At 70.0% G+C, this 55,697-nt stretch carries 49 protein-coding genes, 1 tRNA gene and 3 pseudogenes (1 of these 53 running past the window's edge); 17 read left to right on the plus strand and 36 right to left on the minus strand.

Translation table 11 applies throughout. The annotated features are described in order from the left end of the window. The 5 genes from AC07N1_RS09600 to tsaD form a co-directional block, all read right to left on the minus strand. On the minus strand, positions 1–315 hold the start of the coding sequence (locus tag AC07N1_RS09600) for a class I SAM-dependent methyltransferase (protein WP_494671589.1). It extends 477 nt beyond the left edge of the window; only the first 315 of its 792 coding nucleotides appear in the window; its start codon is at positions 313–315; its stop codon lies beyond the left edge, outside the window. 72 nt (positions 316–387) lie between these two features. Further along, entirely contained in the window at positions 388–744 is a 357-nt protein-coding gene (locus AC07N1_RS09605) for a Rieske (2Fe-2S) protein (protein ID WP_494671590.1), read from the minus strand. 5 nt (positions 745–749) lie between these two features. After that, complete coding sequence (locus AC07N1_RS09610; protein ID WP_110118036.1) at positions 750–1,031, minus strand: YciI family protein; 282 nt, start codon at positions 1,029–1,031, stop codon at positions 750–752. 239 nt (positions 1,032–1,270) lie between these two features. Further along, positions 1,271–2,266: an NAD(P)H-dependent glycerol-3-phosphate dehydrogenase gene (locus AC07N1_RS09615; protein ID WP_494671591.1), complete on the minus strand. Its 996-nt coding sequence runs from the start codon at positions 2,264–2,266 to the stop codon at positions 1,271–1,273. Continuing rightward, on the minus strand, positions 2,263–3,378 hold the full coding sequence (gene tsaD, locus AC07N1_RS09620; RefSeq protein ID WP_494671592.1) for a tRNA (adenosine(37)-N6)-threonylcarbamoyltransferase complex transferase subunit TsaD: 1,116 nt from the start codon (positions 3,376–3,378) through the stop codon (positions 2,263–2,265). The genes AC07N1_RS09615 and tsaD overlap by 4 nt, the downstream gene beginning before the upstream one ends. A 72-nt stretch (positions 3,379–3,450) precedes the next feature. Here tsaD and hemC point away from each other — a divergent pair, with 72 nt between their 5' ends. The 8 genes from hemC (at position 3,451) to AC07N1_RS09660 (ending at position 10,773) form a co-directional block, all read left to right on the plus strand. Beyond that, positions 3,451–4,419: a hydroxymethylbilane synthase gene (hemC, locus tag AC07N1_RS09625; protein WP_494671593.1), complete on the plus strand. Its 969-nt coding sequence runs from the start codon at positions 3,451–3,453 to the stop codon at positions 4,417–4,419. Next, on the plus strand, positions 4,416–5,117 hold the full coding sequence (locus tag AC07N1_RS09630) for a uroporphyrinogen-III synthase (protein ID WP_494671594.1): 702 nt from the start codon (positions 4,416–4,418) through the stop codon (positions 5,115–5,117). The genes hemC and AC07N1_RS09630 overlap by 4 nt, the downstream gene beginning before the upstream one ends. 42 nt (positions 5,118–5,159) lie before the next feature. Then, a complete protein-coding gene (locus tag AC07N1_RS09635) occupies positions 5,160–6,074 on the plus strand; it encodes a COG4223 family protein (RefSeq protein WP_494671595.1) in 915 nt (304 codons plus the stop codon). Then, entirely contained in the window at positions 6,071–7,639 is a 1,569-nt protein-coding gene (locus AC07N1_RS09640; protein WP_494671596.1) for a heme biosynthesis HemY N-terminal domain-containing protein, read from the plus strand. The genes AC07N1_RS09635 and AC07N1_RS09640 overlap by 4 nt, the downstream gene beginning before the upstream one ends. 39 nt (positions 7,640–7,678) lie before the next feature. Beyond that, positions 7,679–7,754, plus strand: a tRNA-Thr gene (locus AC07N1_RS09645). 267 nt (positions 7,755–8,021) lie between these two features. Beyond that, positions 8,022–8,270 carry a helix-turn-helix transcriptional regulator gene (locus tag AC07N1_RS09650; protein WP_494671597.1) on the plus strand — a complete coding sequence of 83 codons (249 nt, stop codon included), beginning with the start codon at positions 8,022–8,024 and terminating at the stop codon, positions 8,268–8,270. A gap of 587 nt (positions 8,271–8,857) precedes the next feature. Beyond that, the gene (locus AC07N1_RS09655; RefSeq protein WP_494671598.1) at positions 8,858–9,451 is read left to right on the plus strand and encodes a restriction endonuclease subunit S domain-containing protein; all 594 of its coding nucleotides are present in this window, start codon (positions 8,858–8,860) and stop codon (positions 9,449–9,451) included. Then, entirely contained in the window at positions 9,448–10,773 is a 1,326-nt protein-coding gene (locus AC07N1_RS09660) for an HsdM family class I SAM-dependent methyltransferase (RefSeq protein WP_494671599.1), read from the plus strand. The genes AC07N1_RS09655 and AC07N1_RS09660 overlap by 4 nt, the downstream gene beginning before the upstream one ends. A gap of 86 nt (positions 10,774–10,859) precedes the next feature. Here AC07N1_RS09660 and AC07N1_RS09665 read toward each other — a convergent pair whose 3' ends face one another. The 6 genes from AC07N1_RS09665 to sdhC all read right to left on the minus strand — a co-directional run bounded on the left by AC07N1_RS09665 (position 10,860) and on the right by sdhC (position 16,074). Further along, entirely contained in the window at positions 10,860–11,180 is a 321-nt protein-coding gene (locus AC07N1_RS09665) for a 2Fe-2S iron-sulfur cluster-binding protein (protein WP_494671600.1), read from the minus strand. A 29-nt stretch (positions 11,181–11,209) separates the two neighbouring features. Further along, positions 11,210–12,439, minus strand: a complete 1,230-nt coding sequence (locus AC07N1_RS09670; protein ID WP_494671601.1) for an NAD(P)/FAD-dependent oxidoreductase — start codon at positions 12,437–12,439, stop codon at positions 11,210–11,212. 243 nt (positions 12,440–12,682) lie between these two features. Next, positions 12,683–13,465, minus strand: coding sequence for a succinate dehydrogenase iron-sulfur subunit (locus AC07N1_RS09675; protein ID WP_494671602.1), 783 nt, complete (start codon positions 13,463–13,465; stop codon positions 12,683–12,685). A gap of 10 nt (positions 13,466–13,475) precedes the next feature. After that, positions 13,476–15,263: a succinate dehydrogenase flavoprotein subunit gene (sdhA, locus tag AC07N1_RS09680; RefSeq protein ID WP_494671603.1), complete on the minus strand. Its 1,788-nt coding sequence runs from the start codon at positions 15,261–15,263 to the stop codon at positions 13,476–13,478. After that, positions 15,263–15,664 carry a succinate dehydrogenase, hydrophobic membrane anchor protein gene (gene sdhD / locus AC07N1_RS09685; RefSeq protein WP_110119586.1) on the minus strand — a complete coding sequence of 134 codons (402 nt, stop codon included), beginning with the start codon at positions 15,662–15,664 and terminating at the stop codon, positions 15,263–15,265. The genes sdhA and sdhD overlap by 1 nt, the downstream gene beginning before the upstream one ends. 2 nt (positions 15,665–15,666) lie before the next feature. Next, positions 15,667–16,074 carry a succinate dehydrogenase, cytochrome b556 subunit gene (gene sdhC, locus AC07N1_RS09690; protein WP_494593669.1) on the minus strand — a complete coding sequence of 136 codons (408 nt, stop codon included), beginning with the start codon at positions 16,072–16,074 and terminating at the stop codon, positions 15,667–15,669. Between the two features lie 180 nt (positions 16,075–16,254). On the opposite strand from sdhC, the gene AC07N1_RS09695 reads away from it, so the two are divergent. Beyond that, a complete protein-coding gene (locus AC07N1_RS09695) occupies positions 16,255–17,688 on the plus strand; it encodes a sensor histidine kinase (RefSeq protein ID WP_494671604.1) in 1,434 nt (477 codons plus the stop codon). Between the two features lie 35 nt (positions 17,689–17,723). Here AC07N1_RS09695 and AC07N1_RS09700 read toward each other — a convergent pair whose 3' ends face one another. The 7 genes from AC07N1_RS09700 to AC07N1_RS09730 all read right to left on the minus strand — a co-directional run bounded on the left by AC07N1_RS09700 (position 17,724) and on the right by AC07N1_RS09730 (position 26,091). Then, a complete protein-coding gene (locus tag AC07N1_RS09700) occupies positions 17,724–18,308 on the minus strand; it encodes a GDP-mannose pyrophosphatase (RefSeq protein WP_494671605.1) in 585 nt (194 codons plus the stop codon). A gap of 2 nt (positions 18,309–18,310) precedes the next feature. Continuing rightward, positions 18,311–19,429, minus strand: coding sequence for a cell division protein ZapE (gene zapE / locus AC07N1_RS09705; protein WP_494671606.1), 1,119 nt, complete (start codon positions 19,427–19,429; stop codon positions 18,311–18,313). A gap of 388 nt (positions 19,430–19,817) precedes the next feature. Next, positions 19,818–20,339, minus strand: a complete 522-nt coding sequence (def, locus tag AC07N1_RS09710) for a peptide deformylase (protein WP_494671607.1) — start codon at positions 20,337–20,339, stop codon at positions 19,818–19,820. 8 nt (positions 20,340–20,347) lie between these two features. Continuing rightward, positions 20,348–21,655 carry a DNA recombination protein RmuC gene (locus tag AC07N1_RS09715; RefSeq protein WP_494671608.1) on the minus strand — a complete coding sequence of 436 codons (1,308 nt, stop codon included), beginning with the start codon at positions 21,653–21,655 and terminating at the stop codon, positions 20,348–20,350. Positions 21,656–21,698: 43 nt separating this feature from the next. Continuing rightward, a complete protein-coding gene (locus tag AC07N1_RS09720) occupies positions 21,699–22,115 on the minus strand; it encodes a DUF5990 family protein (protein ID WP_494671609.1) in 417 nt (138 codons plus the stop codon). Between the two features lie 65 nt (positions 22,116–22,180). Further along, on the minus strand, positions 22,181–24,547 hold the full coding sequence (locus AC07N1_RS09725) for a glucan 1,4-alpha-glucosidase (RefSeq protein ID WP_494671610.1): 2,367 nt from the start codon (positions 24,545–24,547) through the stop codon (positions 22,181–22,183). A gap of 8 nt (positions 24,548–24,555) precedes the next feature. After that, complete coding sequence (locus AC07N1_RS09730; RefSeq protein WP_494671611.1) at positions 24,556–26,091, minus strand: MFS transporter; 1,536 nt, start codon at positions 26,089–26,091, stop codon at positions 24,556–24,558. 440 nt (positions 26,092–26,531) lie between these two features. Here AC07N1_RS09730 and AC07N1_RS09735 point away from each other — a divergent pair, with 440 nt between their 5' ends. Continuing rightward, entirely contained in the window at positions 26,532–26,996 is a 465-nt protein-coding gene (locus AC07N1_RS09735) for an RrF2 family transcriptional regulator (protein WP_494671612.1), read from the plus strand. Beyond that, positions 26,986–27,879 (plus strand): NAD(P)/FAD-dependent oxidoreductase, encoded by an 894-nt coding sequence (locus AC07N1_RS09740; protein ID WP_494671613.1) that lies wholly within the window; start codon positions 26,986–26,988, stop codon positions 27,877–27,879. Before AC07N1_RS09735 ends, AC07N1_RS09740 begins: the two co-directional genes overlap by 11 nt. A gap of 124 nt (positions 27,880–28,003) precedes the next feature. Here the strand turns inward: AC07N1_RS09740 and AC07N1_RS09745 are convergent, their stop codons facing one another. Further along, positions 28,004–30,037: a glycoside hydrolase family 97 protein gene (locus AC07N1_RS09745; protein WP_494671614.1), complete on the minus strand. Its 2,034-nt coding sequence runs from the start codon at positions 30,035–30,037 to the stop codon at positions 28,004–28,006. 125 nt (positions 30,038–30,162) lie between these two features. Between AC07N1_RS09745 and AC07N1_RS09750 the strand changes: the two genes are divergently transcribed. Continuing rightward, a complete protein-coding gene (locus tag AC07N1_RS09750) occupies positions 30,163–31,176 on the plus strand; it encodes a LacI family DNA-binding transcriptional regulator (protein WP_101718651.1) in 1,014 nt (337 codons plus the stop codon). Positions 31,177–31,193: 17 nt separating this feature from the next. Here AC07N1_RS09750 and AC07N1_RS09755 read toward each other — a convergent pair. From AC07N1_RS09755 to AC07N1_RS09765, 3 genes and pseudogenes are all read right to left on the minus strand, one after another. Beyond that, positions 31,194–31,334: pseudogene (locus AC07N1_RS09755) on the minus strand (hypothetical protein); the annotation flags it as partial. Between the two features lie 12 nt (positions 31,335–31,346). Further along, positions 31,347–32,987 (minus strand): alpha-glucosidase, encoded by a 1,641-nt coding sequence (locus AC07N1_RS09760; protein WP_494671615.1) that lies wholly within the window; start codon positions 32,985–32,987, stop codon positions 31,347–31,349. After that, complete coding sequence (locus AC07N1_RS09765; protein ID WP_494671616.1) at positions 32,984–34,825, minus strand: alpha-amylase family glycosyl hydrolase; 1,842 nt, start codon at positions 34,823–34,825, stop codon at positions 32,984–32,986. The genes AC07N1_RS09760 and AC07N1_RS09765 overlap by 4 nt, the downstream gene beginning before the upstream one ends. A gap of 306 nt (positions 34,826–35,131) precedes the next feature. On the opposite strand from AC07N1_RS09765, the gene AC07N1_RS09770 reads away from it, so the two are divergent. After that, complete coding sequence (locus AC07N1_RS09770) at positions 35,132–37,894, plus strand: TonB-dependent receptor (protein ID WP_494671617.1); 2,763 nt, start codon at positions 35,132–35,134, stop codon at positions 37,892–37,894. A gap of 135 nt (positions 37,895–38,029) precedes the next feature. Then, positions 38,030–39,550, plus strand: coding sequence for a tryptophan halogenase family protein (locus AC07N1_RS09775; protein WP_494671618.1), 1,521 nt, complete (start codon positions 38,030–38,032; stop codon positions 39,548–39,550). On the opposite strand, the gene AC07N1_RS09780 is transcribed toward AC07N1_RS09775, so the two are convergent. The 10 genes and pseudogenes from AC07N1_RS09780 to AC07N1_RS09825 form a co-directional block, all read right to left on the minus strand. Next, positions 39,547–40,530: a type II secretion system F family protein gene (locus tag AC07N1_RS09780; protein WP_494671619.1), complete on the minus strand. Its 984-nt coding sequence runs from the start codon at positions 40,528–40,530 to the stop codon at positions 39,547–39,549. The genes AC07N1_RS09775 and AC07N1_RS09780 overlap by 4 nt on opposite strands. Positions 40,531–40,542: 12 nt before the next feature. Further along, entirely contained in the window at positions 40,543–41,520 is a 978-nt protein-coding gene (locus AC07N1_RS09785; protein ID WP_494671620.1) for a type II secretion system F family protein, read from the minus strand. A gap of 9 nt (positions 41,521–41,529) precedes the next feature. Further along, complete coding sequence (locus tag AC07N1_RS09790) at positions 41,530–43,023, minus strand: TadA family conjugal transfer-associated ATPase (RefSeq protein WP_494671621.1); 1,494 nt, start codon at positions 43,021–43,023, stop codon at positions 41,530–41,532. Positions 43,024–43,029: 6 nt separating this feature from the next. After that, positions 43,030–44,592, minus strand: a pseudogene (locus AC07N1_RS09795) (CpaE/TadZ family protein). After that, positions 44,589–45,314, minus strand: a complete 726-nt coding sequence (locus tag AC07N1_RS09800) for a CpaD family pilus assembly protein (RefSeq protein ID WP_494671622.1) — start codon at positions 45,312–45,314, stop codon at positions 44,589–44,591. The pseudogene AC07N1_RS09795 and the gene AC07N1_RS09800 overlap by 4 nt, the downstream one beginning before the upstream one ends. A 10-nt stretch (positions 45,315–45,324) precedes the next feature. Continuing rightward, positions 45,325–46,830, minus strand: coding sequence for a type II and III secretion system protein family protein (locus AC07N1_RS09805; RefSeq protein WP_494671623.1), 1,506 nt, complete (start codon positions 46,828–46,830; stop codon positions 45,325–45,327). Beyond that, positions 46,827–47,714: a Flp pilus assembly protein CpaB gene (cpaB, locus tag AC07N1_RS09810; protein ID WP_494671624.1), complete on the minus strand. Its 888-nt coding sequence runs from the start codon at positions 47,712–47,714 to the stop codon at positions 46,827–46,829. The genes AC07N1_RS09805 and cpaB overlap by 4 nt, the downstream gene beginning before the upstream one ends. A 200-nt stretch (positions 47,715–47,914) precedes the next feature. Beyond that, positions 47,915–48,427 (minus strand): A24 family peptidase, encoded by a 513-nt coding sequence (locus AC07N1_RS09815; protein WP_494671625.1) that lies wholly within the window; start codon positions 48,425–48,427, stop codon positions 47,915–47,917. A 187-nt stretch (positions 48,428–48,614) separates the two neighbouring features. Next, positions 48,615–48,791 carry a Flp family type IVb pilin gene (locus AC07N1_RS09820; RefSeq protein WP_494671626.1) on the minus strand — a complete coding sequence of 59 codons (177 nt, stop codon included), beginning with the start codon at positions 48,789–48,791 and terminating at the stop codon, positions 48,615–48,617. A 28-nt stretch (positions 48,792–48,819) separates the two neighbouring features. Continuing rightward, positions 48,820–48,999, minus strand: coding sequence for a Flp family type IVb pilin (locus AC07N1_RS09825; protein ID WP_494671627.1), 180 nt, complete (start codon positions 48,997–48,999; stop codon positions 48,820–48,822). Between the two features lie 315 nt (positions 49,000–49,314). Here AC07N1_RS09825 and AC07N1_RS09830 point away from each other — a divergent pair, with 315 nt between their 5' ends. The 3 genes from AC07N1_RS09830 (at position 49,315) to AC07N1_RS09840 (ending at position 51,053) form a co-directional block, all read left to right on the plus strand. After that, the gene (locus AC07N1_RS09830) at positions 49,315–49,743 is read left to right on the plus strand and encodes a pilus assembly protein N-terminal domain-containing protein (protein ID WP_494671628.1); all 429 of its coding nucleotides are present in this window, start codon (positions 49,315–49,317) and stop codon (positions 49,741–49,743) included. Between the two features lie 132 nt (positions 49,744–49,875). After that, positions 49,876–50,466, plus strand: coding sequence for a TadE/TadG family type IV pilus assembly protein (locus AC07N1_RS09835; RefSeq protein ID WP_494671629.1), 591 nt, complete (start codon positions 49,876–49,878; stop codon positions 50,464–50,466). Beyond that, complete coding sequence (locus AC07N1_RS09840) at positions 50,463–51,053, plus strand: TadE/TadG family type IV pilus assembly protein (protein WP_494671630.1); 591 nt, start codon at positions 50,463–50,465, stop codon at positions 51,051–51,053. Before AC07N1_RS09835 ends, AC07N1_RS09840 begins: the two co-directional genes overlap by 4 nt. A 4-nt stretch (positions 51,054–51,057) precedes the next feature. Here AC07N1_RS09840 and AC07N1_RS09845 read toward each other — a convergent pair whose 3' ends face one another. The 4 genes and pseudogenes from AC07N1_RS09845 to AC07N1_RS09860 form a co-directional block, all read right to left on the minus strand. Beyond that, positions 51,058–51,849, minus strand: coding sequence for an aminotransferase class IV (locus AC07N1_RS09845; RefSeq protein WP_494671631.1), 792 nt, complete (start codon positions 51,847–51,849; stop codon positions 51,058–51,060). Then, a pseudogene (pabB, locus tag AC07N1_RS09850) lies at positions 51,846–53,189 on the minus strand (aminodeoxychorismate synthase, component I); the annotation flags it as partial. The gene AC07N1_RS09845 and the pseudogene pabB, both read right to left, overlap by 4 nt. A 19-nt stretch (positions 53,190–53,208) precedes the next feature. Further along, a complete protein-coding gene (locus AC07N1_RS09855; protein WP_494671632.1) occupies positions 53,209–54,654 on the minus strand; it encodes an MFS transporter in 1,446 nt (481 codons plus the stop codon). After that, positions 54,614–55,630, minus strand: a complete 1,017-nt coding sequence (locus tag AC07N1_RS09860) for a helix-turn-helix domain-containing protein (protein ID WP_494671633.1) — start codon at positions 55,628–55,630, stop codon at positions 54,614–54,616. The genes AC07N1_RS09855 and AC07N1_RS09860 overlap by 41 nt, the downstream gene beginning before the upstream one ends. Between the last annotated feature and the right edge of the window lie 67 nt (positions 55,631–55,697).

Below are 55,697 nucleotides of genomic sequence, written 5' to 3' on the forward strand. Positions count from 1 at the left end.
GGCGCCGATCTCCATGTAGCGGACCTTCGGCCCGGCGGCCGGGCGCTTGTCCATGAAGCCGCGCAGCAGCGGGGCCACGAAGGGGATGTTGTTGGCGGCCCAGGCCGAGGTGAACTCGAAGCCCTTGGCCTCGGAATAGGCGGCGAACTGGCCGGCGCTGTCGTGGTCGCGGGTCTTGGCCAGCATGGTGCGGGCCAGCTGCGAGGCGAAGCGCGGATTGATCTTGCCCAGGGAGCGCAGCTTGGCGCCGGCCCCGCGCGCGTCCACGGCGTCGGTCAGTTCGGCGTCGAAAGCGGGGGTCGATCCGTCGGCCATGGCGGCGGGCTCCTCTCAAGGTCGAGAGACCCTAGCCGCCCATCGGTTAAGGAAGGGTCAGGCGATCAGGGGTCAGGCCGCGACCACCCGGCCGTCCTCGACCCGCACGGGCCAGGCGGTGAGGCTCTTGCCGCCGCAGGGGCCGGCCACGCAGGCGCCGTCGGCGATGCGGAACAGGGCCGCGTGGCCGCCGCACAGGATCAGGTCGTTCTCGCGGGTCAGGAACCGGCCGCTGATCCCGGCCAGCGGCCAGCCGGCGTGCGGGCAGCTGTCGACATAGGCGAAGACCTCGCCGTCCTTGCGGACGACGAAGCCGGCGAACATCGCCTCGCCTTCACGGTAGCGGAAGCCCGCCGCGCCCGGCTCGGGAATGTCGGCCAGGGCGCAGATCGCCTGGCCGGGCGCGGGGCGGGCGGGATTGTCGCTCATCAAGCTCAGAACGAACCGATGGCCAGGCGCCAGGGACGGACCTCGACGCTCTCGAACACGCCGGCGGCGGTGAACGGGTCGTTGTCGGCCTGGGCCTGGGCGGCGGCCTTGTCCTCGACCTCGACGACGATGATCGAGCCGATCGGATTGCCGTCGTCGTCCAGCAGGGCGCCGGCGGCCTTCAGGCCCGTCGAGGCGTTCAGGTAGTCCAGGTGCTTGGGGCGCACGGCCAGGCGGGTCTCGAGGGCGCCGGGCTTGTCCTTGCAGACGATGGCGTAGAGCGGCATGGGCGGTTCCTTGTTGAAGTCAGTGAGCGAGGCCGTCCTAAAGGATCCTCCCCCTCTGGGGGAGGTGTCGGCGAAGCCGACGGAGGGGGGTGTGGCTGATGAGATGGCCAGCGCCTCGAAAGCTGAAACCGCGGGGGGGGGGGTGTGGCTGATGAGATGGCCAGCGCCTCGAAAGCTGAAACCGCCCCCCCTCCGGCGCTACGCGCCACCTCCCCCAGAGGGGGAGGATTTTGTTACCCTTACCCCTCCGCCTTCAGCGGGCGGGAGAGCAGGCCCAGGATGGCGCTGTCGACGTCGACCTCGCCGGCCAGGATGGCGGCGACGGCTTCGCAGATCGGGGTCTCGACGCCGAGCTTCCGAGCCAGCGCCCGGACGGCCGGAGCCGAGGCGACGCCTTCGGCGACGCTGACCTTGCCGGCCAGGGCCTGTTCCAGGGTCTGGCCCTGGCCCAAGGCGAGGCCCACGGTCATGTTGCGCGACTGGCTGGACGAGCAGGTGAGCACCAGATCCCCCAGGCCGCAGAGGCCGGCGACGGTCTCGGCCTTGCCGCCGAGGGCCAGGGCCAGGCGGGTAAGCTCGGCGAAGCCGCGGGTGATCAGGGCGGCGTGGGCGTTACGGCCCAGGCCCTTGCCCTCCGAAATCCCGCAGGCGATGGCCAGGACGTTCTTCACCGCCCCGCCGGCCTCGGCCCCGATCACGTCGGCGGCCCAGTAGGGGCGGAAGGTCGGGATGGCGATGGCCTCGACGATCGCCTTGCCCAGGGCCTCGTCCTCGCAGGCCAGGGTGGCGGCGGCGGGCAGGCCGCGGGCGACCTCGCCGGCGAAGCTGGGACCCGACAACACGGCGATGGCCACGCCCGGCAGGGTCTCGGCGGCCACGTCGGTCATCAGCTTCAGCGAGCCCTGCTCGACGCCCTTGGAGCACAGCAACACCGGCACGCCGGGCTTCAGGTGCGGCTTCAGGGCGGCCATGGCCGAGCGCAGGTGCTGGGCCGGCGGCACGGCCAGGATCAGGTCGCAGTCGGCCAGGGCGGCCATGTCGGAGACGGCGGTGATCGCCGGCTCCAGCGCGACCCCGGCCAGGAACATCGTGTTCTCGCGCTTGTCGGCGATCGAGGCGACGACCTCGGGCTCGCGGGCCTGCAACGTGACTTGAAGGCCGGCGCGCGCCGCGACCTGGGCCAGGGCCGTGCCCCACGCCCCGGCGCCGACGACGCCCGCGTGCTTGAAGCTCATGCCTTGGCTCCCTTTCGACCGAAACTGTTGCTCGGATTGGATAACGCGGCCGCCTCGTCGAGGGGCCAGCGAGGACGCGCGACGGCGTCCAGATCATCGGAAATGCCGGCCGCCAGACGCTCGGCCCCGGCCAGGGCGATCATGGCGGCGTTGTCGGTGCAATAGGCCAGCGGCGGGGCGTCGAACGAAAAGCCGTTGTCCTCGCAGACCTTCAGCAGGGCCGCGCGCACCGCGCCGTTGGCGGCCACCCCGCCGGCGACGACGAAGCGGCGCTCGCCGGCCGCGTGCCCTTCGGCATAGAGCTTCATGGCCCGGTCGGTGCGTTCGGAGAGCTGGCGAGCGATGGCGAACTGCACGGCGGCGGCCAGGTCGGCCCGCTCCTGGTCGGTGGTCAGGGTGACGGCGATACGGGCGGCGGCGGTCTTCAGGCCCGAGAACGAGAAGTCGCAGTCCTTGCGGCCCAGCAGGGCGCGCGGCAGCTCGTACTTGCTGGCGTCACCGGTCTTGGCCAGCTTCTCCAGCGCCGGACCGCCCGGATAGGGCAGGCCCAGGCTCTTGGCGATCTTGTCGAAGGCCTCGCCGGCCGCGTCGTCGATGGTGGTGCCCAGGCGCTTGCAGGCGCCGACGCCGCCGACCTCCAGCAGCTGGCAGTGCCCGCCCGAGACCAGCAGCAGCAGAAAAGGATAGGCCACTTCGGCGCCCAGACGCGCCGAGACCGCGTGACCCTCCAGGTGGTTGACCGCCACCAGCGGCAGGTCGCGGGCCAGGGCGACGGCCTTGCCGAACGCCAGGCCGACCATCACCCCGCCGACCAGACCCGGACCGGCCGTGGCCGCCACGCCGTCCAGCGCGTCATAGCCGATACCGGCCGCGCGCATGGCCTCGGCGGCGACGCTGTCGATGACCTCCACATGGGCGCGGGCGGCGATCTCGGGCACCACCCCGCCGAACGGGGCGTGCTGCTCGAACTGGGTGCCGACGATCGAGGACAGCACCTCCACGCGGCCGTCGGCGTCCCGGCGCACGACGGACGCGGCGGTCTCGTCGCAGCTGGTCTCCAGACCAAGGACGATGAGACCCTTCGTGAGGCCAGAATCCGTAAGGGTTGTCATTCGGTTGCGGGGTTCCCGCCGCTCCTGTAGCAGCGAAGGCAGTTGTTTCGCTCAGCAGGTAACGTCCAGACCGTGTCCCGGCAACCCATCCGCATCGGCGCGCGCGGCTCCAAGCTGTCGCTGGCCCAGTCCGGCCACATGCAGGCGCGGATCGCGCGAGCCCTCGGCGCCCCCGACGACGCCGGTCCGGAAGAGATCGCGACCTACGCCCAGCTGATCCCGATCGTCACCAGCGGCGATCGCATCCAGGACCGCCGGCTGATGGAGATCGGCGGCAAGGGCCTGTTCACCAAGGAGATCGAGGAGGCCCTGCTCGACGGCCGCATCGACTGCGCGGTGCATTCGCTGAAGGACATGCCGGCCGTGCTGCCGCCGGGCCTCGTGCTGGCCGCGACGCCCGAGCGCGAAGACGTCCGCGACGCCTTCATCAGCCACAAGGCCCAGCGGCTGGAAGACCTGCCCCACGGCGCGCGCCTGGGCACCGCGTCCCTGCGTCGCCAGGCCCAGGCCCTGCACGTGCGGCCCGACCTCGACATCGTCATGCTGCGCGGCAATGTCGACACCCGCCTGGCCAAGCTGGAGCGCGGCGAGGCCGACGCCATCCTGCTGGCCCAATCGGGGCTGAACCGCCTGGGTCTGGGCCACATCCCGCAGAGCTGGCTCGACCCGGTCGCCGCGCCTCCGGCCCCGGGCCAGGGCGCCCTGGCGATCGAGAGCCGGGCCGAGGATGTCGACGCCCCCTGGCTGCAGGCCATCCGCTGCCGCCCGACCACCATCGCCGTGGCCGCCGAGCGCGGGGCGCTCTACGCCCTGGAAGGCTCGTGCCGCACGGCCGTCGGCGCCTATGGTCGCCTGGACGGCGCGCGCCTCTCCCTGCTGGTCGAGGCCCTCAGCCCCGACGGCGTCGTTCGCGTGCGCCACGAGGGCGAGGTGGTGCTGACGGGCGACGACGACGCCGGCCAGGCGCTCGCCCTGGGCCTGGAGCTGGGCGCGGCGGTCAAGGCCGAGGGCGGCGACGCCATCATCGCGCCGAGCGAATGACCCCGGGCGCGCCTCGCGTCTGGATCACCCGCGCCCGCCCCGGCGCCGAGGCCACCGCCGCGCGCCTTTCGACCCTCGGCTACGCCCCCCTGATCGACCCGCTGCTGGAGGTCCGCGACCTGCCGTGGACGGTGGACCTGGCCGGCGTCGGCGCCCTGGCGTTCACCAGCCGCAACGGCGTGGCCGCCTTCGCCCGGGCCAGCAGCGAGCGGGGCCTGCCGGTGTTCGCGGTCGGCGACGCCACGGCCGATGTCGCCGCCGAGGCCGGCTTCACCCACATCGAATCGGCGCGGGGCGACGTCGCCGACCTCGCCGCCCTGATCGTCGAGCGCCGCCCGGCCGGCGCCGTGCTGCATCCGGCCGCCGCCGAACCGGCCGGCGACCTCGTCTCGCCCCTGGTCCGCGCTGGGATCGAGGCGCGATCGGTCGCCGTCTACGAGACGGTCGCGCGCGCGCCGGACGCCGCGACGCTGGACGCCCTCGACGACCTGGCCGCCGTGCTGCTGCACTCGCCCAAGGCCGCCAAGGCCTTGGCGGCGGTGCTGGAAGCCCGCCCCGCCCCGGCCTTGCGCGCGCTCTGCCTGTCGCCCGCCGTGGGCGCGCCGCTTGCCGGCCTAGGCGACGCCGGCAAGCTCGGGCCTGTGGCCATCGCGCCGCTCCCCCGCGAAACAGCGTTGTTCGACCTCCTCGCCCCTTAAGGCGAAGTTGCACGCAAACCGCGCGTGGGGCACGAATGGACCATGAGCGCCGCCCCCGATCCCACCGAAATCGCCGCCCCCAGCGACCCGGCCCTCTATGCCAGGAAACCCCTGCTCGGCCCCATGTTCTGGGTGATGATCGCCCTGTGCGTGATCTGCGTCGGAGCCGGCGCGGCCATCGCCCATTTCGGCCCGACCTGGTTTTCCAGGCGCGGCGCGGCCCCGGAAGCACCCGCCGCCCCCGCGCCCGTCGCCGGCGGCTTCGCCGCCTCGTCCTCGTCGGCGCCCGTCGTCGCGACCACGCCTGACGCCCCCGCCCCCTCGGCCGAGATCGGCCGGCTGGAGGGCCGCATCGCCCTGCTCGAATCCGGCCAGCAGCGCACCCTCGACGCCGCCGCCGGGGCGCTCGCCGCCGCCAGCCTGGCCGAGGCCGCGCAGGGCAGCGAGCCCTTCGCCGACGCCGTGGCCAGCCTCGAGCGGGTGCTGCCGATGTCGTCGGAAGTCCGCGCCCTCGAACGCTTGGCCAGGGCCGGCGCCCCGACCGTGGCGGGTCTCGCCGCCAGCTTCGACGACCTGGCCGGCAGCGTCTCGGTCGCCGCCCACGATCCCGGCCCCGACGCCGGCGCCCTGGCCCGCCTGGGCCACGCCCTCTCGCGCGTCGTCACCATCCGCCAGGTCGGCTCGACGACGGGCAATGGTCCCGACGCCCTGCTGGCCCGCGCCCAGGCCCGGCTCGACGCCGGCGACGTGGGCGGCGCCCTGCGCCTGCTCGACGCCCTGCCGGCCTCCGCTCGCCCCGCCCTCGCCGCCTGGCGGGCCGAGGCCGAGCGCCGGGCCGAGATCGACCGCCTGGTCGCCTCGGTCCGCCAACAGGCCCTGACCGGCCTCGTCCAGGTGCAGCGCAGCCAGGCCGACGCGCGCCTGGCCGGTGGCGCCGGACCCGGGGGCGCTCAATGATCCGCGCCCTCTTCGCCCTGGTCGTCATCGCCGTCGTCGCCGTCGTCGTGGTCTCGCTGACCGGCGAGCCGGGCGCGGCCAGCCTGGAGTGGCTGGGCTGGCGGGTCGAGATGACGGCCGCCGCCGCCGCCCTGCTGACCCTGCTGCTGGCCCTGGTCGCCGCCGCCCTGTGGCGCGGCCTGCTGTGGATCATCGAGGCCCCCAAGCGCGCCGCCCGCGCCCGCGCCGAGGCACGGCGCAAGCAGGCGACCGAGGCCCTGTCGCGCGGCTTCCTGGCCGTGGCCGCCGGCGACGGTTCCGAAGCCCGTCGCCTGGCCCAGAAGGCCGCCGACCTCAATGACGACGCCCCGGCCCTGGTCCGCGTGCTGGCCGCCCAGGCGGCCGAAGCCGCTGGCGACAACGTCGCCGCGCGCCAGGCCTGGAACGCCATGCTGGGCTTTCCCGAGATGCGGCTGGCCGGCCTGCGCGGCCTGATGCAGCTGGCCTTGGCCGAAGGCGACCGCCAGCTGGCCCTGCGCCACGCCGAGACCGCCTATGGCCTGGCCCGCTCGGCCCTGTGGGCCTGGCGCGCCCTGCTGGAAGCCAAACTGGAGGCCGGCGACTGGGCCGCGGCCCTGCAACTGGTCCAGGGCGGCCAGGAGCGCAAGATCGTCTCGCCGGCCGTCGCCGAGCGGGCCCGCGCCGCGCTCCTTGCCGCCTCCGCCGCCAGCCTGGAGGAGTCCGACGAACCCAAGAGCCTCTCCCAGGCCCTCGACTTCGCCCTGCAATCGGTGAAGCTGAAGCCCGACTTCGCCCCCGGCGTGGTCATGGCCGCCCGCCTGCTGGCCGCCGACGGCAAGGCCGCCAAGGCCGGAACCCTGATCGAGGCCGCCTGGAAGGGCGCGCCCCACCCGGCCCTGTGGCTGGCCTATCGCGACCTCAAGACCAGCGAGACGCCCAAGGCCCGCGCCGCACGCCTGTCGGCCCTGGCCCAGCTGAAGCCCGAGGCCCGCGAAAGCCGCATCCTCAAGGTCGAGAGCGCCCTGATCGCCGGCGATCCCGCCGCGGCCCGCGCCGCCGCCCGCCTGCTGCCCGAGGAAGCCGCTCCCACCGCGCGCCTGGCCGGTCTGATGGCCCGCGTCGCTTTCGCCAATGCCGAGCCCGACGAGGCCCGCGCCTGGGTCGCCCGCGGCGTGGCCGCCCCTCAGGAGCCCGACTGGAGCGATCTCGACCCCGAGGGCCAGGCCTTCGCCTACGGCCGCGAGGACTGGGCCCGCCTGGCCGCCAGCTACGCCGAGACCGGCGAACTGGTGCATCCGCGCTTCGAGCGCCGCGAGCGCACGATGAGCGACCTGCCCGAGCTGCCCTCGGCCTACGGACGGTCAGCCTACGCCGAATCCACCGCCTTCGTGCACGCCGCCGAGACCGGCGGGGCCTTGATCCCGTTCCCCGACCACCCAGGCCTGGACGCCCCCGACGACCTGGACGATCCGCCCTCGCCGGACGCCCCGGGACCGGCTCCGGCGCCTCGTCGCAACACGAACGCACGCCGACGCTTGGCAAGCGGCCCGCGCCCCGCTAAATAGGCCGCTCCTCGCGCTCGGCGATTCGCCGACGCGCCGTGGGCCGCCTTAGCTCAGCCGGTAGAGCGGCGCATTCGTAATGCGTAGGTCAGGTGTTCGAGTCACCTAGGCGGCACCACCAAACCCTTGATTTCATTGAATAAATTCACCGGGCCGCGCCATGGGGTGCCCGTCATGGAAGCTACGTGGAAGCTAGGAAAAAACCTCGTGATCAGGCGCCCGCGCGCCCGGTCCGCGAGCAACGCGATTCCGTTGTGATTTCGGTGTGCGCGCCGTCAGGCATTGTTTTCGCTGAGGAAAGAGGCCCTCACTTGCCAAAACCAGCTCGGCTTTTTTGGTATAGATAGTCCGACGCACTGAAATCTCCTCCGGAGCCATGCGTCACATGAACCACCCCTACAGCACTCCCTCTTCGCCCCTGCTGACCACCGCGCAGGCAGCGCATTTCCTGAGCGTGTCTCCTCGCACGCTGGAGGACTGGCGGCTACGCGGCCTGGGCCCACCATTCCGCAAGCTCAGCGGCCGCCTGGTGCGCTACGCGCGGGAGGATCTGGAGCTATTCTTGACTGGTGCGCGCCGGACCAATACCGGCCAGCCTACGCCGCCGCAGTTTAGCCGAGGCTGGGCTGCTTGATCATCGTGTTTGGCCTTCGCCAGTTGCGCGACTGAAATGCCTTAAGCCGACGCTCTCGCAAGTTTCAATGCGGGAGCGTCCGGCGGCACGGTTCGGTGGTCGGCAGGTATTAAGCTCTGCCGACAAAATGCAGGATCGCGCATAGCTGCTGTTAATGCCCCTCCGGAAACTGGACAATCGCGCAGGGATTGAGAAGGTCCCCTCCGGCGAATTTTGGAGGGTTCGCTAGGTTGCCACTGGCGCAGGTATATCGGCGCATATGTGCGGCTCGCCAGCGCATCTGCTGGGCGCGTCCAGCCCCTCCTCGAGCGTCTAGGCGGCACCACTTCTCTTCTCTTTTTCCGTACTTCCGACACCGACGACCCGTTGAGGGCAGGCGAACATCGCCTAAGGACGGGGCGGACGGATGGTGTAGAAGAGAGTGATCAGGCTCACGAGCAGGCCGCCAACGGCGACGATCCTCTCGACCAGCGTTCCAATTTCCTCGATGCTCATTGTCTTTCCATGTTATAAGCAGGGTTGCAGCGCCACCCCATGCCTATATGGCGCATATTCACCCGCACTTCAAGTGTCATAAGTAGGGTTGCATGACACATATCGAGACGATCGAGTCCCTGGCCGAGGTGGTTTTCTCCGGCCGCTCGACATCAAGGATAAAGGCCATGCCGGGCGGTAAGCCGGTTCGCCTCGTCACGCCGCGTGACGTCGGCTTCGTCCTGGCCGACGTGGATGAATTCGAACGCCTGGAAGTGGACCCAGCCTCCGATCTGGGATCGATCGGCATTCGGGCCGGAGACATGATCATCACGTCGCGCGGAACTCTGCGCGTCGCCGTGGCGCGCCCCGAGCACATCGACGCGATCCCGACTGCGAACCTGATTGTCGTCCGGCTCAAGGAGGTACGGCTGGCCAACGTCCTGGCGGCCTATCTGCGAGCCCCGTCCACGGCTTGGCGCCTCCAACTCGGCTCTGTCGGAACCGCGACCTTGGGCTTTGGAATTCAGGACCTGAAATCCTTGCCCGTCGCCCTGCCCGACGACCACCAGATCGACACCCTGAATGACCTGGTTGAATTGACCGATCGGTACGCCGACGCGGTGCTTCGCAGTGTCGAAAGTCGGCGGCTCATCGCACAGGAAATGGTGAGAAAGGCGCTCGAAGCGAACGAGGCTCCGCGATGACGATCTCCACCGACATCCTGAAGGGACTCAGCAACCAGCTCCGCCACCTCGGTCGCCTTGAGTCCGGGCGCCGCGTCCTTGCGCTCCTGGCCCTGGGCCTGCTGGCGCAGCGCCACGGCAAGGGCGCCTGGAACGCCATTCGGCTGCGCGCGCGACATCAACAAGGCCCCACCGGGCTGGACCACGAACTGTACCATGTCGCCTACGCCATCGAGGACGCGGTTCCGCAATTGCGAGGCGCCTTGACCGAGACGCTGCTCGCCGATCTCGCCCAGGCGGGGCCTTCGTTGCCGGCGCTGATCGTGATCGCCGACAGCCTGATCGAGCAAGCGGGCGCTTTCGACAGTCCGGCGGATCTGTTCGACGCCACTATCGCCGAATTCTCGCAGGGCGCCCCTGCGGGCGATTTCGAAACGCAACGCCCTCTCGCGCAACTCGTCGCCGAACTCCTCGCCCCCCTTCCCAACCGACGCGTCGTCGATCCGCGCTGCGGACTGGGCGCGCTGCTTTCGGAAGTCGCGCGCAAGGCTCCCGGTTCGACAATGGTGGGCCAGGAGCTCAGCGCCGTTGCGGCCGCACTCACGCGATTGAGGCTGCATTTCATGGACGCGACGGCCGACATTCGGGTCGCCGACGCCCTGTCGAGCTGGAACCAGTTCGGCGACCCGTACGACTACGCCGTCTGCGCCCCTCCGATTGCGGCCAAGCTCACGCCTTCGGAACGAACGCCGCTGGAAAATGTCTTCGGACTGAGCCGCCCGCTCCTGCGATCGGAGACCGCCTACCTGCTCCACTGTGCGAGCCTGCTTCGCTCCGGGGGCCGGGCTGTCGTTCTGATGCCGATCGCCTTCCTGTTTCGGAGCCTCGACGAAGAGGCTCGCCGCAGACTGATCCAGGCGAGGCAGATCGAGGGCGTGGTCTCACTGCCGACCGGCGTCGTCCCATGGACGGAAATCGCTTTCGCCGCCGTCGTCCTGCGCGCGGCGAACGAGGGTCCCGATCACATCCGCCTGGTGGATGGCGAGCGGCTCGACGTCAGAACGCATCGCGGCGCCGAGCGACTGACCGCGGCCCACATCAGCGACCTGCTGTCGCGATACCAGGGGCCGGAGCCATCGGAGGCCGTGGACGTCGCGATCACGAAACTGCTCGACGACGACGTCAACCTGCGCCCGCAACGCTGGCTTCAGGCCACGGAAGAAGAGCAGATCGATATCGGCGCGGTCTACGGCGCGGCGTTGCAGGCGGAGAAAGACGCCGCCGCGCTGTTGAAGGAGCTGGATGCCCTGGCGGTGCTGGCGCGCATGATGCGAGGCCGATGAAGCCCCGAACGCCCACCGCCTGCGAAAGCTGACGCCGCGACGAGCCGTTGCTCCTCGCGGCGCCGATTTCGTTCAGCCCATCAGCCTCAATGCTGGCTTTCCGGCAGGCGGACGACCAGGCCGTCGAGGGCGTCGGTGACCTTGATCTGGCAGGAGAGGCGGCTGTTGGGTTCGACGTTCTCGGCGAAGTCGAGCATCGACTCCTCCATGGCCGACTTGTCGCCGGTCTTGTCGGTCCAGGCGTCGTCGACATAGACGTGGCAGGTGGCGCAGGCGCAGGCGCCGCCGCAGTCGGCGTCGATGCCCGGGACGTTGTTCTTCACCGCGCCTTCCATGACCGTCAGGCCCGGCTTGACGTCGAGGGCGTGCTCGGTCCCGTCGAATTCGATGTAGGTGATCTTGGCCATGGTTCCCCTGCGTAGCTAGAGGGCGGCTTTCAGGCCGCCACTTCCTTCATGGATATCGCCGGATCCGCGAGCTTTGTCTTAGACACGGGCGTCCGCTTGGCGATCAATTGTTTGCCGGCCATGAACTCGGGCGGCGCGTTGACGGCTTCCACGGCCTGGACGAGGTCGCCCTTGAGGTGGAAGACGGCGAACCTGGCGGCGGCTACGTCGCCGCGTACGATCGTGCTGTCGGCGTCGAACGGCAGGCCGGCGATCTGGAGCTTGAGGTCGTACTGGTCGGACCAGAACCACGGCAGCTCGGGCGGCGGGCCGGCGCGGCCGACGATGGCGGCGGCGGCCTGCTTGGCCTGCTCCAGGGCGTTGGGCACGCTCTCCAGCCGGAACTGGCGCTCGTAGATCGGCAGAGGCCGGTGGGCGACGTCGCCGATGGCGAAGACGTGCGGGTCGCCGGTGCGGGCTTCGAGATCGACGACGATGCCGCCGGTGCACTCCAGGCCCGCGTCCTGGGCCAGCTCGACGTTGGGATGGGCGCCGACGCCCACCAGGGCCGCGTCACAGGCCACGACCTGGCCGCCCTTCAGGCGCACGCCAGTGACGCGGCCGTCCTGGCCTTCAAACGCCTCGACATTGGCGTCGAGCTCGAAGGCCACGCCTCGGGCGCCGTGATAGTCCTGGAAGAAGGTCGACAGGGTCTCGCAGGCCACGCGGGCCAGCACCCGGCTCTCGCGCTCGATGACCGTGGCCTCCGCGCCCAGGGTGCGGGCCGAGGCCGCCGCCTCCAGGCCGACATAGCCGCCGCCGACCACGGCCAGGCGCTTGCCCGGACCGAGCGCGGCCTTCAGCGCCTCGGCGTCGGCCGCCGTGCGCAGGGCCAGAACGCCGGAGAGATCGGCGCCGGGGATCGGCAGCTCGCGGGCGCGGGCGCCGGTGGCCAGGATCAGGAAATCGTAGGAGATGACCTCGCCCGAGGCGAGGGTCACGGTGCGGTCGCCGCGGTTGAGGCTGGTCGCCACGCCTTGCAGGCGCAGGGCGACATTGGCCTCGGCGTACCATTCCTGGGGTTTCAGCGCGAGGGAGTCGGCGTCGGCCTCGCCCTTGAGCCAGGCCTTGCTGAGCGGCGGGCGCTGATAGGGCAGCAGCGGCTCCTCGCCGATCAGCACGATCGGGCCTTCGTGCCCGTACTGACGCAGGAAGGCCGCCGCCGAACCGCCGGCATGGCCCGCGCCGACGATGACCACCTTGGCTTTCGGATCGCTCACGACCGCTTCACTCAACGCGCCTGCCTCCCGCACGACAAAATTGACGACCCCGTCATCTTTTGCAAGCCGGGCCGAAGGTGTGTCCGTCATCAGCCATAGACAGCACGGAGGCCGCCGTGAAGAGCGCCGTCCGGAAAGTGCGGCAGGCGAATAGCCCGCCCCTCATGCGCCCCATATGCGAAAGCCCCGCCGCAGGGCGGCGAGGCTTCCGGATCATCGAAAGAAGCGACGAAGGCGCGGTCGTCAGACCACGCGCTCCACCAGCATCTTCTTGATCGAGGCGATGGCCTTGGCCGGGTTCAGCCCCTTGGGGCAGACCTGGGCGCAGTTCATGATCGTGTGGCAGCGATAGAGCTTGAACGGGTCCTCGAGGTCGTCGAGGCGGTCGCCGGTCGCTTCATCGCGGCTGTCGATCAGCCAGCGGTAGGCGTGCAGCAGGGCCGCGGGGCCCAGATACTTCTCGCCGTTCCACCAGTAGCTCGGGCACGAGGTCGAGCAGCAGGCGCAGAGGATGCACTCGTAGAGACCGTCGAGCTTTTCGCGGTCTTCCGGCGACTGGCGCCATTCGTTCTGCGGCTCGGGGGTCGTGGTGTGCAGCCACGGCTCGATCGAGGCGTACTGGGCGTAGAACAGCGTCAGGTCGGGGATCAGGTCCTTGACCACCGGCACGTGCGGCAGCGGGCTGATCTGCACGGCCTTGCCGGGCACCTCGCCATGGCCGTGGGTGCAGGCCAGGGTGTTGCGGCCGCCGATGTTCATCGCGCACGAACCGCAGACGCCCTCGCGGCACGACCGGCGGAAGGCCAGGGTCGGGTCGATGGTGTTCTTGATGTAGAGCAGCGCATCGAGAACCATCGGGCCGCAGGCCTCGACGTCGACGTCGTAGGTGTCCCACCGCGGGTTCATCCCGGTTTCGGGATCGTAGCGGTAGATCTTGAACGAGCGCACGTTCTTCGAACCGGCCGGGGCCGGCCAGTGCTTGCCGCTCTGAACGCGGGAGTTCTTGGGAAGAGAGAGCTGGACCATCTGCGTTCCCCTAGTAAACCCGTTGCTTCGGCGGGATGTAGTCGATGTCGGTCGACATCGTGTAGTTGTGCACCGGACGGAAATCGATCTTCACCTTGCCGGTCTCGTTGTCGAGCCAGGCCAGGGTGTGCTTCATCCACTCGGTGTCGTTGCGGTCGGAGAAGTCCTCGCGGGCGTGGGCGCCGCGGCTCTCGGTGCGGTTGGCCGCGCCGTTCACCGTCACGACCGCCTGGCCGATGAGGTTGTCAAACTCCAGGGTCTCCATCAGGTCGGTGTTCCACACCAGGCCGCGGTCGGAGACCTTGACGTCGTTCTTCTTGTCCCAGACGGCCTGCAGGCGGGCCACGCCGCTGTCCAGGCTCTCGCCGGTGCGGAACACGGCGGCGTCTTCCTGCATCGCCTTCTGCATTTCGAGGCGCAGTTCGGCGGTCGGGGTCGAGCCGTTGGCGTTGCGGATGCGGTCGAAGCGCGCGATGTGCGCCTCGGTCTGCGAGGCCTTCAGTTCCGGCTGCTTGGCGCCGGGGGTCAGGATCTCGGCGCAGCGCAGGCCGGCCGCGCGGCCGAACACCACCAGGTCGATCAGCGAGTTCGAGCCCAGGCGGTTGGCGCCGTGCACCGACACGCAGGCGGCTTCGCCCACGGCCATCAGGCCCGGGATCACCTGGTCGGGGTTGTCGCCGGCCTTGGTCACCACTTCGCCGTGGTAGTTCGTCGGGATGCCGCCCATGTTGTAGTGGACGGTCGGCAGCACCGGGATCGGGGCCTTGGTCACGTCGACGCCGGCGAACACCTTCGCCGTCTCCGAGATGCCCGGCAGGCGCTCGGCCAGGATCTTCGGATCCAGGTGGTCGAGGTGCAGGAAGATGTGGTCCTTGTTGGGGCCCACGCCGCGGCCTTCGCGGATCTCGATGGTCATCGCGCGGCTGACCATGTCGCGGGGCGCCAGGTCCTTAACCGAAGGGGCGTAGCGCTCCATGAAGCGCTCGCCTTCCGAGTTGGTCAGGTAGCCGCCTTCGCCGCGGGCGCCTTCGGTGATCAGGCAGCCGGCGCCGTAGATGCCGGTGGGGTGGAACTGCACGAATTCCATGTCCTGCAGCGGCAGGCCGGCGCGCAGCGCCATGGCGTTGCCGTCGCCCGTGCAGGTGTGGGCCGAGGTGGCCGAGAAGTAGGCCCGGCCGTAGCCGCCGGTGGCCAGGATCACGGTCTGGGCCTGGAAGCGGTGCAGGGTGCCGTCGTCGAGCTTCCACGCGGTCACGCCGCGGCAGGCGCCGTCTTCCATGATCAGGTCGAGGGCGAAGTACTCGATGAAGAACTCGGTGTCGTGGGCCAGCGACTGGCCGTACATCGTGTGCAGCATCGCGTGACCGGTGCGGTCGGCCGCGGCGCAGGTACGCTGGATCGGGCCTTCGCCGTAGTTCTTGGTCATGCCGCCGAAGGCGCGCTGGTAGATTTTGCCCTCGGCCGTGCGCGAGAACGGCACGCCCCAGTGCTCGAGCTCATAGACCGCCGCCGGAGCGTTGCGGGTCAGGTACTCGATGGCGTCCTGGTCGCCCAGCCAGTCCGAACCCTTGACGGTGTCGAACATGTGCCAGCGCCAGTCGTCCTGGCCCATGTTGCCGAGCGAGGCCGAGATGCCGCCCTGGGCCGCCACGGTGTGGCTGCGGGTCGGGAACACCTTGGTGATGCAGGCGGTCTTGAGACCGGCTTGCGCGGCGCCGAGCGCGGCGCGGAGGCCCGAGCCGCCGGCGCCCACGACGACGACGTCGAACTTGTGGTCGATGAACGTGTAGGCCGACATCAAAGGGCTCCGGTGAAGGCGATCTTCAGGATCGAGACGATCCCCACGGCGCCGGCGAGAATGCAGACGAAGAGGTTGCCGATGACCAGCGCCGCCTTGGGGGCGAAGGCTTCGACATAGTCTTCGATGACCAGTTGGATGGCGTTCTTCAGGTGGACCAGCAGGGCCACGAAGAGCAGCGACAGCAGGACGGCGTTCAGCGGGATCGCCACCCAGGCCGCGACGGTGTCGAAGTCGGCGCCGGCCAGGCGGATGCCCGCGAAGGCGCCCCAGATGAACAGCGGCACGAGGGCCAGACCCGAGATGCGCTCGGAGATGAAGTGGCTAACGCCATGGTGCGCGGCGCCCAGGCCGCGGGCGCGCGACAGCGGGGTGCGGAAGGGGCTGTTGGAGGTGCTCATGGTCAGATCGCTCCGGTCGCGGCGGCGATGATCCAGGTGACGGCGGCGGCGACGATCGCGAAGGCGATCACGGCCAGGCCGGTCATGTCGGCGGTCTTGGGATTGAAGCCCTTGCCCAGGTCCCAGAAGCTCTGACGGACGATGTAGCCGACGTTGTAGAAGACCGCGACGGTGATGCCGAACAGCAGCAGCTTGCCGAGCAGCGAGCCCAGCAGGCCGGTGTAGCAGGCGTAGTGGTCCGGACCCGAGGCCAGCGACAGGGCCCAGCCCGCCAGCAGAAGGACGCCGACATACAGCGCGAACAGGCTGGCGCGGTGCAGGATCGAGCACGCCATGGTGATGTGCCAGCGCCAGACCTGGAGGTGCGGCGACAGCGGACGCTCTGGGAGCCCCCGGCTGGTCTCGGTCATTTTTACGTCCAACCTGTGGATTTGTGCGTTGCGGGACGCTTTTAAGCGCGAGCGCCGGGGTGTCAACGAAACGGCCATTACTTGAGATACGTTCTCAATTCGCCTGGCGAGTGAATGCAGGAACCGCTCAAGCCAAGCTTGCGTTATGGCTGCCTGCCGATGGGGAGAAACATTCAGGGGATGACCGGGCCGATTGATTTCGAGGCCGTGTTCGATCGGCTTCCGACCCCGTACATGATGCTCGACCGCGACCTGCGGTATGTGGCGGCCAACCAGGCCTATCTCGACGCCGTGGGCCGCCGCTGGGCGGACATCGCCGGCGTCTACGTGTTCGCGGCCTTTCCCAGCGAGGACGAGTCGCGGACGCGTCTGGAAGACTCGCTGGTCCGGGCCCGCGACAGCGGCAAGGTCGATCACCTGCCGCTGATCCCCTACGCCATCGAGCGGCCGGCCCACCAGGGCGGCGGCTTCGAGGACCGCATCTGGAGCGCCACCCACACGCCGATTCCCGGCCCGGGCGGCCGCACGGCCTATATCGTCCAGCACACCCAGGACGTCACCGCCATCCAGCGGCTGAAGGACATGGCGTTCGGGCGCGGCGAGATGACCATGCTGCAGGACGACGTGCTGCTGCGGGCCGGCGCCGCCGAGGCCCAGAGCGCCGACCTGCGCCGCCTCTTCATGCAGGCGCCCAGCTTCATGGCCGTGCTGCGCGGGCCCGACCACCGCATCGATCTGATCAACAACGCCTACAGCCAGCTGATCGGCTGGCGCGACGTGGTCGGCCTGCCCCTGCGCGAGGCCCTGCCCGAGGTGGTGGAACAGGGCTTCATCACCCTGCTCGACCGGGTCAGCGCCAGCGCCGAGGCCTTCGTCGGCCGCGAGATCAAGGTCGCCCTGCAGCGCACCCCGGACGGCCCGCTGGAAGACCGCTTCCTCGACTTCATCTACCAGCCGATCGTCGAGGCCGACGGCGCGGTCTCGGGCGTGCTGGTCGAGGGCTCGGACGTGACGGACAAGGTTCTGGCCGGCGAGCAGCAGCGCCTGCTGCTCGACGAGCTGAACCACCGCGTCAAGAACACCCTGGCCACCGTCCAGGCCATCGCCCGCCAGACCCTGCGCGGGATCGAGAAACCCGAAGCCTTCGTGCGGGCCTTCGAAGCGCGGCTGCTGGCCCTGTCCCAGACCCACAACGCCCTGACCGACAGCCAGTGGGCGGGGGCGGGCCTGCGCCCGATCCTGGCCCAGGAACTGGCGCCCTATGACGCCGGCCGCATCGTCATGGACGGGCCGGACGTCAACCTGCCCGCCCGGGTGGCCCTGTCGCTGGGCATGGTGTTCCACGAACTGGCCACCAACGCCGCCAAGTACGGGGCGCTGAGCGACGAGGCCGGCCGGCTGCGCCTGAACTGGTCCGTCGCCCCGCCGGGCCTGCTGACCTTCGAATGGCGCGAGGCCGGCGGCCCGCCCGTGACCGCCCCCGCCCGCCGCGGCTTCGGCTCGCGCCTGATCGAACGCAGCATCGGCGCCGAACTGCGCGGCGAGGTGGCGATCGACTATGCTCGGACGGGGCTGGTCTGCCGGTTCACGGTGTCGCTGGACCGGGTATTCTGAGCCCTCTTCGCCGCCGTGGAGATGCCCAGCGGGCCTTAAGCCTTGAACAGGTTGAGAGCGGCCCACTGCAACAGCATGATGGTCTTGCCGTCGCGGATTCGGCCATCGGCGATCATGGCCAGAGCCGCATCGATGGTCGGCTCCAGAACCTCGATGTCCTCACCCTCGTCTGCATGGCCACCGCCGTCGCCGATCCGCATCGCCGCGTCATACTCGGCCACGAAGAAATGCAGGATCTCGGTCACCGAGCCCGGGCTCATGAAGGCTTCGAAAATCTTGCGGACGCCGCCGAGACGATAGCCCAGCTCCTCCTCGACCTCGGCGCGGATGCGCGTCTCGGGGTCGGCGTCGTCGAGCAGCCCCGCGGCCGCCTCGATCAGCAGGTCGTCGTAGCCGTTGACGAAGGCCGGATAGCGGAACTGCCTGACCAGCAGCACCGTGCGATTTTCCAGGCTATAGGGCAGCAGCACTGCGCCGTTGCCACGATCATAGGTCTCGCGGCTCTGGGCCTGCCACGATCCGTCGCGCCGCCGCCAATCGAAATTGGTCGTCTTCAGGACGTACCAGTTGTCCGACAGCAGCCTGGTCTCGCGAACGCGAACCCGGTCCTTGACGCTCATGCTCAATCCCTTACCCGCGCCACGTAGTCGGCCGAGCGCATCTCCTGCAGGCGCGACACCGTGCGCTCGAACTCGAAGGAGCCGTCGCCGGCCGGATACAGCGCCTCGGGCTCGCCGGCGGCCAGGGCGACCAGCTTGGCGTCGGCCTCGTAGAGGGCGTCGATCAGGGTGTTGAAGCGCTTGGCCGCGTCGCGCTTCTCGGGGACCAGCAGCGGGATGTCTTCCAGGAAGATGGTGTGGAAGCGCGCGGCCAGGGCCAGGTAGTCCTGCGGCCCCAGGGCCTGCTGGCACAGGCTGGCGAACGAGCTGCGCACCAGGCCGCCGGCGGCGCGCGGCAGGCGCAGCTTGCGGCCCATCACCTCCAGCGTCGCGCCGGTCTCCTCGGCGCCGTCCAGCATGTCGGCCCACAGGGCGTCGAACTCGGCCTCGGTCGCCTTGTCGACCGGCGACAGCCAGGTGCGGCCGGCCCGCAGGCGGTCGAGGCGGAAATCCACCGGCCCGCGCACGGCCACGACCTCCATCTTCTCCTTCAGCATGGCGATGAAGGGGGTGAAGAGCTGGCGGTTGAGGCCGTCCTTGTAGAGGTCGTCGGGCGGGCGGTTCGAGGTGGCGACCAGGGTCACGCCCTCGGCGAACAGGGCCTCGAACAGCCGGCCCAGGATCATGGCGTCGGCGATGTCGGTGACCTGCAACTCGTCGAAGCACAGCAGCCTTGCCTGGTCGGCGATCAGCTCGGCCGTCGGGGCGATCGGGTCGTCGCCCTTGTGGCGGCCGAAGCGGGCCTTGCGCTCGGCGGCGTCGCCCTTGCGCCAGGCGTCGATGTGGGCGTGCACCTCGGCCATGAAGACGTGGAAGTGCACCCGCCGCTTGCGGTGCACGGGGGCGCTGTCGAAGAACAGGTCCATGACCATCGACTTGCCGCGCCCGACCGGCCCCCAGATGTAGAGGCCGCGCTGGCTCTTGGGCTTGCGGCCGAAGAACGAGAAGCTGGGCTCGCCGGCGCCGTCGAGATCGGCTTCCAGCCGGGCCAGGGCCTCGATGGCGGCGGCCTGGGCGACATCGGGACGAAGCTCGCCGGCGGCGAGGCGCTCACGATAGGCGGTGCGTACGGACTGAGGCATCGGGGATGCGGGTTAGCGCGGGACGGCGCGTGGGGGAACCCTCTCCCTGAAGGGAGAGGTGTCGGCGAAGCCGACGGAGAGGGCAATGGCGCGGAAATCGGCCAGCGTCGCGGCGGCTGAAAACGTCCCCCCTCCGGCCCTCTGGGCCACCTCCCCCACAGGGGGAGGATCTTGGAAAGCGACACCAGCAAACCCGCCTCCCTCGCCCCTGTGGCGAGGGCCCATGCCGGCGACCGTTCAGACCTTGGCCGACCTGCAAAGGTCTGAGCCGTTGAACGATGGATCCTGGGCACAAGGCCCAGGAAGGCAGTTCTTTTTTGGAGAGGGACAAAGAAAAAGCCCCGGCCTTTCGGACCGGGGCTTTTCTTTGAAACGCAGCGTGAGGCGATCAAGCCGCCCGGCGCGCCTTCTTGGCTTTGGCCATCGCCCGGTCGCGGCGCAGGCGCGACAGGTGGTCAATGAACAGCACGCCTTCCAGGTGGTCCATCTCGTGCTGGATGCAGACGGCGAACAGGCCCTCGGCCTCTTCTTCCACCTTCTCGCCCTGATAGTTCAGGTAGCGCACCTTGATGCGGGCCGGACGCTCGACGGCGTCGTAATATTCCGGCACCGACAGGCAGCCTTCCTCGTAGACGAACAGCTCTTCCGACGGATCGAACAGCTCGGGGTTGACGAAGAAGCGCGGGGCCGGCTCCTCGCCCTCGCGGGCCAGGTCCATGACGATGACACGCACGGGCTCGCCCACCTGCACGGCCGCCAGGCCGATGCCGGGCGCCTCGTACATGGTCTCCAGCATGTCGTCCATGAGCACGCGCAGGTCGTCGGTCACGGCCTCGACGGGCGTAGAGATTTTCTTCAGCGTCGCCAGGTCGGCGGGGCTGTCGATGGTAAGGATGCGACGGATAGCCATAACGCTACTCAGGTAGGCGTCCCGTTTCCGAGGGTCAAGGCGGGGTTTTGTCCCACCCCGTCCGATAGTTGGTTCTCGGGGGCCGCGATTTCCAGCTTGGTGACGGGGCGCACGGCGGTGTCGACGGCCGTCAGCTCCTCGATGCCCTTACCGCCGTGCTCGACCTTCAGCTTCTCGAACTCGCGGGCCTTGGGCAGCACGCGGCTCTCCAGCGAGCCGACGAAGGCGTTGTACTTGTCGACCGCCTGCGACAGCGAGCGGCCCACCCCGGCCACGTGGCCGCCCATGTCGGCGACGCGCTTGTAGAGCTCGCGGCCCAGGGCGGCGACCTCGACGGCGTTCTTGGCCTGCTCCTCCACCCGCCAGCCGTAGGACACGGCCTTGCACAGCGCGAACAGGGTCGAGGGCGTGGCGATGATCACCCGCTTCTCCATGGCCTCGGTCATCAGCTCCGGCGCGCGCTCCAGGGCCGCGGCCAGGATGCCGTCGCCGGGCACGAACATGGCCACGAAGTCGGGCGAGACCTCCAGGGCGTCCCAATAGGCCTTGGCCGACAGCGACTTGATGTGTTCGCGCAAGCTATTGGCGTGGCGCAGATAGGCGGCCTCGCGGGCCACGTCGTCGGCCGCGTCCTGGGCTTCCAGATAGGCGTTCAGCGAGCACTTGGCGTCGATGACGAAGGCGGCGTTGCGCGGCATCCGCACCACCACGTCGGGACGCACGCGGCCGCCGTCCAGCGAAACCTGCTCGGTGAAGTCGACCCCGTGCTTGAGGCCGGCCATCTCCAGCACGTTGCGCAGCATCTGCTCGCCCCAGCGGCCCTGCACGCCCGCGCCCCGGCGCAGGGCGGCCGACAGCTTGCGGGCCTCGGTCTGGGTGGCGGCCGAGGCCTCCATCAGGGCGGCGATCTGGGCTTTCAGGCCGCCGCTCTCCTCGGCGCGCGACTTCTCGACGGCGGTGACCTGGGCCTCGAACTTGGCCAGGGTCTCGGCCACCGGCTTCAGTTGCGCCTCCAGACGGGCGTGGGTGAGCTGGTCGCGGCTCTTGGCGTTCTCGTCGGCCCGCTTGATCAGCTGCTCGGCCACGGCCTGGGCGCTCTTTTCCGCCTGGGCCCGGATCAGCTCGATCTGGGTCTTGGACTGGTCCTCCAGCATGCGGTGGCGGTCCAGCGCCTGCTCCAGCTGGGCGCCCAGCCGCCACACCTCCTGCGAGGCGGCGGCGGCCTTGCGCTGCGCCATCAGCGCCCAGACGACGGCGCCGGCCGCGGCGGCCAGGAACACGAGGGCGAGGATCAGATAGGGGTCGACGACGTTCATGCTCCGTTCTTAGCCGGAGTCGAAGGTGGAAGAAAGGCGGGCGTCAGTCGGCCACGCGCCAGGGCGCGAGTGGAACCACGGTGGCGCAGGCCGGGCCGCCGTCCTTGGCCTTGCCGGGCAGCAGGACCTCGAGCGCCGCGCCGTCCAGCGCCTTGGCCAGCAGGTCCGCCGGGATCGTGTGGATGTCGATCTTGGCGCGCCGGCTCCAGGGCGAGCCGTGTTGGCCGGCCGAGGTTCCGATGGCGATGTAGACGAACCGCCGGCTGGGGCCTTCGCTGCGGACGAACTCGCCGAGGAACCGCGGCCCCGGCGCCAGGCGCACGGGTACGTCGAAAGCCAGCGGCGCGTCGCCCGCCGTCACCGGCCCCACGGGATGGTTCTTCTTGTCCTGCAGGCTGTAGGCCACGCCCGGGATCGGGTCCTGGATGCGCAGCCTCAGCGTGATCGGCTGACCGGTCATGGCGAGGGTCCTCCCGGGGCGAAGTCGTAGCCGACGCCGCGCCCGGGCGAAACCGCCGGCCAGGCCTACTTCGCGTAGCGCGCCGCCACCGGCTCGTAGCGGTCCCAGACCTGGCGGTCGGCCAGCGAGCGCAAGAGCTTGAGATACTCGGCGTGCGACCAGGCCAGCGGCGTGGCCGAGTCCGTGCCCTCGCCCTTCACGTAAGGATGGCGGGCGTCGGCGCCGACGCCGTCCCAGACCTGTTCGGGGATCAGCAGGCCGTCATTGGCGAAGAGTTCGATGGCCTTGACGTAGCGGGCGCGGATGGCGTCGATCTGGCCCTTGCCGACCTTGCCCTTCTCGGCCGCCGCCTTTTCCTGAGCAAGGGCCAGTTCGTAGTGACCGCGCTCGCCGGTGAAGATCGGCCACACCCGGCCGCGCTGGCCGGGGCTCATTTCGCCGCCCTCGCCGTAGTTGCCGCCGGTCTTGGCGTCCTCGCCGTAGCCGTCGACGTCGTAGCGCCGCCAGCCGGGGAACTCGCCCTTCACGCCCCGGAAGCTGAAGTCGTAGCGCACGCGGTAGAGGTCTTCGCGAACCGTGTCGTCCAGCTCCGGCAGGCTGCCGGCGATGTGGCTGTCGTCGGCCCGGCGCACGCCGTAGCGGACCAGCTCCAGGAACCCGCCGTCCACGACCTCGTCCTCGGGCGGGGCGATCTGGCCGTTGGCGGCACCGATCGGGGCCTTGTCGTTGGGGTCTTCGTTCTTGTTCAGGCGCATGAAGTAGCTGCCGTCGCCGAACTTGCCGCTGGTGGTGAACATCCGCGCCTCGACCTTGGCCGAATAGGCGTCGGCCGTGGCGCGATAGCGGTCGCCCGAGGCCCTGTCGCCCGCGAGGTCGGCGATGTCGCCGGCGGTGACGAGGCCGGCGATCACCGCGGCCGTGGTCGAGGGCGAGTGGCCGGCCTGCTCCTCCCAGCGCTCCTGCTGGGTGAAGGGAGGGACGATGGTCTCGTGGTTCCAGCCGATGTTGACCTTGCCGCCATCGACCAGGAAGTCGGCGGCCGGCTTGATCATGCGATCGTAGTAATCCTTGAGGTCCGGCTCAGACAGCCAGCCCAGCTTCCACAGCTTCCAGCCCAGCATGATCGGCATGGCCGTCTGGTCGAGCTGGACGCCGACCCATTCGGGCGTGCCGTCCACCTCGGTCTTCTGCAGGAACCAGCCGCCGGCGCCCTTGTTGCCGGGGGTCTTGGGGCCGACCTGCACCGTGGGCAGGTAGTGGAAGGCCGCCAGCGGGGTTTCCTTGTCGCCCAGGGCCGCCAGCGCCATGGCGCACTGGTAGAAGTCGCGCGGCCAGACGGCCTTGTAGCCGGTCGAGGGGCGGGCCGCGTCGACCGTGTCGCCCCACGGGTTGGACAGCGAGGCGATCAGGGCGCCGGCGTGGGTGCGGTCTTCCTGCACCTTCAGCATCAGGGCGCTGGCATAGGCCAGCTTGCCACCGTCGGCGCTCTGGGCGGCCACGCGCGGCAGCTCGGACAGCGAGGCGATGTAGTCGGCCCAGCCGACCCGCTCGCCCTCGCCGTTGTAGCGGGCCAGCACCTCGGCATAGCCGGTCTTCAGGCTGGCCATGGCCGTCTGGCTGGAGGCGCCCGGGTCGGCGCCGAAGCCGATGGCGAAGTCGTAGGTCGCCTCGCCGGCCGCCAGGGTCGGCAGCTGGGCGGCCAGGACGATCGCGCCCTTGGCTTCCGAACCGCCCTCCAGCACGCCGCCGTCGAGAATCTTCAGGGCGTCATTGCCTTCCAGCTTGGCGGCGGCGGCCTTGGCGAAGGGGCGGTCGCCGCGCAGGGTGAGGTAGACCTTGCCCTCGCCGGCCGTCAGCCCTTGCGCGCCCGCCGAGCCGACGTCATTGCCGCCGGTGTTGGCCATGTGCGGCTCCAGCACCAGGAACGGCGTCACCGGGCCCTTCAGAGCCTTCACCGTCACCCGCAGGAACAGGGCGTTGCGGTCGGGATCGGTGAAGATCCGCTTCTCGATGACGAAGCGGCCGGCCTTGTCGGTGGTGGTGATCTTGTAGGCCGGCGACAGCGGGCGGCCCTTTTTATCCGTATACAGATATTCAGTCCTGGCGGTCGTATCGCGGCCTTCGACAGCCAGGCCGTCGGCGGTCTTCACGGCGATCCGCATCTGCTTGATCTGGGCCTCGTGGATCAGGCCGTACATGGTTTCGGTCAGCACGCCGTCGGCGACCGAGAACCACACCTTAGACACAGCCCCGGTGCGGCCGCCGTCCTTGTAGGCGCCGTCGACATAGGCCTCGTACGAGGCGCCGACGGCGGTCTTGGCCGAATAGGCCCAGGTGGTCGTCGGCTTGGTCGCGGGCTCGGCGGCGCAGGCGGCCGAGGCGCTCACGGTCAGGGCCGAAGCGGCCAGGATCAGGGTCTTGAGGGTACGCATGGGGGGCCTCACGAAGCAGACCCGGCCAGCCGCTTGGGCTCGCCCGGGTCGTTGACGGCGAAGACGGCGACGGCGGCGATCAGGAACGAGGCCGCGCCCAGCACGAGCGCATAGATCGCCTGGCCGCCGAAGAAGGTCTTGAGCAGCAGGCCCAGCACGGTGGCGGCCAAGAGCTGCGGGATGACGATGAAGAAATTGAAGATGCCCATGTAGACGCCCATCTTCCGCGCCGGCACCGAGCCCGACAGGATCGAATAGGGCGCCGACAGGATCGAGCTCCAGGCGAAGCCGACCCCGACCATGCCGACGATCAGCAGCTTCGGGTCGCGGATGACCAGGAACGACAGCAGGCCAAGCCCGCCCAGAACGAGGCACAGGGCGTGGGCGACGCGGCGGCTGGTGGTGCGGGCGATCAGCGGGATCAGCAGGGCCGCAAGGGCCGCCACGCCGTTATAGACCGCGAACAGCACCCCCACCCAGTCGGCGCCCGCGTTGTAGGCGGCCGAACTGGTGTCGGTGGCGCCGTAGTGGAAGGCCGCCACGCCAGGCGTGGTGTAGATCCACATGGCGAAGAGGCCGAACCACGAGAAGAACTGCACGACGGCCAGCTGTTTCATCGTCGAGGGCATGGCGAAGAGGTCCTCGACCACTTCGGAGAAGCCGTTGCGGGTGCGCCCCGCGACCTTCAGCTGGCCGGCGACCAGTTGGGCGACGCCGAAGCCGGCGATCAGGGCGGCCAGGACGTAGAGCTCCTTCTCCAGCCGGGCGGCGTAGACGCCCACGGCGACCGCCAGGCCGGCGATGGTCCAGACGACGCCGCCGGTCAGGTAGGCGGCGACGCCGCGCCCTTCAGCCTGCGCCTCGGCGGCGACCGTCTCGCCCTTGGCGGAGGCTTGCGCGGCCTCGAAGGCGGCCATCTGCTCGGGGCTGTATTCGCGTGTGGAAAACACCGTCCACAGCACCGAGGCCAGCAGCACCGCGCCACCGACATAGAAGGCGATGCGCACCGAGTCCGGGATCTGGCCGGCCGGGGCGGTGTTGGCCACGGAAAGCCAGTTGGTCAGGATCCACGGCAGGCACGAGGCCAGCACCGCGCCGATCCCGATGAAGAAGCTCTGCATGGCGTAGCCGGTCGAGCGCTGCTCGTCGGGCAGGTTGTCGCCGACGAAGGCCCGGAACGGCTCCATGGTGATGTTGATCGAGGCGTCCATGATCCACAGCGCCGAGGCCGCGATCCACAGGGACGGCGAGTTGGGCATCAGGATCAGGGCGGCCGTGGTCAGGATCGCGCCCCAGAAGAAATAGGGCCGGCGGCGGCCCAGCTTCCCCCAGGTCTTGTCGGACAGGTAGCCGATGATCGGCTGCACCAGCAGGCCCGTGGCGGGGGCGGCGATCCACAGGATGGCCAGGTGGTCGATCTCGACGCCCAGGGTCTGGAAGATGCGGCTGGTGTTGGCGTTCTGCAGGCCGAAGCCGATCTGGATCCCGAAGAACCCGAAGCACATGTTCCAGATCTGGAAGAGGCTCAGCCTGGCCTTGGTCATCGCTTCCCCGCCGTGACGCCGCCGGTTTTTCCGGCCGTTTGCGCAAGTTTTTGCAATGCGCTTTGCGGCGGGCATTTGTGCATGGGGTGCGCGGGGATGCAATGAGGAAGTGGCGATTTCATTGCATTACAGGGTCACTCATCCTGAAATCGTACACCGACGGCGCGATGTAGAGGGGCGCTCCGGCGCTCAAATCCACGCGCGCACGGCAACAATTTCCATAAATTTGCACTACCCACCCAACTCCCGTCATTCCCGCCCTTATGGCGGGAACCCCTCTGTCGGCCGCAAGGGCGGCAGGGGCGGATCGCCAGCGATCCGCTTGCGCCTCACGTGCCAGCGGAACCAGGGTTTCCCGCCACAAGGGCGGGAATGACGGGCGGATAGGGAAGGCGCCCCCCCCCTTGCGCTCCATCCCATCACGTAACATTTATAATTACATGAAACGGAGCAGCCGCCTCTCCGTCGCCCTGCACGTGCTGCTGCACATGGCCGAACAGCCCGACAAGGCCCTCACCTCCGAGGTCCTGGCCGGCTGGGCAGCGACCAATCCGGTGGTCATCCGCCGCACCTTCGCCGGCCTGCGCGAGGCCGGGATCGTCGGCTCGACCAAGGGCCACGGCGGCGGCTGGACCCTGCTGAAACCGCTGGACGCCGTCAGCCTGGCCGACATCCAGGCCGCCCTGGACGAGCCGGTGCTGGCGCTGGGCAAGGCCGAGGAAAGCCCCGGCTGCGTCGTCGAGCAGGCGGTCAACGCCGCCCTGGACGACGCCGTGTCCGAGGCCCGCCGGCTGCTGGACGCGCGCCTATCGAACATCACCCTGGCGGACCTGGCCGCCGAGATCGGACCGCGCCGCGTCGTGCTGCAGGCGGCCGGCTGCAAGGATCCCCACCATGAGTCATGACGTCATCGTCGTCGGCGGCAGCTTCGCCGGCCTGTCCGCCGCCATGCAGCTGGCCCGCGCCCGCCGCGACGTGCTGGTGGTCGACGCCGGCCTGCCCCGCAACCGCTTCGCCGACGCCTCGCACGGCTTCCTCGGCCAGGACGGCAAGGCGCCGTTCGACATCCTGCGCGAGGCCCGCCGCCAGCTGTCGGCCTATCCCACCGTGTCGTTCGTCGAGGGCGAGGCCCGCGACGCCGGCGCCGAGGATGGGGCCTTCACCGTGGCCCTGAGCGACGGCCGCAACGTGCGCGGCAAGCGCCTGGTGCTGGCCACCGGCGTCGCCGACCAGTTGCCCGACATCCCCGGCCTCAAGCCCCGCTGGGGCGCCAGCGTGCTGCACTGCCCCTACTGCCACGGCTACGAGGCCCGCGACCAAAGGCTCGGCGTGCTGGCCAGCAGCGCGATGGACGCCCACAAGGCCCAGATGCTGCCCGACTGGGGGCCGACCACCCTGTTCAGCCAGGGCCTGCCGATCGACGGCGACACCCGGGCGAAGCTGGCCGCGCGCGGCGTGGCGATCGAGGAGGTTCCGGTGGTCGCCCTGTTGGGCGACGAGCCGGCCCTGTCCGGCGCCCGCCTGGCCGACGGCCGGATCGTCGCCATCGAGGCGATCTTCGCCTCGCCGACCGTGCGCATGGCCAGCCCGCTGGCGCAGCGCCTGGGCTGCGTCTTCGAGGACGGCCCGCTCGGCCCGCTGATCACCGTCGACGACTGGAAGGCGTCCAGCATCCCCGGCGTCTTCGCCGCCGGCGACGCGGCGAGGGCCAACCACAACGCCACCCTGGCTTCCGCCGACGGTGTGCTGGCGGGGGTGGGCGCGCACCGGTCGCTGGTGTTCGGGTAAAATACCCCTCCCCGTAAAACCCCCGCGAAAGCAGGGGCCCAGGCTTTTTCTGAAACGCGAGGCGCTCGACGACAAAACACCTGGGTCCCCGCTTTCGCGGGGATTTTACGGAAGGTGGAGACGCTCAGCGCTTCCCCAAAGCCACGAACCGGATCGCCTGGCCGCCGCCGGGGGCCAGGCGCAAGGTCAGCACATCCGCCGCCGTGACTTCGCGGGTCTCGATGACGATGTCCTGCGGGGCGGTCTTCCAGTCGGCCGCCTCACCGTCGCGGTAGATCTCGGCGCGGTATTTCCGCCCCGGATCGAGGAACGACAGCGGCGCGGAAAGCACCCGGCCCTGCTCGTCGCTGACCGCGCCCAGGTACCAGTCGTCGCTCTTGCGGTCCTTGCGGGCGATGGTGACGAAGTCGCCGATCTCGCCGTTGACCACCCTGGTGTCGGCCCAGTCGACCGGCACGTCCTCGATGAACTTGAAGGGCTTGGGATTGGCCTCGTAGTTCTCGAGCAGGTCGGCGGCCATCTGGATCGGGCTGTAGATGACGACGTACAGCGCCAGCTGCTTGGCCCAGGTGGTGGCCACCCCGTCGGGGGCCTTGGTCTTCATGCCGAAGATGCCGGGCGTGTAGTCCATCGGACCGGCCAGCAGGCGGGTGAAAACCAGGTTCGCCTCGTGCTCGGGCGGGTTGCCGGGCTGACCCCAGGCGCTGAACTCCATGCCCCGCGCACCCTCGCGGCTGATCCAGTTGGGCCAGGTGCGGCGCAGGCCGGTGTCCTTGATCGGCTCGTGCGAGTTGATGGCGATCTGGCGCCTGGCGGCGGCCTCCAGCACCCGCACGTGATGCTGCGCCAAGGCCTGGCTTTCGTGCCAGGCGAAGTGGACCTTGCCGTCCGGACCCAGCACCTGGGCGCCGCCGGCGTCAGCGACGTAGCCGGTCTTCACCGCCGGCACGCCGACCGACTTGTAGAGGTCGAAGGCCGCGTCCATCTGGCGCTCGTAGACGACGGTGTTGCCGGCCGTTTCGTGGTGGCCGATCAGCACCACGCCCTTCTGGCGGGCGTAGTCGGTCAGCTTCTTCAGGTCGAAGTCCGGATAGGATTCGGTGAAGCTGAACTCCGAGCCGTCGGCGAACCAGGCGCCGTCCCAGCCCTTGTTCCAGCCCTCGACCAGCACCCCGCCCAGGCCGTGCTTGGCGGCGAAATCGATGTGGCGCATGACGTTGTCGTTGGTCGCGCCGTGTTTGGGACCCGAGCCCCAGGTCTTGTGGTCGAGGTGCATCTCCCACCAGACCCCGACATATTTCATCGGCTTGATCCACGAGACGTCGCCCAGCTTGTTGGGGTCGTTCAGGTTCAGGATCAGGCTGGAGGTCACCAAGCCCCCGGCGCTGTCGGCGATCTGCAGGGTGCGCCAGGGCGTGGGGAACGGCGCGGTGCGCTCGACCTTGGCCTCGCTGATGCCCGGCGTCAGGCTGGTCTTGAAGCGGCAGTCCTGGGCGCGGGCCAGGTTCATGCCGGCGTAGTCCACCAGCGCCGCTTCATGGATCGAGACGTGCAGGCCGTCCCTGGTGCGCAGGGTCATCGGCGTCTGGGCGACCGAGACCTCTTCGAGCGGCGTCCTGTTGTAGAGATATTCCTCGCGGTTCCACTCATAGGCCGGGATCCACCAGGCGGTGGCCTCGTCCACGAGGCTGAACTCGGTCAGTTCCTCGCCGATCCGGGCGGTCTTCAGATTGGCCTGGTCGGGGAACTCGTAACGGAAGCCCAGGCCGTCGTCATAGAGCCGGAACACCACGTCGAGCCTGCGGTGCAGCGGGGTCTTCTCGATCAGGGTCACGCGCAGTTCGTTGAAGCGATTGCGCACCGATTTGCGCTCGCCCCAGGGCAGGTCCCAGGTCTCGTCGACGCTGCGGGTCTGCTGGTCCGTGACCTCGAAATTGCGCTGCAGCTTGGGAGCGTCGACCAGGATGAAGCCCAGCTTCGACGGGGCGATCACCGGCCGGCCCAGGCGGCTGACGGCATAGGTGGGCTGGCCGTCGTTGTCGGTGGTCACCGACACGCTCAGCACCTTGTCGGGCGAGGTCGCGGTCGCCGTGACCGCCGCCAAGGCGGGCGAGGCGGCCAGGGCCAGGAGGGCCGTGGCGAGGAGGCGCAGGATCATGCTCGGACTCCGAAAATCGCCCGTCCGCCGCACTTGCTAAATGCGACCGGCGATGCGTTAAGAAGGTCAGTGAAAACTTTTGCGGCAAGTTTTGCAGCCGCTAGAGCCGACGGGGACGGGACACGGTGAGCAAGGGGGCGACGCGTCTGGAAGACCTGGCCAGGATGGCCGGGGTCTCGATCTCCACCGCCTCGCGGGCGCTGAACGACAGCCCCGCCGTCAACCAGCGCACCAAGCAGCTGATCTGGAAGCTGGCGCGCGAGATGGACTATCCGTTCCGCCGCTACATGCCCGCCGGCCCGATCGGCGCCGAGGGCACGATCGCCATCGTCGTGCCGCGTCCGCAGCACCGCGAGGGACGGCTGTCGGATCCCTTCTTCCTCGAACTGTTCGCCGGCGTCGGCGAGGCGGCCCGCGAGCGGGGCTGCGACATCCTGGTCAGCCACGTGGCCCCGGGCAGCTTCGAGGACCTGTCGGCGGCCATGACCACCAGCCGCGCCGACGGGGTGATCTTCCTGGGCCAGTCCTGGCTGCACACCGCCTTCAACCGCCTGGCCGAGACCGAGGCCCGCTTCGTGGTCTGGGGCGCGCAGCTGCCCGACCAGGCCTATTGCTCGGTGGGTTCGGACAATCCCCTGGGCGCCAAGCGGGCGACGCTGCATCTGGCGCGCCTGGGCCGCAAGCGCATCGTCTTCCTGGGCGACACCGAGGCGCCCGAGGCCATGCAGCGCCACCGCGGCTATCTCGACGCCGTCGAGCAGTTCGGCCTGGGCGTCGACCCCGACCTGATCGTGCCGGCCCACTTCGAGGTCGAGTCGGCCGAGGCCAGCATCGACAGCCTCATTCAACGCGGCGTGAAGTTCGACGGCGTCGTGGCCGCCTCCGACCTGATCGCGCTCGGCGCCATCCGCGCCCTGCAGCACGCCGGCCTGTCGGTGCCCGGCGACGTCTCGGTGATCGGCTACGACGACGTGCCCTTCGCCCGCTATTCGCGCCCGGCCCTGTCGACGATCTCGCAGGACACGGCCAAGGCGGGACGGCTGATGGTCTCGAAGCTGCTGGATGCGAGTGGGCAGGGCGCGAGCCGATCCGAGCGGGTGCCGACGGATCTGATCATCCGGGAAAGCTGCGGGGGCTGAGGCCCACCCTCTTTTATTCCCGTCATTCCCGCCCTTGTGGCGGGAACCCCTGGTTCCGCTCGCAAGTGAACAGCAAGCGAACCGCCAGCGATTCGCCCCACTCGCACCTGCGGCTGACAGAGGGGTTCCCGCCACAAGGGCGGGAATGACGGGAGAATTGGGGTGAGCGATCACCCCCGCTTCGCCAGCAGGCCACCGAGCGGCGGGACCGCCCCCGGCGCGCCAAGGTTGACGCTGTCGATCACGGTCCAGCCGTCCGGCAGGTCCCAGGCCACGGCCTCGAAGCCGATGTTGAACACGCACAGCAGGGCGTCGTCGCCCTCGCCGCGCTCGAACACCAGCAGCGGGGTGTTGGTGTCCACCAGGTGCATGCCGCCGGTCTTCAGGGCCGGCCATTGCGCGCGCAGGCCGATCAGGCGGCGGGCGACGTGCAGGGTCGAGGCCGCATCGGCTTCCTGCGCATCGACCGACAGCGGCAGGTGCGCAGGATCCACCGGCAGCCACGGTTCGACGGTGGAGAAGCCGGCGTTGACCGCGCCGGCCTTCCACGGGATCGGGGTGCGGGCGCCGTCGCGGCCCAGGGTCTGGGGCCAGTTGGCGATGGCTTCGGGATCGACCAGCCGCTCGAACGGCACATGGGCCTGGGGCAGGCCCAGCTCCTCGCCCTGATAGACGAAGACGTTGCCGCGCAGGGTCATCAGCAGCAGCAGGGCCATCTCGGCGAAGGCCTTGCGGTCGCGGCCCCGCGCCCAGCGCGACACCGCCCGCGGGGCGTCGTGGTTGGAGAAGGTCCAGGACGGCCAGCCCTCGCCCTGCGCGCCCGGCCAGTCGGTCGCGCCGCTGCGCACCAGCTCGTCGCGCAGCTCGTCGGCATAGAGGTAGAGGAAGCTGTAGGCGCTGTTGAGGTGATCCTCGCCAGCCGTGAACCGCTTCATCTCCTCGTCGGCCCGGTCGCCGCCGATCTCGGCCACCGAGAAGCGGTCGCCGTACTGGTCGGTCAGGGCCCGCAGGCGCGACAGGAACTTCGGGATGTCCGGGTGGCCCTGGTTGTGGACCTTGTCCTGGAAGTCGAACGGCCGCGTGCGCTTGCCGCCCGGCGGCATCGGCGGATTGTCCCGCAGGGCCGGGTCGTGCATCGAGAAATTGATGGCGTCGAAGCGGAAGCCGTCGACCCCGCGCTCGAGCCAGAAGCGGGTGACGTCGAGCAGGGCCTCCTGCACTTTCGGATTGTGCAGGTTCAGCTGCGGCTGCGAGGCCAGGAAGTTGTGCATGTAGTACTGGCCACGCCGGGCGTCCCAGGTCCAGGCCGGGCCGCCGAACACCGACTGCCAGTTGGACGGCGGCGAACCGTCGACCTTGGCGTCGGCCCAGACGTACCAATCCGCATACGGATTATCTCGGCTTTCGCGACTCTGGGCGAACCAGGCGTGCTCGTCGCTGGTGTGCGAGAACACCAGGTCGATGATGATCTTCACGCCCAGCTTATGGGCCTTGGCGATCAGGGCGTCGAAGTCGGCCAGGCTTCCGAAGATCGGGTCGACGTCTCGATAATCCGAAACGTCGTAGCCGAAGTCCTTCATCGGCGAGGCGAAGAACGGCGACAGCCAGATCGCGTCCACCCCCAGCGAAGCGATGTGCTCGAGGTGCGCAGTGATCCCCGGCAGGTCGCCCACCCCGTCGTCGTTGGAGTCGGCGAAGCTGCGCGGATAGACCTGATAGATCACCGCGCCGCGCCACCATTCGCCCCCATTGGGAAGCTCGTGGGCGGAAGCGAGGGACGCGGCGGGGTTCGCCAGGCTTTCGATGGTCACTGGGGCGCGCCCTCCGAGACGCAGATCTTGTAGTCGAGCGGCGCGATCGTCACGCGGTAGCTGCCCGGGGCGGCAGGCGCCGGCGCGCAGGCGCCGACGACCGAGCGCCACGCGGCCGAGGTCGTCTCGACCTCGACCTGGGCCTCCACCGGCGTCTGGCCGGTGTTGAACAGGACCAGGGTCTCACGACCCTGGAGGATACGGGAAACGGCCAGCAGGCCGGGCTTGTCGCCGGCGGCGCGGATGAGCTGCCGGCCGCCGCGCAGGGCGGGATCGGCGGCGCGCGCCTTGGCCATGCCGGCGATGGCGCGATAGAGCGGCGCGTCGGTGTCGAAACGATCGGCCGAGCCCGGCTTGCCGCCGATCAGGCGGTTGTCGTTATAGGCGTCCACCTTGGAGGCGAACATGTCCTCGCGGGCGTCCTTGTCGTCGCCGTCGCCGGTGAAGCCCTGCTCGTCGCCGTAATAGAGCGTGGGCGCGCCACGCAGGAACATCAGCAGGGCGTGAGCCAGCACGTCGCGCTTGAGCAGTTCGTCGTCGGAAGCGCCGGGGTTGCCGGTCACCAGCCGACGGCCGAACCGGCCCATGTCGTGATTGCCCAGGAAGGTCGGGACCTGCAGCCCCGCCGCCTCGCCGCCGCGATAGAGCGCGTCGGCGGCGTAGAGCCGGGCGAAGCGGTCGGTCCCGGCCTTGCCCGCGACCGTCTCGGTCGCCGCCTGCTGGAAGGCGAAGTCCAGCGCGGCGGGGAAGCCATCGACCACGGTCGAGCGCGCCAGGGCCACCGGATCCGGGTCGGCGATCTCGGCGAAGATGTGGAAGTTGGGAATGCCCCGCGCGGCCGCCCGCGCCTGCATGGCCGGCACGAAGGCCTGCCAGAACTGCGGGTTCACATGGCGGGCGGTGTCGACGCGGAAGCCGTCGATGCCGAACTCGTCGATCCAGGCGCCGTAGATGTCGATGAAGCCGGCCACCACGCGCGGGTTCTCGGTGTAGAGATCGTCGAGCCCGGCGAAGTCGCCATAGAGCGAGCTTTCGCCGACGAAATCGCTCTCGCCGCGGTTATGGTACCAGATCGGGTCGTTCAGCCAGTCGGGCTTCTTGACCCTCGCCTCGGCCGCCGGAACGTAGGGCGTGTAGGCGAAGTCGGGCCGGGTGAGCTTTGCAAAATTCCCGACAGAGCCGTCGGCGTCGCCCGCGAAACCGGCGTTGATCGCCTCGCCCGAGACGCCGCCGCGCCGGCTGACCGGATAGTCGGCCTTGCTCCGGTAGTCGCAGCGCCGGCCTTCGCATTCCTTCAGCTTGATGACGTCGGCCGTGTGGTTGACGACGATGTCCATGTAGACCTTCAGGCCGCGCGCATGGGCGGCCTCGACCAGGGCCTTGAAGTCGGCCTTGGTTCCCAGGTGCGGGTCCACCGTCGTGAAGTCGGTGATCCAGTAGCCGTGATAGGCGGCGCTCTCGTAGCCCTCGGGACCCTGCACCGGCTTGTTGGCGAAGATCGGCGCCAGCCAGATCGCGGTCGCGCCCAGGCCCTGGATGTAGTCGAGCCTGCCGGCCAGGCCCTTCAGGTCGCCGCCGTGGAAAAAGCCCTTGTCGGCCGGGTCGAAGCCGGTGGCCAGGCGATCACCCTTCAGCCCGCCGCGGTCGTTGGCCGGATCGCCGTTGGCGAAGCGGTCGGGCAGCACGAAGTAGATCACCTCGTCCTGGGGAAGCCTGGCGCGGAAGGTTTCGGAGGCCAGGGCGGCCTGGGGCGCCGAGAAGGCCGGGACGGCGGTCACGGCGAGGCCGGCGCAGCCGAGCGCGGCCGCCAGCCGCCCCCACCGATTGCGGGTGTCCATACCCCTGCCCTCCATCCCTAGCGTCGCGATCTTCGACGACCTAGTCGCCACGTCAATTTTGCATAGATTTGCAAAGCCGCTGACCTGCTGTCAATCCATTCGCCTCACGAGCATGAGCGGCATGGTTGTCGCACTGTGGCGAAAAGGCCGCAAAAACCCCGGCAAAGCAGCGGAAAGCGCACCTCCCGGTCAACGAACATGACAATCCATCCATTTTTCAGTTGCAAAAGCCGGAAGCTGTTTGCAGTAATTTGCGCAACACGGCGCGGAGGAACCGCGCGGACACCACTTGCGGGAGGGAACATCATGGACATCCGATTCAAGCTGCGCCGCGCGGCGCTGATGGGCGGTACGGGGCTGGCGCTGATGATCGCCGCCGGAGCCGCCCAGGCTCAAACCACGCCGGCCGCCGCCCAGACCACCGAACCCGACACCGTCGAGGAGATCACCGTCACCGGCATCCGCCGTGGGATCGAAGGCGCCATCTCGCTGAAGAAGGACTCGACCTCGATCGTCGAAGCCGTCTCGGCCGAAGACATCGGCAAGCTGCCCGACGTGTCGATCGCCGAGTCGATCGCCCGCCTGCCCGGCCTGACCGCCCAGCGCCTCGACGGCCGCGGCCAGGTGATCTCGATCCGCGGCCTGGCGCCCGACTTCACCACCGCCCTGCTGAACGGCCGCGAGCAGGTCTCGACCGGCGACAACCGCGGCGTCGAGTTCGACCAGTATCCGTCGGAGCTGCTGAGCGGCGTGGTCATCTACAAGACCCCCGACGCGGCGCTGCTGGGCCAGGGCCTGGCCGGCACCGCCGACATGCGCACCATCCGCCCGCTGAAGTTCGGCAAGCGCGCCTTCGCCGTCGGCGCCCGCTACGAGTGGAACGACATCGGCGCCCTGAACCCGGGCTCGAGCGACCACGGCAACCGCTTCAACATCTCCTACATCGACCAGTTCATGGACGGTAAGCTGGGCGTCGCCATCGGCTACGCCCACATGGAGTCGCCCTACCAGGCCCAGCGCTTCAACGCCTGGGGCTATCCGACCGACGGCGCGGGCAACCTGCTGCTCGGCGGCGCCCGGGTCACGGCCATGTCGAGCAAGCTGAAGCGCGACGGCGTGATGGGCACGATCGAGTTCGCCCCCACCGACGACTTCACCAGCACGCTGGACGTCTTCTACTCGAAGTTCGAGAACCACCAGCTGGTGCGCGGCATGGAGATCCCGCTGGCCTGGGGCGGCGGCGCCACCGACGCCAACGGCACGCGTCCTGGCCCCGCCATCAGCGGGACCACGGTCTCGGGCGGCATGGTCACCAACGCCACCTACGCCAACGTCAAGCCGGTGATCCGCAACGACGGCAACGACCGCGACGCCGACGTCTGGTCGGTCGGCTGGAACAACAGGTGGTCCCTCGGCGACAGCTGGACCCTCGACACCGACCTCTCCTGGTCGAAGGTCGAGCGCACCGACATGATCCTCGAGACCTACGCCGGCACCGGCCGCAACACGCTGGGCGCGCTGGACACCGTCAGCTTCTCGATGAGCGACCACGGCGCCACCTTCAAGAACGCCCTGAACTACGGCGATCCGGCGGTGACCAAGCTGACCAGCTCGCAGGGCTGGGGCGGCGACGTCGTCACGGGCGGCCAGGACGGCTACCTGAACATGCCGACCATCGAGGACGAGCTGAAGGCGGCTCGCTTCTCGGCCAAGCGCGAGCTGGATCCGGCCCACGGCATCTCCAGCATCACCTTCGGCGTCAACTACAGCGAACGCACCAAGGGCCTGGTCAACGACGAATGGTTCCTGAGCGCGGTCGGCGCCCCGGCCAGCGTCACGATCCCGTCGAGCGCCATCCTGGGCGTGACCTCGCTGGGCTTCGCCGGCCTGTCGGGCGTGGTCGCCTACGACCCGTTCGCCCTGCTCAACAACGGCGCCTACACCAAGATCCGCAACCCGAACGCCGACGTCCTGGTCAAGAGCTGGGAAGTCGAGGAGAAGGTCACGATCGGCTACCTGATGGCCAACATCGAGACCGAGGTCGGCGCCTTCCCGCTGACCGGCAACTTCGGCTTCCAGGTGGTCAACACCGACCAGAGCTCCAACGCCCTGGGCGCCAGCGGCACCGGCACGGCCACCCAGCAGACCCACCTGTCGGGCGGCACGAGCTATGTCGACTTCCTGCCCAGCGTGAACCTGCAGGTGCGCCTGCCCAACGAGCAGGTGATCCGCTTCGCCGCGGCCCGCACCCTGGCCCGTCCGCGGATGGACCAGATGCGCGCCAGCACCAACTACGGCTACAACGAAGCCCTGCGCAACAGCACCAACCTGGCCCAGTCGCCCTGGAGCGGCAGCGGCGGCAATCCGGAGCTGGAGCCCTGGCGCGCCAACGCCATCGACATCTCGTACGAGAAGTATTTCGGTCGCCAGGCCTATGTCTCGCTGGCCGCCTTCTACAAGGACCTGAAGACCTACGTGTACGACGCCAGCGTCCTGCACGACTTCACCGGCTATCCGATCAACAGCACGGCCGGCGAGCCGGTCCTGCGCCAGGGCTACATCACCGTTCCCCAGAACGGCCAGGGCGGCTCGATCAAGGGCGTGGAGTTCACGCTCTCGATGCCGGGCTCGCTGCTGCACCCGGCGCTCGACGGCTTCGGCGCGATCTTCAGCGCCTCGCGCACCGAGAGCGAGATCCAGTACAGCCTGAGCGACCCGTCGATCCCGATCCCGGGCCTGTCGAAGACCGTCGGCAACCTGACCGTCTACTATGAGAAGGGCGGCTTCTCGGCCCGTCTCAGCGAGCGCTACCGCTCGAAGTTCCTGGGCGAGGTCTCCGGCTTCGGCAACGGACGCACCTACCGGATGGTCAAGGAAGAGACCGTGCTCGACAGCCAGGTCGGCTACTCGTTCGAGAACGGCCCGCTGAAGGGCCTGTCGCTGACGGCCCAGGTCAACAACCTGACCAACGAGCCCTTCGTCACCTACCAGAACGGCGACGAGCGCCAGGTCATCGACTACCAGGAGTACGGCCGCACCTTCCTGGTCGGCGTCGCCTACAAGTTCTAAGGCGCGCTCTTCCCCCGCGTCCTCGCGCCCCCGTCGGCTTCCTGCGCCGACGGGGGTTTTCTTTTTTCAGGAGACCGCGACGATCGGAAAACCGCCTCGAAAGAAGGCGGCCACGGTCGCGCCAGGGAGCACGCCATGAACGCAGGACCGATCCGCAACGTGGTCATCGTCGGCGGCGGCACGGCCGGCTGGATGAGCGCCGCCCTGCTGGCCCGGGCCCTGGGCCCCTCCGCCACCATCCGGCTGGTGGAGTCCGAGGAGATCGGCACGGTCGGGGTCGGCGAGGCCTCGATCCCGCAGCTGCGGTTCTTCAACGCCTTCATCGGCCTGGACGAGGACGCCTTCCTGCGGGCGACGCAGGGGACCATCAAGCTGGGCATCGAGTTCGTCGACTGGCTGCGCCCCGGCCACCGCTACATGCACGCCTTCGGCCAGGTGGGCCGCTCGCTGGGCACCACGCCCTTCCATCACTGGTGGCTGGACGCCCGTCGGCGCGGAACCGCCGGCGAGGACTTCTGGGCCTGGTCGGCCAACGCCCTGGCCGCCCGCGCCGGACGCTTCGGCCGCGTGACGCCAGAAAGCGGGGGACCAGGCGGCGGAGAGCCGCTCAGCTGGGCCTTCCACTTCGACGCCGCGCTCTACGCCCGCCACCTGCGCGGCCACGCCGAGGGGCAAGGCGTGCAACGGATCGAGGGCCGGGTGGTCGGGGTCGACCAGGATCCCGGCAGCGGCTTCGTGCGGGCCGTGACGCTGAAGGACGGCCGCCGCGTCGAGGGCGAGCTCTTCATCGACTGCTCGGGCTTCCGGGGCCTGCTGATCGAGGAGGCGCTGAAGACCGGCTACGAGGACTGGTCGCGCTGGCTGCCGATGGACAGCGCCTGGGCCGTTCCCAGCCGCGACGCCGCCCCGCCGGTTCCCTACACCCGCGCCTGGGCCCGCGACGCCGGCTGGCAGTGGCGGATCCCGCTGCAGCACCGCACCGGCAACGGCCACGTCTTCTCCAGCGCCTGGACCGACAAGGAGACGGCGGCCCGGGTGCTGATGGACAATCTGGAGGGCGAGCCGCTCGCCGAACCGCGTCTGCTGACCTTCGTCACCGGCCGCCGCAAGGCGTTCTGGAACCGCAACGTCGTGGCCCTGGGCCTGGCGTCGGGCTTCATGGAGCCGCTGGAATCGACCAGCATCCACCTGGTGCAATCGGGCCTGGCGCGGCTGCTGGCCCTGTTCCCCGACCAGGGCTTCGATCCAGCCCTGATCGCCGAGTTCAACCGCCAGACCGGCGACGAATACGCCCGCATCCGCGACTTTCTGGTGCTGCACTACAAGGCCACCGAGCGCGACGACACGCCGTTCTGGGCCAGCCGCAAGGCGATGGATATCCCGGACAGCCTGGCCGCGCGCCTTTCGCTGTTCACCGGCCCCGGCCGGGTGTTCAGCCACGAGGACGATCTCTTCAAGGAAACCAGCTGGGTGCAGGTGCTGCTGGGCCAGGGCCTGGCGCCGGCCGCCGCCCATCCGATGACGGCGGCGGTTCCCGAGGCCAGCGTCGACGACTGGCTGGCCGACCTGGCCCACGCCGCCGCCCGCACGGCCGGCGCGCTGCCGACCCACGCGGCCTTCCTGGCCGGCGCGGTGCGGGCCGAGCCCGTCGGCTAGCCGACCGGCTTCTTGGCCATCAGGTCGGAGATCTTGAGGATCGCCGGGCCGAGGATGACGATGAACAGCACCGGCAGGAAGAACACGATCATCGGCACGGTCAGCTTCGGCGGCAGGCTGGCGGCCTTCTTCTCGGCGGCCGACAGGCGCAGCTCGCGGTTTTCCTTGGCCATGACGCGCAGGGCCGCGCCCAGGGGCGTGCCGTAGCGCTCGGCCTGGATCATCGCCGTGGCCACCGACTTGATGCCCGGGTGGTTGGTCCGGCGCGCCAGGCCCTCATAGGCCAGGCGACGGTCGGGCAGGTAGGAGAGCTCGGCGGTCAGCAGGGAAAGCTCCTCGGCCAACTCGATCGAACTGGAGCCCACCTCGTTGCCGACCTTCTGGATCGCCGCCTCGATCGACATGCCGCTCTCGACGCAGATCAGCAGCAGGTCGAGCGCGTCGGGGAAGGCCGCGACGATCGACTCACGGCGCTTCTGGGCGATGTTCTGGATATAGAGGTTGGGCGCGTAGTAGCCGATGGTCAGGGCGCCCACGCACAGGGCCAGCTTCTGCATGGTCTGCAGGCCGAAGCCGTTGATGCCGAACAGGTAGGTCGCCGCCAGCAGCGCGAAGGCGAACGGCATCACGAAGCGGAAGAAGTAGAAGGTCGACACCGGCTTGGGGCCGCGGAAGCCGGCCTGGGCCAGCTTGTCGACGACCTTGGGGTCTTCCAGCAGCTTGGACAGCTGCAGCCGGTCGACGATGGTCTTGTACATGCCCTCGTCGGTGTGGCGCAGGGTGCCGCCGGCGCCCTTGTTGGCCAGGGCAGCGCGCGAACGGCGGCGCAGCTCTTCGCGGCGGTTGGCCACCGACTTCAGGCGGCTTTCCAGCCCGTTGCTGTTCATCACCGGCGCGGCCAGGGTGATGATGGTGGCGAACACGACCAGGGCCACGAAGGCCGTCAGCAGGTTCGAGGGATCGGTCAGCATCGCGGCCATGCGTCGTCCTCCCTAGAACTTGAAGTTGATCATGCGGCGCATGATGAAGATGCCGAAGCTCATCCAGATCGCCGCGCCCAGCAGCATCAGCCGCCCGCGCGTGTCGGTGAACAGGGTGGTCATGTAGTCGGGGGCGATGACGGTGATCAGCACCATCACGCCCGGCGGCAGGCAGCCGATGATGAAGGCCGAGGCCACGGCTTCGGCCGACAGCGCCTTGATCTTCTCGGTCATCAGCTTGCGCGAGCGCAGCACGGTGGACAGGTTGCCCAGCGCCTCGGCCAGGTTGCCGCCGGTCTTCTGCTGGATGTTGAGCACGATCGCGAAGAACCGCACCTCCGAGGTCGGCATGCGCTCGTAGAGACGCTCGAGGGCCGAATCCAGCGGCATGCCCATGGCGATGTTCTCGGTCAGGATCCGGAACTCGCCGGCCAGGGGCTCGGGGCTCTCCTTGCCGATGATCTTCAGGCAGTCGTGCACCGGCAGGCCCGACTTGATGCCGCGGACGATGATGTCGACGGCGTCGGCGAAGGCCTCGGTGAACTTCTTGGTGCGCTTGGCGGCCATGAAGCCGACCACCCAGCGCGGCAGGCCGAAGCCGGCGGCGAAGCCGCCGCCCAGGGCGACCAGCGGGATCTTCTGCACGACCAGCAGCACCAGCATGACCATCAGGCCCAGGACGCCGCTGATGATCCAGAACATCCTGGCGTTCTCGCCCAGGCCCGCGGCGCGCAGGCGGGCGGCGACCGTCAGGGTGGCCTTCTTCTGCTTCTTGTCCTGTTCCTTGAGCGTCTTGAGGATCTGTTTGCGGCGGGCGTCGGGGGTGTTGGCCGCGACCTTGGCCCGCGCGGCGGCTTGGCGCTCGCCGCCGCCGACGATGACCTGGGCGCGCTTGGCGGCCTTGGCGCCGCCGCTCTCGCCGCCGCCCGTCAGCACGAAGCCCAGGCCCGCGATGGTGATGAAGCCCAGGATGGCGATCAGGATGAACATCGCCGACCCTTACTCAGCCGCGTCCAGCGCTTCGGCCAGCTCGCGTTCCAGCCCGTAGTAGCGAGCGCGGTCCCAGAAGCGCGGCCGGGCGATGCCGGTCGAGCGGTGCTTGCCCAGCACCTTGCCGTGCTCGTCCTCGCCGGTGATCTCGTAGACGAAGAGGTCCTGGGTGACGATCACGTCGCCTTCCAGCCCGACCACCTCGGTGACGTGGGTGATGCGGCGCGAGCCGTCGCGCAGACGGGCGGCCTGGATGATGACGTCGACCGAGCCGACGATCATCTCCTTGATGGTCTTCGAGGGCAGGCCGTAGCCGCCCATGGTGATCATGCTCTCGACGCGGCTGATGGCTTCGCGCGGGCTGTTGGCGTGCAGCGTGCCCATCGAGCCGTCGTGGCCGGTGTTCATGGCCTGGAGGAGGTCGAACGCCTCCGGGCCGCGGACTTCGCCGACGATGATCCGCTCGGGACGCATCCGCAGACAGTTCTTGACCAGATCGCGCATCGTCACCGCGCCCTGGCCTTCCAGGTTCGGCGGACGGGTTTCCAGGCGCACCACGTGCGGCTGCTGCAGCTGCAGTTCGGCCGCGTCCTCGCAGGTCACGACCCGCTCGGTGGGGTCGATGAAGGCGGTCATGGTGTTGAGCAGGGTCGTCTTGCCCGAGCCGGTGCCGCCCGAGATGATGACGTTGCAGCGGCAGGCGCCGATGACGCCCAGGACGCGCGCGCCCTCGGCGCTGATGGAGGCGAACTCCACCAGGTTCTTCATCGTCAGCTTGTCCTTCTTGAACTTCCGGATGGTCAGGGTGGGACCATCGAGAGCCAAGGGCGGGGCGATGACGTTGACGCGGCTGCCGTCGGGAAGGCGGGCGTCGCAGATCGGCGAGCTTTCGTCGACCCGGCGGCCGACCTGGCTGACGATCCGCTGGCAGATGTTCATCAGCTGCAGGTTGTCGCGGAAGCGGACGTTGGTCAGCTGCACCTTGCCGGAGACTTCGATGAACACCCGGTGTGCGCCGTTGACCATGATGTCGGCGATGTCGTCGCGGGCCAGGAGCGGCTCCAGCGGGCCATAGCCGAGGACGTCGTTGATGATGTCCTGGACCAGGTGCTCCTGCTCGGAGACCGACATCGAGACGTTCTTGATCGCCACCAGCTCGGCGACGATGTCGCGGATCTCCTCGGCGGCCTGCTTCTGGTCGAGCTGGGCCAGCTGGGAGAGGTCGATGGTGTTGAGCAGCGCGTTGAAGATCGTCGTCTTCGTGGCGTGGTAGTAGTCGCTCTGCTCACGGACGATGTTGGCGGTCTGGTTGGCCGCGCCCTGGGCGGCGCGCAGCTGTTCCAGGCCTTGCGTGGGCTTGGGCGCGGGGGCCGAGGCCTTGGGGGCCGGAGCGGCGGCGGGCTCGACCCGCTGCGGGCGCGTGGCGATGGCCGCCCCGCCCGTGGGGGCGGGTGGCGGCGCCTGGCGCTCGGTGACGGTGGCCTGATCGCGCTTGCCGAACATTCGCCCCTACTTCTTCTTGAACAGGCCCGACAGGATGGAAGCCGACTTGGCGCCGGCCGGCGCCTCGCGGCGGCTGATCAGCCGCGCCAGGTGATCGATGCCCTCGGCCGCCTTCGACTTGGGGGCCACCTCGGCGACCATCTGGCCGTTGTTGGCCGCCTGGCCGAACAGCTTGGGATCGAACGGCAGCACCAGGGACGGCGTCACGCCCAGGGCCTCGCCGAAATCCTTGACCGGGATCTCGGGACGGCCGGGCACGCCCACCTGGTTCAGCACCAGGCGCGGCGGCGCGTCGTTGGGACGGGCCTGGCGCACCAGGTCGACGATGTTCTTGGCGTTGCGCAGGGACGCCAGGTCCGGCGTGGCGACGATGACGAGGTCGTCGCTGCCCACCAGCACCCGGCGGGTCCACGGGGCCCAGTTGTGCGGCATGTCCAGCACCACGAACGGGGCGGCGCCGCGCATCTTCTGCGTCACCTCCTCGTAGGCGTCGGCGCCGATGTCGTAGTCCTGCTCCAGCGTGGCCGGGGCGGCCAGCAGCGACAGGCGGTCGCCGCAGCGGACCATCATGCGGTCCATCAGCACCGGGTCCAGGCGCTCGGGCTGGCTCAGCGCGTCGAGCACGCCCTGCAGCGGGTCCTGGTTGAAGTCGAGGCCGGCCGTGCCGAACGGCAGGTCGAGATCGACGATCACCGTCGCGGCCTCGACGCGCTCGGCCATCGACCAGGCGAAGTTGTGGGCGATGGTCGAGGCTCCGACCCCGCCCTTGGCGCCGACGAAGGCCACCTGGCGGCCGACGAAGGGCGCCGACGGGTCGGCGTAGAGCCCGGTCACCGCGCGGATCACGTGCAGCGGGCTCTGCGGCTGGGTCAGGTACTCGCTGACCCCGCGGCGCATCAGCTCGCGATAGAGGGCGATGTCGTTGGTCTGGCCGATGACCACGACCTTGGTGCCCGGGTCGCAGACCTGGGCCAGGCCGTCCAGCAGGGCCAGCATGCGCTGGGCCGAGTCCATGGTCTCGACCAGCACCAGCGAGGGCGTCGGCTGGTTCTGGTAGAAGTCGACGGCCGCTTCCAGGCCGCCGGAGCGGGTGGAGACGCTGGCGCGGGCCATGCGGCGGTCGGCGGCCGCGGCCTCGATGATCGCCAGGGTCTCGGCCCGCACGCCGAAGGCGTGGATGGCGATGCGCGGCACGCTGGCCTCGCCGGTGGTCGCGTCGGCGCCGGGCAGGATGTCCTCGGCGGGCGGCGCGGACCAGGTCTGGACCTGGGGCGCGGCCTGCGGGCGGGCGATCTCCAGCGTCGCGGCCGGAGCCGCGGCGAAGGCCGCGGCGGCGGCGGGCGCCAGCTCGGCGAACGGGTTGGACGGCGCGGCCGGCTCCGAGCGCGGGCGGGCCGGCGGGAAGTCGGCGAACGGATCGGCGCCCAGCGCCGCGGAGGCGGCGGCGTGGGCCTGGGCGGCGGCGGGCGCGGCCGGAGCCGCGCGCCAGGGATCGCCGGCGGCCGGCGAGGCGAACTCATCGTCGGCCTCGAAGCCCAGGTCGAAGGGGTCGTGGTCGCGCGTCGTCACTTCACCGCCTCCGAAATGGCCCCGGACGCCTGCGGCTCGCGAGTCGACGCGGTCTTCTCGCCCTTGCGATACTTGTCGAACACGGTGTCGCGGCGGCCGGCGTCGGCCGGCGTCGTCGGACGCGGGCCGAGCAGGTCCTGGGGATTGGCCACCTGGGCGGCGATGTTGGCCGTGATGGCGCAGCCGAAGTTGGCGTAGACGTCGTTCTTGCGGGTGGCCGTCAGGTCGTCCCAGTTCTGGCCGCACTGGGGCGGGGTCGCCGTGTAGCGCACGTAGCCGACCCGCAGCACCGGGCTCTTGTCGCCGCCGGCGTCGTAGCTGGTCACGCGGATGGCCGCGCCGGCCGCCCCGGACGCGGTCAGGCGCGCGCGGGCGGCGGCGATCATCCGGTCGGCGGACCGGGCGTCGCGTCCGCCCGCCGGGGCGCCGATGACGATCTCGCGGGCCTCGGCCTCGATCCAGCGCGCGGCCAGGGCGTCGAGCGCCTCGGCCTGGCGCGGCGACAGGCCTTCGGCGTGGATCGCGAGCAGGATCTCGTCGGGCGCGGCGTCGATGCCCACCCGCTGTTCCCACTGCTGGGTCTCGGTCGTGGCCGGCGGCGGCGCGATCGCCGCGGCGTCGGCCCGCGCTTCGTTCATCGCCGAGGCGCAGCCCGACAGGGCGGTGAGGACGGCCAGGCCCGCGACGGTCGCGGTCAGGCGCTGAAGAGTGCATCGCGTCATGGCCGCGCCCCTATTCGATGACATAGCCGACAGGCCCCTGGTAGCTGCGGTTGGCGTTGGCCCCGGCCGGCGCCTTGACCACCGCGTTCAGCCGCCCGAGCAGCACCGTGCCCATGTCGCCCGCCAGGCGCAGGCCGTCGGCCGGCGTCTGCAGGTCGCCGGGCCTGGTCGGATCGACGATGTAGGGGGTGACCAGGATCACCAGCTCGGTCTCGCCGTTCAGATAGTCGCGCGACCGGAACAGGCCGCCCAGGATCGGCAGGCTCTTGAGCCCCGGCAGGGCGTCGATGTTTTCCTTGCTCTGCTGCTGCAGCAGGCCGGCGATCATCAGCGAACCGCCCGAGGGCAGCTCGACGGTGGTTTCGGCGCGGCGCACGCTGAGGCCCGGCACCACGATCGTCGAGGAGCCCGAGGTCAGGGTGTAGGCGCCGACGCTGGTCAGCTCGGAGACTTCGGTCGACAGCTTCAGCGAGATGCGGCCGCCCGACATCACCACGGGCGTGTAGCCCAGGCTGACGCCGTAGGGCTTGAACTGCAGGCTGACCTTGCCCGTCTCGGACATGTCGACCGGCACCGGGAACTCGCCGCCGACCAGGAAGCGGCCGGCCTCGCCGGACACCGCCGTCAGGTTCGGCTCGCTCAGCGTGCGCACCAGGCCCACGCGCTCGAGCGCCTGCACGGTGGCCGTGGCGCTGTTGTCGCTGCCGCCGATGGTGGCGCCGATCGTGCCGCCGCCCTGCAGGCCGTTGTTGATCGCGTACTTGGGCTGGAAGCCCACCGAGAAGTTGTTGCTGCCCAGCTGGTTCAGCGCGGCCGAGACGTTGACGCCCAGCTGCTTGACGATGTTGCGCTGGACCTCGATGACCCGGACCTTCAGCGTCACCTGGTCCTTGCCGGCGACCGCCAGCAGGTTGACCACCTGGTCGGGCTTGCTGACGAACTGGGCGGCGATCTGCGAGGCGGTGTTGGCGTCGACCGCATTGGCCGCCGTGCCGGTCAGGATCAGGCTGTCGCGGACGGCCTGCACCTCGATGTTGGCGGTGGGCAGCACCCGTCGCAGGGTGTCCTGCAGCGTGCTGGAGTCCTCGTCGACGCGGATGGCCAGCGACAGCAGCCGGCGGCCGGCGGCGTCGAAGAAGACCGCGTCGGTCGTGCCCTTGCCCAGGCCCAGGACGTAGATGCGGCGCGGGTTGCGCAGCACGGCGTCGGCCACCTGCGGGTTGGTCACCAGAAGGTCGCGCACGTCGGCGGGCAGCTCGATGATCGCCGACTTGCCGCGCGGCAGGTTCAGCGTGCGGGCGCCCGGACCGGCGGTCAGGTCGATGCGCAGCACCTGGTCGGCGACCGGCTGCTGGTAGACGTCGGGGGCCGGCGCGACGGGGCGGACGGCGGCGCGGGCCGGGCGATAGACCCGGTCGCCGGCCGGCGGGCCGTCGGCCCAGGCCGCGACGGGGGCCGCCACGGGACCCAGGGCCGTCAGGACGGCGAGCGAGACGGAAGCGAACCGGCGGATCATTGGCGCACCGCGATGCTGGAGGTCTGTCCGCCGCGATTGATGCGGATGACCGTGGAGTCCTGGGACGTGGCGGCGACGCCGGAGGGGCCGCCCAGGTCGGTGTAGGCGCGCAGCGCCAGGGTGACGGGGCCCGCGGCCTTGGCGCGGGTCAGGGCCTCGGCCTCGACCGGGCGCACCTCGAGGGTGGCGGTGGCCGCGACGATGGTCTTGGCGTCCTTGTCGGCCGAGGTCGACTGGTCGAGGGCCAGGACGCGGATGTTCTGGAGCACGGTCTCGGCCATCACCTGCTTGCCGGTGTTGGCGCCTTCGGTGTTCGGCGCGTCGCGGGTCTGCAGCACGTCGACCCGGTCGCCGGGCAGGATGAAGCCGCCGGCGGCGGTCTCGGAGGTGACCGGCACGGCCATGGCGCGGGCGCCGGGCGAGAGCACGACGGACAGGTAGCCGCCTTCGCCGCCGCGGACGATCTTGCGCGGCACGATGGGTTCGCCGGCCAGCAGCGGGTCACGGACGATCGCGCCCTCGACGGCGGCCTCGGGAGCCGCGCCGCCCAGGCCGGTGGCGTCGCCGACGGTCTTGACCGCCTTGGCCGCGCCGTTGGCGGGTTCGACCGGGGCCGCGCCGTTGGTGATGTAGACGGGGCTGACGGCGTCGGCCGGCCAGGCCTTCCACTCGACGTCGTCGCGGCCGAGGCGCGCGCCGATCGTCAGGTCGCGCTTGGCGACCAGGACCAGGGTCATGGGCTTGGCGTCGAGGCCCGGCGCGGGGGCCGAGGCGACAGCGACAGCCTTGGCGGACTTGCCGCCGACGGCCTTCTGCATCAGCACGGCCAGGCCGATCGCCGAAGCGGCGGCCACCAGGACGATGATGATTCTGACGGGGTTCATGCGCGGGGCGGGGCTCTGGTCGGCAAGGCGGGCTGCGGGCGTCGCGGCCTTCAGGCCAGCGGACGCTTGGATCGACAGCCGTTCTGGCCGCATCCCAGACTGGGGCGCCCATGGTTAACAGCCGCTAAAGGACCCGCCCTCCAAGGGGCTTCCCGGCCGCGACAGCCTGACGCGGCCGCGGGACGCGGCGCGCGGCTCGCCTAGTTGAGGATCGAAAGCCCGATCGCGCTCTGCGGGAGAGCCGCCAGGGCGCCGGCCGCGATGGCCACGCCGTAGGGCACGTCGCCCTTCTTGTCGCCCAGGCGGCGCATCCAGGCCGGGCCGCCGGCGATGATCGGCTCCAGCCAGCCGGCGCGCAGGGTCATCAGGCCGATGGTCAGGGCGCCGCCGGCCAGGGCCGTGAACAGCAGGAACGTCGGCAGGCCCGACACGCCCATCCACAGGGCGCAGGCGGCCAGGAACTTGGCGTCGCCGCCGCCCACCCAGCGCAGGGCGAACATCAGCATGCCGACCAGCAGCAGGCCAAAGCCCACCGCCAGACACAGGCCCGCCGTGACCCAGCCCGCGCCGCCCAGCAGCGCCGCGAAAGGGAACGCGGCCAGCAGCGCCAGCGAGATCCAGTTGGGGATGGTGTAGCTGGTGACGTCCTTCAGGCCGGCGACCACCGCCAGGCCGGCGAAGACGATCAGGGGAAGGAAGGACAGGGTCTGCATCTTGGATCCTGGGCGGCTCGTGCGAGGAACTCTACCCCGCCGCCGATGAAGCAATGGTTTCCGAGCGGCGCCGAAAACCAAGATCGAAGACTTCGTCGAAGATCAGCAAAGCAGACGCCGGAAAAGACAAGGGCCGCGTCCCTTGCGAGGACGCGGCCCAAGTTCTGAAGCTCTGCGCTGTCGCTTTTTACTGCGCGACGGCTCTGAGCTGGGTCTCGGCTTGGCCGAAGGCCCCGGCGATGGCCGGAACCAGGAGCTGGACGGCGGCCAGGACGACGATGCTGATCAAGGCGGCGATGAGGCCGTACTCGATCGAGGTCGCGCCCCGGCGGTCCTTCAGGAAGCGTTCGCAGAACACGACCATCAGTCGCCTCTCCTTCAACCGCTGGCTATTAGCCGGCGGCCGCGGTGGTCAGCTCGGTGGTGGCGCGACCGAAGGCGCCTTCCAGGGCCGGACGCAGGGTGGTGAACGCGGTCACGATGACGACGGCGATCAGGGCGATGATGAGGCCGTACTCGATGGCCGTGGCGCCCGACTCGTCCTTCAGGAAGCGCGTGACAAACTTCGACATGACTTGATCTCCTGCTGAGAAAAACTTGGCTGGGTCAGCAAGCCGCGGCGACTTGTTTACCCCCGAAAACACGATCAATTTCGCCAACCTCGCTTAATCGACAGTAAACAACGGAGTTTTTCCGTGATTTTTCTTTTGGTTTATTTAATTTTACCATTAGCAACTCTTAACCAAGTCGGTTTTCGAGCGTCGCAACCGCCTTATTTCTAAGGACTTTTGAACAGTCCAGTTTGTCGCAGGCCAGCAGTCCTTAGTCTTTTATTGACCATTCTTCGGCAGAGTCATGGGCGTTGAATTTGCTCCGACAGGACCGCCATGCGCCGCCTCTCGCTCGCCATCGCCGCCTTCTTCAGCCTCTGCGCGGCCGCCGCGGCCGCTCACGCGGCGTCTCCGACCCCGGCTCCGGCCGCCCCGCGCACCCTCTCGGTGGCCGCCGGCCAGGCGACCACCCTGCCCCTGGGCGGCGCGGCCCGCGAGATCGTGGTCGGCGACCCGCAGATCGCCGACGTCAGCGTGGTCAACGACCGCACCCTGGTGATCCTGGGCAAGCGCGTGGGCGTGACCACCGTGTTCGCCTTCGACGGCCAGGGCCGCACGCTGGCCGGCGGCCAGGTGCTGGTCACCGAGGTCTCGGCCGACGCCGTCACCGTCCAGCGCGGCGCCAGCGCCTCGACCTACGCCTGCGACGGCCGCTGCACCGTCCTGACCTCGACCACCGCCGCCCCCGCGGCCGGCCAGCCCTGAGCCCCTCACGTACAGGCGCGCGCATGCGCGTCTTCCACCATTAGCTCCTCGCATCTCTCCCGACCGCAGGCGGTTAGGGGGCGGTTAGGAAGCATGGGCTAGGGTCGCCCGGTGTCAGCCACGGACCTTCGCATGGGGAAGCCGCCCGTATCGTTCCGAGCCCGCCTCCGGCTCGCCGCCCGCCGCCTGCCGTTCGGCCGCGCGGCCGCCCTGGCGCGCGACGAGGGCGGCGCGACGGCGGTCGAGTTCGCCCTGCTGCTGATCCCCTTCCTGCTGCTGTTCTTCGGCCTGTTCGAACTGGGGCTGATCTATTTCGCCGCGGTGACCCTGGAGAACGCGGTCATCGACACCAGCCGCGAGATCCGCACCGGCCAGGTCCAGGTCGCGGGCGGCACCGCCAGCAGCTTCAAGACCTCGACCTGCGGCCACATGTCGTGGCTGGAAGGCCCCTGCGCCTCGGCCCTGCGCATCGACGTGCGCACGGTCACCACCTTCGCCTCGGCCACCAGCCTGACGACGCCGACCAACACCTGCTGGGATCCCGGCGGCCCAGCTTCGCTGGTCCTGGTCCGAGCCTATTACGCCTGGCCGGTGGTCACGCCCCTGCTGCAGACCGTGCTGTCGGCCAACAGCCAGGGCAAGCGCACGCTCACGGCCTCCACCGCCTTCGTCAACGAGCCGTACAACAGCAGCACGGCCACCAGCGTGACGTGCCCCACATGATCCGCCGCCCCGTCTCCCCCGCGCGCCTCCGGCGCTCGCCGGCCGCGCGCCTCTGGCGCGACAAGCGCGGCGCCGTCGCCGTGGAGTTCGCCCTCCTGGCGCCGCTGCTGCTGCTATTCTACTTCGGCATGGGCGAGGTGACCCAGGCGATGATGGCCCAGCGCCGCCTCAGCCACACCACCTCGCTGATCGGCGACATCGCGGCCCAGAGCTCGACCATCACCCAGACCCGGGCCAACGACATCTTCGCGATCGGCAAGACGGTGATGTCACCGTTCTCGTCGACCGGCCTGAAGATGTGCCTGGTCAGCCTGACCTCGGACACCAGCACCGCGGCCGCCGACGGCACCCGCAAGGGCACCGTGGCCTGGACCGCCAACAGCAACGCCTCCGACTGCCCGAAGGCCAACGCCAGCGTCACCGTCTCCGACGGCGTGCTGCCCAAGAGCAGCAGCGTGATCATGAGCACGGCCAGCTACGTCTATTCGTCGCCGACCTCGCTGCTGGTGTCGAAGAGCATCACCTTCCGGCGCACCTTCTTCCTGCGGCCGCGCAAGTCCGACACGGTGACCTGGTCGACGTCGTAGGGCTTTAGATCGCCGCCGCCAGGGCCGCGACGCGGGGATCCTCGCCCAGCGCGCGGCCGTCCAGCCGCCGCAGCGGCCGCACCCCGGTCAGGCTGTTGGTCAGGAACACCGCCTGAGCCGCCGTCAGCGCCTCGGGTCCGACGGCGACCTCGACCACCGCCAGGCCCATGCCGCGCGCGGCCGCCATCACCCGTCCCCGCGCCAGGCCCGCCAACACGCCGCAGGCCAGAGCCGGCGTCGCCAGGGTCTCGCCGTCCAGCCAGAACAGGTTGCCGGCCGAGGCGCAGGCCAGCTCCCCGCGGTTGTTCAGCATCAGCGCCTCGTCCGCCCCCGCCGCCCGGGCCTGGCTTCGGGCCAGCACGTTGTCGAGATAGGCCAGGGTCTTCAGCCGCGAGGCCGGCGAGCCCTCGTTGCGGCGGACCGTGGCGATCACCGCCTGCGCCGGCGCCCCGGCCGGCGGCGCCGCGGCGCACGATGCGAAGAGGCGCAAGACCGGCGCCTCGGGCCGGTCCAAGCCTCGTCCGCCCGAGCCGGCCGTCAGGGTCAGGCGCACGGCGGCGCGGCCCTCGGTCAGGCCGGCGGTCGCCGGGGCGGCCTCGACCAGGGCGCGGGCCGCGTCGCGATCCAGCGGCGGCAGGCCGATGACCTCGCAACCGGCGGCCATGCGGTCGAGGTGGGCCTCGACGTGACGGACCGCGCCGTCCACGGCCAGCAGGGTCTCGAACAGGCCGTCGCCCAGCAGCAGGCCCCTGTCGGTCAAAGGAATGTCAGTCAGCGGAACGGCGTCGATCGTCATGCCCCCTCCCCGGTCAGCGCCCGGCGCAGGGCGTCGATCTTGGCCTCGGTCTCCAGGCGCTCGGACAGCGGATCGCTGTCGGCGACGACGCCCGCCCCGGCCTTGGCCTCCAGCCGCCAGCCCGCGTCGTCCTCGACCAGTCCCACCGAGCGGATCAGCACGCTGGACTCGAAGGCCCCGTCGAAGCCCGCCCAGAACAGCGAGCCGCAATAGGGGCCGCGCGGCCCCTCCAGGCCGGCGATCACCTTCATGGCCTGCACCTTGGGCGCGCCGGTGATCGAGCCGGGCGGAAAGGTCGCCCGCAGCAGGTCGGCGACGCCGAGGCCGAGCTTCAGCCGCCCCTCCACCGTCGAGACCAGGTGATGGACGTTGGCGTAGGTCTCGACCTTGAAGAGCTCGGGCGTGCGGACGGTCCCGGCCGGGCTGACCCTGGCCAGGTCGTTGCGCATCAGGTCGACGATCATCAGGTTCTCGGCCCGGTCCTTGGCGCTGGCCAGCAGCTCGGCGGCCAGGGCGCGGTCCTGCGACGGCGTCGCGCCGCGCGGCCGGGTGCCCTTGATCGGCCGGGTCTCGATCGCCCCGCCGCGCACCTTGAGGAACCGCTCGGGCGAGTTCGACACCATCGCCCGCCCCGGCAGGCGCAGCCAGGCCGAGAACGGCGCCGGGCTCGTGCTCCGCAGGCGCACGAAGAGGTCGAAGGGATCGGCGCCAGCCGCCAGCCGTCCGCGCCAGGCCCGGGCGATGTTGGCCTGGAAGATCTCGCCGGCCAGGATCCGCTCGACCACCTGGGCCACCGCCGTCTCGTAGGCGGCGGGCGGCTCGGCCTGCAACGCATCGCACAACCGGCCGTCGAAGGGGTCGCGGGCCGGGGCGTCCAGCCAGGCCAGGGCGGCGCGGGCGCGGGCCTGCGCCTGGGCCATCCCCTCGCCGCGACCGACGGCGACGATGGTCCGCGCCAGATGGTCGAAGGCCAGCAGGGCCGGATAGCGGGCGCAGACCAGGTCGGGCCAGTCGCCGCGCGGAAGGTTCAGGGCCTCGATCCGGTCGCCCAGCTCGTAGGACGCTAGACCCACCACCCCGCCCTGGAACGGCGGGCCTTCCGGATCGGCCGGCAGATTGGCGCCCACCAGTTCCTGCAGGGCCTGAAAGGGATCGCGGCGATCGTCGGCGGCCAGTGTCAGGGTCTGGTCGGGATCGCGCAGCAGGTAGGACCAGCGCTCGCCCGCCCCGCCCGACAGCAGGGCGCAGGCGAAGGGCTCGTCGCGCCAGGGGGCCGCCGCCCAGAGAGGGTCGCGCCAGGGGGTGGCGATGAGGGCGACGTCGCGCATCGGCGGGTGATAGGCGCGTCCGGCTGGCGCCTCAAGCCTCGCGTCCGCCGCCGCGCACCGCGAACAGGGCGACCAAGCCCAGGGCCAGCAGGCCGACTATCGGCAGGAAGCCGGCGACCTGGCTCCTGAACACCGAGGTCGCCGCCGCCACCAGGGCCGAGCCCAGCCACACCGTCGCCGTGCCCGACAGGGCGTAGAGCCCGAAGAAGGCCGCCGTGCGGTCCGCCGGGGCCAGACGCACCAGCAGGGTGCGGCTCGAGGCGTACTGGGCGGTGACGCAGACGGCGATGATCAGGCCCAGGCCGACATAGAGCAGCTCGGGCGCGGTGCGGAACAACGGCCCGTCCCACACCGCCGGTCCGGCGGGATCGTAGGGAAAGACATAGAGGATGCGGTCGCGCCGCATGCCCAGGGCGCAGATCAGGGCGACCAGGCAGCCGGCGATCTCGACCTGCACCGCCCGCTTGGGTCCGAGCCGGCGGTCGAGGGTCGGGGCCAGGAAGCCGCCCAGCGAGCCGAACAGGCTCAGCGACACGCCGTAGACCAGCATCTCCAGCGGCCCCCAGCCCATCAGCCCGGCGGCGAACAGCCCGCCGAACACCAGGAGCGCCGTCATGCCGTCGCAATAGAGCATGCGCGCGCCCAGGAAGGTCGCCACGTCGCGATGGCCCTTGAGGTTGGCGAAGGTGTCGCGCAGCAGCGCCAGACCCGCCGTCAGGCTGGCGCGGGCCGAAAGGCCGGTGCGCGGCGCGTCCGGCGTCCACAGCAGGAACGGGATCGCGCCCAGGGCCATGATCAGCGCCGACAGCGGCCCGGCCAGGCGGCTGGGCTCGTGGTTGCCGGTCGACAGGCCCAGCAGCGGCGCCTTGGGGACGCCCGGCCAGTCGACCTGCCCCGGCAGCACGAAGCCCCACAGCATCAGCACCAGCATCAGCACCGACAGGCCGTTGGACAGGAAATAGCCCAGGCCCGACAGCAGCGGCGCCTGGGCCGGGCTCGCCGCCGCGCGCGGCAGCAGGGCGTTGTTCAGCGCGTCGCCCCAGTTGTAGGCCACGCCCAGCACGACCAGGACCAGCGATGTCGCCCACAGCGGCAGCCCGCCGGCGGGCATGGCCCACCACAGCAGCACCAGCAGCGGCAGCATGGTGGTCAGGGCCAGGGTGATCAGCGGCTTGCGCGGCCCGTACTGCTCGATCGACGCGCCCAGCACCGGCGCGGTCAGGGCCACCAGCAGGCCGTAGGCGGTGGCGATCTGGGCCATGATCGCCTGGCCCCGCACCGGGTCGCCGACCAGCACGCCCGAGAAGTAGGGGGCGAAGATGTAGATGGTGACCAGCACCACATAGACGTCGCGCGAGCCCTGGTGCAGCACCCAGGACAGCCCGCCCCGGGTCAAGGGCGCCTTAACCGGAGCTGATTGCGGGACGCGCGAGCCTTCACCCACGGCCGACGGCGCGCCGTCCAGGACCTCGCTCATGCCTCTCCGCCCTTCCCATGGGGCCGTCTGACGCGGCCCTGAAGCGGAGCCTGGCTCGCAAACGAGCGTTTGTCACGTCGTCACCGCACGCAGGCGGCTCGGGCGAACCCCGTGGGCGACCAGGAACCGCCGCGCGAAATGCGACCGCGAGCTGTAGCCGGCCGCCTGCGCCGCCTGGCGCCACACTGTAGGCGTCGTGGATCAGCAACTCCTGCGCCGCCGCCATCCGGGCCTCCAGCAGCAGTTCGCGGAACGATCCGCCTTCGGCCGCCAGCCGTCGTCGCAGGGTCGAGGCGCCCAGGCCCATGTCCCTCGCCAGGGCCTCCACCCGCCAGGCCCGCCCCGGATCCTGGCGGACGATCTCCTCGGCCCGCGTCCGGATCGTCGCGGCGAAAAGACCGGCGGCGGCCGGCGCGCGCCGCACCAGCAGCAGGATCTCGAGGATGCGGTGTCGCGCCAGGGCCGTCGCCTGGCCGGGATCGGTCAGGGCGGCGGCGGCGTGGCCGAACGCCTCGACCAAGTCCGGCGTCAGGTCGATGGCCGACCTGGAAGCCCTGCGTCCGGCCCGCTCCGGCTGATCCCCGGGCCCGGCCAGGCGTCGCGCCGATCGCCGCAGCGCCTCGTCGATGGTGATGGCGACAGACTCGTAGCGCCCCGTGGCGGCGTCCGGCGCATTGACGATGTCGAAGGTCACCCCGGCCGGGATGACGAAGGGAACGCCGGCCGGAATGCGCTCGCAGCGCTCGCCGGCCCAAAGCTCCTTGGCGCCGCTGAGCACGACGACGATCAGCGGATCGGAGAGACGCAGCTGGGCGATCCGCTCGCGGACGAAGCAGCAGTAGCCGAACACCGCCCCGCCGTCGGACCCGGCATAGTGATGCGCCCCCGCCGCGCCCCGCGACCTGAGCGCCGCCAGACGCGCCAGCAACGTCTGGCGCAGGCTCTTGTCGGTGATCGCGGAAGGGTCGAGGTCCATGGCCAAACCCTTCGACGGGCAGGTGCGGCAAGGCAAGCCGCAAAGCGAGCGTTTCGGGCTCATCGTC

The organism is Caulobacter sp. GW821-FHT09B11, from assembly GCF_059418205.1.

Coding starts and splice junctions, on each gene's coding strand:
- AC07N1_RS09835 (WP_494671629.1), top strand. CDS start 49,876: ATGGGGAAGCCGCCCGTATCGTTCCGAGCCCGCCTCCGGCTCGCCGCC.
- AC07N1_RS09845 (WP_494671631.1), bottom strand. CDS start 51,849: ATGACGATCGACGCCGTTCCGCTGACTGACATTCCTTTGACCGACAGG.
- AC07N1_RS09725 (WP_494671610.1), bottom strand. CDS start 24,547: ATGCGTACCCTCAAGACCCTGATCCTGGCCGCTTCGGCCCTGACCGTG.
- AC07N1_RS09715 (WP_494671608.1), bottom strand. CDS start 21,655: ATGAACGTCGTCGACCCCTATCTGATCCTCGCCCTCGTGTTCCTGGCC.
- AC07N1_RS09735 (WP_494671612.1), top strand. CDS start 26,532: ATGAAACGGAGCAGCCGCCTCTCCGTCGCCCTGCACGTGCTGCTGCAC.
- AC07N1_RS09740 (WP_494671613.1), top strand. CDS start 26,986: ATGAGTCATGACGTCATCGTCGTCGGCGGCAGCTTCGCCGGCCTGTCC.
- AC07N1_RS09805 (WP_494671623.1), bottom strand. CDS start 46,830: ATGATCCGCCGGTTCGCTTCCGTCTCGCTCGCCGTCCTGACGGCCCTG.
- AC07N1_RS09800 (WP_494671622.1), bottom strand. CDS start 45,314: ATGACGCGATGCACTCTTCAGCGCCTGACCGCGACCGTCGCGGGCCTG.
- AC07N1_RS09655 (WP_494671598.1), top strand. CDS start 8,858: ATGACACATATCGAGACGATCGAGTCCCTGGCCGAGGTGGTTTTCTCC.
- zapE (WP_494671606.1), bottom strand. CDS start 19,429: ATGCCTCAGTCCGTACGCACCGCCTATCGTGAGCGCCTCGCCGCCGGC.
- AC07N1_RS09605 (WP_494671590.1), bottom strand. CDS start 744: ATGAGCGACAATCCCGCCCGCCCCGCGCCCGGCCAGGCGATCTGCGCC.
- def (WP_494671607.1), bottom strand. CDS start 20,339: ATGGCTATCCGTCGCATCCTTACCATCGACAGCCCCGCCGACCTGGCG.
- AC07N1_RS09785 (WP_494671620.1), bottom strand. CDS start 41,520: ATGTTCATCCTGATCGCCATCCTGGGCTTCATCACCATCGCGGGCCTG.
- sdhC (WP_494593669.1), bottom strand. CDS start 16,074: ATGACCGAGACCAGCCGGGGGCTCCCAGAGCGTCCGCTGTCGCCGCAC.
- AC07N1_RS09745 (WP_494671614.1), bottom strand. CDS start 30,037: ATGATCCTGCGCCTCCTCGCCACGGCCCTCCTGGCCCTGGCCGCCTCG.
- tsaD (WP_494671592.1), bottom strand. CDS start 3,378: ATGACAACCCTTACGGATTCTGGCCTCACGAAGGGTCTCATCGTCCTT.
- AC07N1_RS09640 (WP_494671596.1), top strand. CDS start 6,071: ATGATCCGCGCCCTCTTCGCCCTGGTCGTCATCGCCGTCGTCGCCGTC.
- AC07N1_RS09675 (WP_494671602.1), bottom strand. CDS start 13,465: ATGGTCCAGCTCTCTCTTCCCAAGAACTCCCGCGTTCAGAGCGGCAAG.
- AC07N1_RS09860 (WP_494671633.1), bottom strand. CDS start 55,630: ATGGACCTCGACCCTTCCGCGATCACCGACAAGAGCCTGCGCCAGACG.
- AC07N1_RS09770 (WP_494671617.1), top strand. CDS start 35,132: ATGGACATCCGATTCAAGCTGCGCCGCGCGGCGCTGATGGGCGGTACG.
- AC07N1_RS09730 (WP_494671611.1), bottom strand. CDS start 26,091: ATGACCAAGGCCAGGCTGAGCCTCTTCCAGATCTGGAACATGTGCTTC.
- AC07N1_RS09780 (WP_494671619.1), bottom strand. CDS start 40,530: ATGGCCGCGATGCTGACCGATCCCTCGAACCTGCTGACGGCCTTCGTG.
- AC07N1_RS09610 (WP_110118036.1), bottom strand. CDS start 1,031: ATGCCGCTCTACGCCATCGTCTGCAAGGACAAGCCCGGCGCCCTCGAG.
- AC07N1_RS09830 (WP_494671628.1), top strand. CDS start 49,315: ATGCGCCGCCTCTCGCTCGCCATCGCCGCCTTCTTCAGCCTCTGCGCG.
- AC07N1_RS09630 (WP_494671594.1), top strand. CDS start 4,416: ATGACCCCGGGCGCGCCTCGCGTCTGGATCACCCGCGCCCGCCCCGGC.
- AC07N1_RS09665 (WP_494671600.1), bottom strand. CDS start 11,180: ATGGCCAAGATCACCTACATCGAATTCGACGGGACCGAGCACGCCCTC.
- AC07N1_RS09695 (WP_494671604.1), top strand. CDS start 16,255: ATGACCGGGCCGATTGATTTCGAGGCCGTGTTCGATCGGCTTCCGACC.
- AC07N1_RS09720 (WP_494671609.1), bottom strand. CDS start 22,115: ATGACCGGTCAGCCGATCACGCTGAGGCTGCGCATCCAGGACCCGATC.
- sdhD (WP_110119586.1), bottom strand. CDS start 15,664: ATGAGCACCTCCAACAGCCCCTTCCGCACCCCGCTGTCGCGCGCCCGC.
- AC07N1_RS09825 (WP_494671627.1), bottom strand. CDS start 48,999: ATGTCGAAGTTTGTCACGCGCTTCCTGAAGGACGAGTCGGGCGCCACG.
- AC07N1_RS09650 (WP_494671597.1), top strand. CDS start 8,022: ATGAACCACCCCTACAGCACTCCCTCTTCGCCCCTGCTGACCACCGCG.
- AC07N1_RS09765 (WP_494671616.1), bottom strand. CDS start 34,825: ATGGACACCCGCAATCGGTGGGGGCGGCTGGCGGCCGCGCTCGGCTGC.
- AC07N1_RS09855 (WP_494671632.1), bottom strand. CDS start 54,654: ATGAGCGAGGTCCTGGACGGCGCGCCGTCGGCCGTGGGTGAAGGCTCG.
- AC07N1_RS09815 (WP_494671625.1), bottom strand. CDS start 48,427: ATGCAGACCCTGTCCTTCCTTCCCCTGATCGTCTTCGCCGGCCTGGCG.
- AC07N1_RS09820 (WP_494671626.1), bottom strand. CDS start 48,791: ATGGTCGTGTTCTGCGAACGCTTCCTGAAGGACCGCCGGGGCGCGACC.
- AC07N1_RS09635 (WP_494671595.1), top strand. CDS start 5,160: ATGAGCGCCGCCCCCGATCCCACCGAAATCGCCGCCCCCAGCGACCCG.
- AC07N1_RS09775 (WP_494671618.1), top strand. CDS start 38,030: ATGAACGCAGGACCGATCCGCAACGTGGTCATCGTCGGCGGCGGCACG.
- AC07N1_RS09615 (WP_494671591.1), bottom strand. CDS start 2,266: ATGAGCTTCAAGCACGCGGGCGTCGTCGGCGCCGGGGCGTGGGGCACG.
- AC07N1_RS09700 (WP_494671605.1), bottom strand. CDS start 18,308: ATGAGCGTCAAGGACCGGGTTCGCGTTCGCGAGACCAGGCTGCTGTCG.
- AC07N1_RS09660 (WP_494671599.1), top strand. CDS start 9,448: ATGACGATCTCCACCGACATCCTGAAGGGACTCAGCAACCAGCTCCGC.
- cpaB (WP_494671624.1), bottom strand. CDS start 47,714: ATGAACCCCGTCAGAATCATCATCGTCCTGGTGGCCGCCGCTTCGGCG.
- AC07N1_RS09790 (WP_494671621.1), bottom strand. CDS start 43,023: ATGTTCGGCAAGCGCGATCAGGCCACCGTCACCGAGCGCCAGGCGCCG.
- sdhA (WP_494671603.1), bottom strand. CDS start 15,263: ATGTCGGCCTACACGTTCATCGACCACAAGTTCGACGTCGTCGTCGTG.
- AC07N1_RS09840 (WP_494671630.1), top strand. CDS start 50,463: ATGATCCGCCGCCCCGTCTCCCCCGCGCGCCTCCGGCGCTCGCCGGCC.